The sequence below is a fragment of the Achromobacter sp. D7-1 genome (assembly GCF_059760445.1).
Map to the genome: position 1 here is coordinate 1 of NZ_JCBAMT010000064.1, position 41139 is coordinate 41139.

General features: G+C 67.2%; 35 protein-coding genes. 26 read left to right on the top strand and 9 right to left on the bottom strand.

Annotation, left to right across the window (positions count from 1 at the left end):
• Positions 1–41 precede the first annotated feature (41 nt).
• Both AC6LKD_RS23330 and AC6LKD_RS23335 read right to left on the bottom strand, forming a co-directional pair.
• Positions 42–1511, bottom strand: coding sequence for an NAD-dependent succinate-semialdehyde dehydrogenase (locus AC6LKD_RS23330; protein WP_013395097.1), 1470 nt, complete (start codon positions 1509–1511; stop codon positions 42–44).
• 123 nt (positions 1512–1634) lie between these two features.
• Positions 1635–2900 carry a 4-aminobutyrate--2-oxoglutarate transaminase gene (locus AC6LKD_RS23335; protein ID WP_498117599.1) on the bottom strand — a complete coding sequence of 422 codons (1266 nt, stop codon included), beginning with the start codon at positions 2898–2900 and terminating at the stop codon, positions 1635–1637.
• 95 nt (positions 2901–2995) lie between these two features.
• Here AC6LKD_RS23335 and pdxR point away from each other — a divergent pair, with 95 nt between their 5' ends.
• Positions 2996–4507, top strand: coding sequence for a MocR-like pyridoxine biosynthesis transcription factor PdxR (gene pdxR, locus AC6LKD_RS23340; RefSeq protein WP_371818950.1), 1512 nt, complete (start codon positions 2996–2998; stop codon positions 4505–4507).
• Here pdxR and AC6LKD_RS23345 read toward each other — a convergent pair.
• Complete coding sequence (locus AC6LKD_RS23345) at positions 4493–5389, bottom strand: DUF72 domain-containing protein (protein WP_492276289.1); 897 nt, start codon at positions 5387–5389, stop codon at positions 4493–4495. The genes pdxR and AC6LKD_RS23345 overlap by 15 nt on opposite strands.
• Before the next feature lie 119 nt (positions 5390–5508).
• Here AC6LKD_RS23345 and AC6LKD_RS23350 point away from each other — a divergent pair, with 119 nt between their 5' ends.
• From AC6LKD_RS23350 to AC6LKD_RS23380, 7 genes are all read left to right on the top strand, one after another.
• Positions 5509–7614: an ATP-dependent helicase gene (locus AC6LKD_RS23350; RefSeq protein ID WP_041655886.1), complete on the top strand. Its 2106-nt coding sequence runs from the start codon at positions 5509–5511 to the stop codon at positions 7612–7614.
• A gap of 63 nt (positions 7615–7677) precedes the next feature.
• On the top strand, positions 7678–8682 hold the full coding sequence (locus AC6LKD_RS23355) for a magnesium and cobalt transport protein CorA (protein ID WP_498117600.1): 1005 nt from the start codon (positions 7678–7680) through the stop codon (positions 8680–8682).
• A 62-nt stretch (positions 8683–8744) separates the two neighbouring features.
• The gene (locus AC6LKD_RS23360) at positions 8745–9404 is read left to right on the top strand and encodes a thermonuclease family protein (protein ID WP_498117601.1); all 660 of its coding nucleotides are present in this window, start codon (positions 8745–8747) and stop codon (positions 9402–9404) included.
• A gap of 121 nt (positions 9405–9525) precedes the next feature.
• Positions 9526–11763 (top strand): ABC transporter substrate-binding protein, encoded by a 2238-nt coding sequence (locus tag AC6LKD_RS23365; RefSeq protein WP_013395090.1) that lies wholly within the window; start codon positions 9526–9528, stop codon positions 11761–11763.
• A complete protein-coding gene (locus AC6LKD_RS23370; protein ID WP_207468214.1) occupies positions 11760–12737 on the top strand; it encodes an ABC transporter permease in 978 nt (325 codons plus the stop codon). Before AC6LKD_RS23365 ends, AC6LKD_RS23370 begins: the two co-directional genes overlap by 4 nt.
• A 5-nt stretch (positions 12738–12742) precedes the next feature.
• Positions 12743–14251, top strand: coding sequence for an ABC transporter permease (locus AC6LKD_RS23375; RefSeq protein WP_498117602.1), 1509 nt, complete (start codon positions 12743–12745; stop codon positions 14249–14251).
• The gene (locus tag AC6LKD_RS23380; RefSeq protein ID WP_498117603.1) at positions 14248–15945 is read left to right on the top strand and encodes an ABC transporter ATP-binding protein; all 1698 of its coding nucleotides are present in this window, start codon (positions 14248–14250) and stop codon (positions 15943–15945) included. The genes AC6LKD_RS23375 and AC6LKD_RS23380 overlap by 4 nt, the downstream gene beginning before the upstream one ends.
• A gap of 46 nt (positions 15946–15991) precedes the next feature.
• Here the strand turns inward: AC6LKD_RS23380 and AC6LKD_RS23385 are convergent, their stop codons facing one another.
• The 3 genes from AC6LKD_RS23385 to AC6LKD_RS23395 all read right to left on the bottom strand — a co-directional run bounded on the left by AC6LKD_RS23385 (position 15992) and on the right by AC6LKD_RS23395 (position 20345).
• A complete protein-coding gene (locus tag AC6LKD_RS23385; protein ID WP_498117604.1) occupies positions 15992–16537 on the bottom strand; it encodes a MarR family winged helix-turn-helix transcriptional regulator in 546 nt (181 codons plus the stop codon).
• A 28-nt stretch (positions 16538–16565) separates the two neighbouring features.
• Positions 16566–18335: a collagen-like triple helix repeat-containing protein gene (locus AC6LKD_RS23390; RefSeq protein ID WP_498117605.1), complete on the bottom strand. Its 1770-nt coding sequence runs from the start codon at positions 18333–18335 to the stop codon at positions 16566–16568.
• 348 nt (positions 18336–18683) lie between these two features.
• Positions 18684–20345 carry a ShlB/FhaC/HecB family hemolysin secretion/activation protein gene (locus AC6LKD_RS23395; protein ID WP_498117606.1) on the bottom strand — a complete coding sequence of 554 codons (1662 nt, stop codon included), beginning with the start codon at positions 20343–20345 and terminating at the stop codon, positions 18684–18686.
• Between the two features lie 546 nt (positions 20346–20891).
• Here AC6LKD_RS23395 and AC6LKD_RS23400 point away from each other — a divergent pair.
• From AC6LKD_RS23400 to AC6LKD_RS23480, 17 genes are all read left to right on the top strand, one after another.
• Positions 20892–21722 carry an MHYT domain-containing protein gene (locus AC6LKD_RS23400; protein ID WP_498117622.1) on the top strand — a complete coding sequence of 277 codons (831 nt, stop codon included), beginning with the start codon at positions 20892–20894 and terminating at the stop codon, positions 21720–21722.
• A gap of 122 nt (positions 21723–21844) precedes the next feature.
• Positions 21845–22054, top strand: a complete 210-nt coding sequence (locus tag AC6LKD_RS23405) for a Flp family type IVb pilin (RefSeq protein WP_207468202.1) — start codon at positions 21845–21847, stop codon at positions 22052–22054.
• A gap of 142 nt (positions 22055–22196) precedes the next feature.
• Positions 22197–22718: an A24 family peptidase gene (locus AC6LKD_RS23410; RefSeq protein WP_492276281.1), complete on the top strand. Its 522-nt coding sequence runs from the start codon at positions 22197–22199 to the stop codon at positions 22716–22718.
• On the top strand, positions 22664–23125 hold the full coding sequence (locus AC6LKD_RS23415) for a TadE/TadG family type IV pilus assembly protein (protein WP_013395080.1): 462 nt from the start codon (positions 22664–22666) through the stop codon (positions 23123–23125). The genes AC6LKD_RS23410 and AC6LKD_RS23415 overlap by 55 nt, the downstream gene beginning before the upstream one ends.
• Before the next feature lies 1 nt (position 23126).
• Positions 23127–23615, top strand: a complete 489-nt coding sequence (locus AC6LKD_RS23420) for a TadE/TadG family type IV pilus assembly protein (protein ID WP_492276280.1) — start codon at positions 23127–23129, stop codon at positions 23613–23615.
• Positions 23612–24571, top strand: a complete 960-nt coding sequence (gene cpaB / locus AC6LKD_RS23425) for a Flp pilus assembly protein CpaB (RefSeq protein WP_498117607.1) — start codon at positions 23612–23614, stop codon at positions 24569–24571. Before AC6LKD_RS23420 ends, cpaB begins: the two co-directional genes overlap by 4 nt.
• 64 nt (positions 24572–24635) lie before the next feature.
• A complete protein-coding gene (locus AC6LKD_RS23430; RefSeq protein ID WP_498117608.1) occupies positions 24636–25997 on the top strand; it encodes a type II and III secretion system protein family protein in 1362 nt (453 codons plus the stop codon).
• Positions 25994–27319, top strand: a complete 1326-nt coding sequence (locus tag AC6LKD_RS23435) for a P-loop NTPase family protein (protein WP_498117609.1) — start codon at positions 25994–25996, stop codon at positions 27317–27319. The genes AC6LKD_RS23430 and AC6LKD_RS23435 overlap by 4 nt, the downstream gene beginning before the upstream one ends.
• A 33-nt stretch (positions 27320–27352) precedes the next feature.
• A complete protein-coding gene (locus AC6LKD_RS23440; RefSeq protein WP_498117610.1) occupies positions 27353–28714 on the top strand; it encodes a TadA family conjugal transfer-associated ATPase in 1362 nt (453 codons plus the stop codon).
• Positions 28714–29637, top strand: a complete 924-nt coding sequence (locus tag AC6LKD_RS23445; protein ID WP_013395074.1) for a type II secretion system F family protein — start codon at positions 28714–28716, stop codon at positions 29635–29637. Before AC6LKD_RS23440 ends, AC6LKD_RS23445 begins: the two co-directional genes overlap by 1 nt.
• 12 nt (positions 29638–29649) lie before the next feature.
• Positions 29650–30645: a type II secretion system F family protein gene (locus AC6LKD_RS23450; RefSeq protein WP_498117612.1), complete on the top strand. Its 996-nt coding sequence runs from the start codon at positions 29650–29652 to the stop codon at positions 30643–30645.
• Between the two features lie 11 nt (positions 30646–30656).
• Positions 30657–31514: a tetratricopeptide repeat protein gene (locus AC6LKD_RS23455; RefSeq protein ID WP_498117613.1), complete on the top strand. Its 858-nt coding sequence runs from the start codon at positions 30657–30659 to the stop codon at positions 31512–31514.
• Between the two features lie 22 nt (positions 31515–31536).
• The gene (locus AC6LKD_RS23460) at positions 31537–31983 is read left to right on the top strand and encodes a DUF3613 domain-containing protein (RefSeq protein ID WP_498117615.1); all 447 of its coding nucleotides are present in this window, start codon (positions 31537–31539) and stop codon (positions 31981–31983) included.
• 101 nt (positions 31984–32084) lie between these two features.
• Positions 32085–34127 (top strand): TadG family pilus assembly protein, encoded by a 2043-nt coding sequence (locus AC6LKD_RS23465; protein WP_498117616.1) that lies wholly within the window; start codon positions 32085–32087, stop codon positions 34125–34127.
• Positions 34128–34176: 49 nt separating this feature from the next.
• Complete coding sequence (locus tag AC6LKD_RS23470) at positions 34177–35571, top strand: sigma 54-interacting transcriptional regulator (RefSeq protein ID WP_498117617.1); 1395 nt, start codon at positions 34177–34179, stop codon at positions 35569–35571.
• 117 nt (positions 35572–35688) lie between these two features.
• On the top strand, positions 35689–36393 hold the full coding sequence (locus tag AC6LKD_RS23475) for a DUF2968 domain-containing protein (protein ID WP_498117618.1): 705 nt from the start codon (positions 35689–35691) through the stop codon (positions 36391–36393).
• Between the two features lie 139 nt (positions 36394–36532).
• Complete coding sequence (locus AC6LKD_RS23480; protein WP_498117620.1) at positions 36533–36991, top strand: DUF1178 family protein; 459 nt, start codon at positions 36533–36535, stop codon at positions 36989–36991.
• A 71-nt stretch (positions 36992–37062) separates the two neighbouring features.
• On the opposite strand, the gene efp is transcribed toward AC6LKD_RS23480, so the two are convergent.
• From efp to AC6LKD_RS23495, 3 genes are all read right to left on the bottom strand, one after another.
• Positions 37063–37623 (bottom strand): elongation factor P, encoded by a 561-nt coding sequence (efp, locus tag AC6LKD_RS23485; protein ID WP_013395066.1) that lies wholly within the window; start codon positions 37621–37623, stop codon positions 37063–37065.
• 144 nt (positions 37624–37767) lie between these two features.
• Positions 37768–38880: an elongation factor P maturation arginine rhamnosyltransferase EarP gene (gene earP / locus AC6LKD_RS23490; protein ID WP_498117621.1), complete on the bottom strand. Its 1113-nt coding sequence runs from the start codon at positions 38878–38880 to the stop codon at positions 37768–37770.
• Positions 38881–38886: 6 nt separating this feature from the next.
• Positions 38887–40089: a DUF2863 family protein gene (locus AC6LKD_RS23495; RefSeq protein ID WP_013395064.1), complete on the bottom strand. Its 1203-nt coding sequence runs from the start codon at positions 40087–40089 to the stop codon at positions 38887–38889.
• Between the two features lie 209 nt (positions 40090–40298).
• Between AC6LKD_RS23495 and AC6LKD_RS23500 the strand changes: the two genes are divergently transcribed.
• Entirely contained in the window at positions 40299–41075 is a 777-nt protein-coding gene (locus tag AC6LKD_RS23500) for a DODA-type extradiol aromatic ring-opening family dioxygenase (protein ID WP_492276273.1), read from the top strand.
• Positions 41076–41139: the final 64 nt, after the last annotated feature.

Genomic DNA, 41139 nt, shown 5'->3' on the forward strand with positions numbered 1-41139 from the left:
GCCCTGGCCGATGCCGGCCAGGGCCGCGCGCGAGGGGCCGTTCAGGCGCCCAGGTCCACGCAGAGGTACTTGATCTCCAGGTACTCTTCGATGCCGTACTTGGAGCCTTCGCGGCCCAAGCCGGATTGCTTGACGCCGCCGAAGGGGCCGACTTCGTTGGAGATGATGCCGGTGTTGATGCCGACGATGCCGTACTCCAGCGCTTCGGATACGCGCCAGATGCGGGCGTAGTCGCGGGTGAAGAAGTAGGCGGCCAGGCCGAAGATGGTGTCGTTGGCCATGCCGATGACTTCCTGTTCCGTTTCGAAGCGGAACAGCGGGGCCACCGGACCGAAGGTTTCCTCGGTCGCGAAACGCATGGACTGGGTCACGTCGCGCACCACGGTCGGTTCGAAGAAGGTGCCGCCCAGCGCATGCGGCTTGCCGCCGGCGATCACCTTGGCACCGTGCGACGTCGCGTCGGCGATGTGCTCCTGCACCTTTTCCACGGCGCTGCTGTCGATCAGCGGGCCCTGGGTCACGCCGTCGGCAAAGCCGTCGCCGACCTTCATGGCTTCGACCTTGGCGACCAGGCGCTTGGCGATCTCTTCGTAGACGCCGGCCTGCACGTAGATGCGGTTGGCGCAGACGCAGGTCTGGCCGGCGTTGCGGTACTTGGAGGCCAGGATGCCGTCGACGGCGCGGTCCAGGTCGGCGTCGTCGAACACGATGAAGGGCGCGTTGCCGCCCAGTTCCAGCGACAGCTTCTTGATGGTGGGCGCGCATTGTTCCATCAGCGTGCGGCCGACTTCGGTGGAGCCGGTGAAGCTCAGCTTGCGCACCACGTCGCTTTCGCACAGGGCCGCGCCGATTTCGCGCGAGCTGCCGGTGATGACGTGGAACACGCCCGCGGGCACGCCGGCTTCTTCAGCCAGCACGGCCAGCGCCAGCGCGGTCAGCGGCGTCTGTTGGGCGGGCTTGACCACCATGGTGCAGCCGGCGGCCAGGGCCGGGCCGACCTTGCGCGTGATCATCGCGGCCGGGAAGTTCCACGGCGTGATGGCGGCGGTGACGCCGATGGGCTGCTTGAGCGCCATCAGGCGCTGGCCGGCCTTGGGGCTTTGCAGGATGTCGCCGTCGATGCGCTTGGCTTCTTCGCCGAACCATTCCAGGAACGAGGCGGCATAGGCGATTTCGCCGGCGGCTTCGGTCACGGGCTTGCCCTGTTCGGAGGTCATGATGGCGGCCAGGTCCTGCTGGTGCTGCATCATGAGCTGGGCCCACTTCAGCAGGATCGCGGCGCGTTCCTTGCCGGTCTTGGCGCTCCAGGCGGGCAGGGCGGCCTCGGCGCTGGCGATGGCCTGTTCGGCTTCCTTGCGGCCCAGCTTGGGCACGGACACGATGGTCTTGCCGGTGGAGGGATTATCCACGGGGATGGACGGGCCGTTGCCGGCGGCTACCCATTTGCCGTCGATGTAGCAGGCGTCGCGCAGCAGGTCGGGGCGCGCCAGGGGATGAGTCAGTGCGGTCATTGTTGCAGTCTCCTTGAAGGGAAGCGGTGGGCCAGGAAACGTTTACGGGCGTGGCGGATAACCCGCTACGCCCGCAAAACTTGTGCCTGCCCGCCGAAATACCGGTAGTTCAGGCCCTATGCGTCAGGCGGCGAGCGCCTCGGACAGGATGGCCAGCGCGCGATCGAACTGGGCGTCGGGGATGGTCAAGGGGTACAGGAAGCGCAGGACGTTGCCGTACACACCGCAGCTTAGCAAAATCAGACCCTTTTCGATGGCGCGGGCTTGCACGCGCTTGACCGCTTCCGCGTCCGGCTTGCCGGTGGCGGGATCGTTCAGTTCCAGGGCGACCATGGAACCCAGGCCGCGCACGTCGGCGATGCCCGGAACCTTGGCGCGCAGGCCTTCCAGATGCGCGCGCAGCTTGTCGCCCAGGGCGTCGGCGCGTTCGCACAGCTTTTCCTCGGCGATCACGTCCAGCACGGCATGCGCCGCGGCGACTGCCAGCGGGTTGCCGGCGTAGGTGCCGCCCAGGCCGCCGGCGGCGGGCGCGTCCATGACGTCGGCGCGGCCGACCACGCCCGATATCGGGAAGCCGCCGCCCAGGCTCTTGGCCATGGTGATCAGGTCGGCCTGGACCGGGTGGTGCTCCATGGCGAACAGCTTGCCGGTGCGGCCGAAGCCGGTCTGGACTTCGTCGGCGATCAGCAGGATGCCGTGCTCGTCGCAGACCTTGCGCAGCGCCGTCATCAGCTCGGGCGGGGTGATATTGAAGCCGCCTTCACCCTGCACCGGCTCGATGATAATGGCCGCGACGCGCTTGGGATCGATGTCGCACTTGAACAGCAGGTCCAGCGCCTTGAGCGAGTCCGCCACGCTGATGGACTGGGTGGCGTTGGGGAAGGGCACGTGATAGATGTCGCCCGGCATCGGACCGAACGACAGCTTGTACGGGGCGACCTTGCCGGTCAGCGCCATGCCCAGCATGGTGCGGCCGTGGAACGAGCCCGAGAAGGCGATGACGCCCGAGCGACCGGTGGCCGAACGCGCGATCTTGACGGCGTTTTCGACGGCTTCCACGCCGGTGGTGAAGAAGGCGCTCTTCTTCAGGCCGTCGATGGGGGCGAGGCGGTTGATGCGCTCGGCCAGCGAGACATAGCCTTCGTACGGCACGATCTGGTAGGCCGTGTGCGTGAAGTTGTCCAGCTGCGCGGCAACGGCGGCCTTGATCTTCGGGTGCAGGTGGCCCGTGTTCAGGACGGCGATGCCGCCTGCGAAATCGATGTATTCCTTGCCATTGGCGTCCCACAGGGTGGCGTTTTCGGCGCGCACCGCGTAGAAGTCGCACATGACGCCGACGCCGCGCGGCGTGGCCAGGGAACGGCGGGTATTCAGGTCCTGATTCTTCATCTCAGCCTCTGCGAGCATGATGGGCGGGAAAACCTTATTTAATGCTACGATGGCCCCATTTGTGGGAACCACTTTTATAAATCAGGTAGAACCAATTGCGGTCCATCGTCGGTGACTTGCTGCAGCTGCGGCTGGCGGACGGCTCCAGCGAGCCCATGAACAAGCGGCTGTACCGCGGCATCCGGGAAGCCATCCTGGACGGAGCCATTGCCGCGGACTCGCGCCTGCCCGCCTCGCGCGACCTGGCGGCCGAGCTCGGCATCGCCCGCAACACGGTGGTCCATGTCTACAGCCAGTTGCTGGCCGAAGGCTATACCCGCAGCCGCCAGGGCAACGGCACCTTCGTCAACGCCTCGGTCCCGGATTCCTACCTGGCCAGCGGCCGGCGCAAAAGCCAGCCGCCACCGGCGCAAGCGCGCCCGGCATTGTCGCCGCGCGGCGCCGCCATCGTCGACGGCGTTTCGGCCTCGCCCTACCAATGGGGCGCCTTCATGCCCGGCGTGCCGGACCTGACCGAGTTCCCGCACAAGAAGTTCGGCCGCATTTTCAGCGCCTTGTGGCGCAATCCCTCGCCCGACCTGCTGACCTACGCCTATGGCGGCGGGTTGCCGGCCCTGCGCGAGGCGCTGGCGCAGCATCTGGCGCTGACCCGCTCGATCGATTGCGATCCGGAACAGATCATCATCACCGAGGGCTCGCACCAGGCCATCGACCTGACCACCCGCATCCTGGGCGAGGCCGGCGAGACCGCCTGGGTCGAGGATCCGGGCTACTGGGGCGCGCGCACCGTGCTGCAGGCCAATGGCCTGCATACCGTGCACCTGCCGGTGGACGAGGAGGGCATGCGACTGCCGGAGACCGTGGGCACGCCGCCGCGCTTCATCTTCGTCACGCCCTCGCACCAGTATCCGCTGGGCCCGGTCATGTCGCTGACGCGCCGGCGCCAATTGCTGGCGGTGGCGCGGCAAAGCGGCAGCTGGATCATCGAAGACGATTACGACAGCGAATTCCGCTTCTCCGGCCGGCCCATCGCCTCGCTGCTGGGGCTGGAGCCGGACGCGCCCGTGATCTATATGGGCACCTTCAGCAAGACCCTGTACCCGGGCTTGCGCGTGGGCTATCTGGTGCTGCCCAAGACCCTGACCGCGGCGTTCCAGGCGGCGCACGCCGAGCTGTACCGCGAAGGGCATCTGATGACGCACGCGGCCCTGGCCACGTTCATCTCGGAAGGCCACTACGCCGCCCACATCCGCCGCATGCGCATGCTGTACGGGCGCCGTCGCGCCATGCTGGTCAACCTGATCGAACGGCGGCTGGGACCCGACTGGCTACATCGCGACGCCAGCATGGCGGGGCTGCACCTGGTGTTGACGCTGCCCGAGGACATGGACGACCTGCGGGTGGTGGACGTCGCGCGCGGCAAGGGGGTGCTGACGCGCGCGCTGTCGCGCTATTACGTCAACGACGAGGGCCGCCGGCCCGGTCTGCTGTTGGGCTACGCCTGCGTGCCCGAGCACGACATCGCGCGCAAATTCGAAGTGCTGCTGGAAAGCCTGAACGAAGTGGCGCGCGCGCCCGCGGCGCTGGCGGTGTCAGGCGGGCGCTAGCGCCGCCGCGAAGGCCGCAGCGTTGCGCATGCCCTGATCTTCAAAGTTGGTGTTGAAGACCGCGTGCGCCTGTGCGCTTTGCGCCGCCAGCCGGGAGAAGCGCTCGGCCAGTTCGGCCAGTTCCTGTTCCGAGTATTCATATTGGAAGCGCCCCGAGGAGGCGGCGCCGGACACGTTCCAGGTGGCCGTGTTGCGCCCATGCAGGCGCAGCAGTGTCAGTTCCGGGTGAGTGCATTCCCAGACTGCGGGCACGGTGTTCTCAAAGCCTTGCGGGCTGTCCACCACGGTATGCGCCACCCCCAGCTCGCGCTCAAAGGCCAGCGTGTCCGCGGTCGCCGAGGGCGACTCGAACCAGCTGCGGTGGCGGAACTCCACCGAGACCAGATGGTCCTCCATACGCCGGGCGCAGTCGGCGACCCGTGTCCGGCCGCGCGCGTCGCGGCGGATCCAGGGCGGAAACTGGAAATGCACCGCACCCAGCTTGTCCGCCATGCGCAAGGGTTCCAGCGCAAGCTGGTAGCGGCGCCAGAGTTCGTCGCGCAGGTCCGCAGGCATCCGGTCGTGGTAGATGACGGGTTCGGGCCAGTCCGGCAGCTCGCGCCGGATGTCCGCCGGCAGAGAGGAAAGCGGCGTCTGATGGCCGGTGAACAGCCGGAAGGCCTTGATATTGAAGACGAAATCTTCAGGCGTGCGCTGTGTCCAGAGATAGGCGTTTTCGGCCGTGGGCATGGCGTAGTAGCTGGAATCGACCTCGGCCATGGGGAAGCGCGAGGCATAGAAGCGCAGCCGCGCTTCGGCGCTGCGGACCTCCGGCGGGTAGAAGCGGCCGCAGGCCAGCAGGGTGGGGTCGGTCCAGGAGGCGGTGCCGGTCAAGAGGCGTATGGCCACAGGTGAATCAGACTTTATTGAAAAAATTCTGTATAAATATACAGTGTTCATCCGAAGCCCGGCAATGTCCGGGCTCGCCGTTTTCAGCGGCTGCCATGCTGCGGCCCCGCCCCATGTCCGACCAAACCGATACGTCCTCCCCGTCCGCCGAACGCCCCGATCCCCTGGCCGATCTCAATCCCGCCCAACGCGAGGCCGCCGAGTTCGGCGTGGCTGGCGCGCCGGGGGACGACGGCCCCTTGCTGGTGATCGCCGGGGCCGGCTCGGGCAAGACCAATACGCTGGCCCACCGGGTGGCGCACCTGATTCTCAACGGCGCCGATCCGCAGCGCATGCTGCTCCTGACCTTCTCGCGCCGCGCGGCGCTGGAAATGGAGCGGCGCGTGGGCTCGGTGCTGCAGCGGGTGATGCGGCTGCGCGCCACGCAGCAGGCGCCGTCGCTGCCCTGGGCCGGCACCTTCCATGCCATCGGCGCGCGCCTGCTGCGCGATTGCGCGCAACGCATCGGGCTGTCCGAAGCCTTCACCATCCATGACCGCGGCGACGCCGAGGACCTGATGGGCATGGTGCGCCACGAGCTGGGGCTGTCGTCCACCAAGTCGCGCTTTCCGCTCAAGGGCACCTGCCTGGCCATCTATTCGCGCGTGGTTAACAGCCAGACGCCGGTGGCCGACGTGCTGAAGACGGCCTTCCCCTGGTGCGCGCAATGGGAGGACGAACTCAAGAACCTGTTCCGCGCCTACGTCGCGGCCAAGCAGGACCAGCAGGTGCTGGACTACGACGATCTGCTGCTTTACTGGGCCGAAATGATGGGCGATCCCGGCATCGCGGCCGACGTGGGGGCGCGCTTCGACCATGTGTTGGTCGATGAGTACCAGGACACCAACCGCCTGCAGTCCGCCATCCTGATGGCAATGAAGCCTGACGGCCGCGGCCTGACGGTGGTGGGCGACGACGCCCAGTCGATTTATTCGTTCCGCGCGGCCACGGTGCGCAACATCCTGGATTTTCCAGGGCAGTTCCCCACGCCGGCCCGCGTCATCACGCTGGACCGCAACTACCGTTCCACGCAGCCCATCTTGAACGCGTCCAACGCCGTGATCGGCCTGGCCACGGAGCGCTACGCCAAGGACCTGTGGACCGACCGCAAGTCGTCCCAGTTGCCCGAACTGGTGACGGTCAGCGACGAAGCCGGCCAGGCGCGCTGGGTGGCCGACCAGGTGCTGGCGCAACGCGAGGGCGGGGCCACGCTCAAGTCGCAGGCGGCGCTGTTCCGCACCGCCAGCCACAGCGCCGCGCTGGAACTGGAGCTGACCCGCCGCAACATCCCCTTCGTGAAGTTCGGCGGCCTGCGTTTCCTGGAGGCCGCGCACGTCAAGGACCTGCTGTCGCTGCTGCGCTGGGCGGAGAATCCGCGCGGCCGCATGGCGGGCTTTCGCGTGGCGCAATTGCTGCCCGGCATCGGCCCGGCCACCGCCGGCAAGCTGATGGACGCCATGTCGGCGTCCGCCGAACCCCTGCGCGCCTTGCGCGAGTTCAAGCCGGGCGCGGCGGCGCAGGGCGAGTGGGGCGCTTTCGCCGACACCTACGCGGCGCTGTGCGATCCCGCGCTCAAATGGCCGGCCGATGTGGACCTGGCCTTGCGCTGGTACGGCGCGCAGCTGGAACGCCTGTACGACGATGCGCGCGTGCGCCGCGCGGACCTGGACCAGCTGGCGCGCATCGCCGCTGGCTACGGCACGCGCGAACGCTTCCTGACCGAACTGACGCTGGACCCGCCGGACGCCACCAGCGACGAGTCCGGCGCGCCGCATCGCGACGAGGACTACATGATCCTGTCCACCATCCATTCCGCCAAGGGCCAGGAATGGAAGGCGGTCTACGTCCTGAACGTGGTCGACGGCTGCATCCCGTCCGACATGAGCACCGGCACGGCCGAGGAAATCGAGGAAGAGCGCCGTCTGCTGTACGTGGCGATGACCCGCGCCAAGGAGCGCCTGCAGCTGATCGTGCCGCAGCGCTTCTACGTGCACCAGCAGACCGGCATGGGCGACCGGCACGTCTACGGATCGCGCACGCGCTACATCACCAATGCGATGCTGCCGCTGTTCGACCACCTGCCCAAACCGCCGGACCTGCCCGAAGGGCGCGGCGTGCCCAAGGAACCGCAAGCGCCCAGCGTGGACGTGGCCAAGCGGGTGCGCAACCTGTTCTCCTAGGCTGGGCTATCATCGGCCGATATATAAGCTGTCCGGCAGGGATCGCATTGCTAAAGGGTGTTTATGGCTACTGAAGAACATGCCGCCGACGACTCGAAGAGAGAAGTCGTCGCATCGATCGCCTACGTGAACGGCCGGCGGGACCGCGAGGTCCCGATCGATGAAGTCGCCCAGTACGTCAGCCAGGACCACGGCATGCTGTGGATTGGCCTGCGCAATCCGCGCCCGGAAATGCTGGCCAAGGTCGCCAGCGAGCTCGGCGCCTGCGACAAGAACCAGGAAGAAATGCTGGAATCCCACCGGCGGCCGAAGATCATCGACTATGGCAACATGATCCTGATCGTCGCCATCACGGTGGAAGTCGAGGCCGAGCGCCCCATCTTCGGCGAGACCCAGTTCCTCATCGGCGACGGCTTCCTGGTCACGGTGCGGCGCGGCGCCACCGCCGGCCACAGCCCCTTGCGCGAACGTCTTGAAGCGTCGCCCGACCTGCTCAAGCGCGGCAGCGACTATGTGGCTTCGGAATTGCTGGATTGGCTGGTGGACCGCTACGTGGCGGCGGCCGGCAAGATCGAATCCGTGGTCGAGGGCGCCGAGCAGAAGCTGCTGATCCGCGGCGCCAAGGACTCGGACATCCGCAGGCTGTACCGCCAGCGCCGCGACCTGCTGCGCATCCATACCGTGGTGTCGCCGCTGGCCGAGATCTGCCGCCGCCTGGCGCGGGTCGAGATGTCGGCGGTGGACGAACATGCCCGTCCGTACTTCGGCGAAGTCGCCGACCGCGTGCTGCGCGTGGACGAACTGTTCAATTCGCTGCGCGAATCCCTGGCCTTCGCCTTTGAAGCCAGCCTGATGATAGGCCAGGCCGCGCAGAACGACACCACCCGCAAGCTGGCGTCCTGGGCCGCCATCCTGGCGGTGCCCACCGCCATCGCCGGCATCTACGGCATGAACTTCGAATTCATGCCCGAACTGAAATCGCCCTGGGGCTATCCCGTCACGCTGGGCGTCATCGTCTCGATCTGTTCGGTCCTGTATTGGCGCTTCCGCAAGTCGGGCTGGTTGTAGCACGGCTTTGCGCGCTGCCTTTATGGCAAACTGCCTGCGTTTTCCTACCTGGAGCGCTGGCGGTGCGTGGCAAACCTAACTTTCGCGGCGGCAGCAAGCTGACCGCCCTGATCGTCGCCCTGATACTTGCGGCGGCGGGCGCCATCGTCAATTGGCTGCAGCCTTCGGGGAAGCAGGGCCAGGACCGGACCGAACGTCCGACTTCCTCAACCCAGGGCCGGCCGGGCGCGACGCTGGCTGGCGACATCCCGCAGGGCAGCTACACGCTCACGGGCACGATCGTGAACGTGGCCGACGGCGATACCGTGACTCTGCGCGCGCCCGACGGCCAGCACCGTATCCGCATGGACAGCATCGACGCGCCCGAGGAGGGCCATGGATCCGAACAGCCCGGGCAGCCCTATGCCGAGGCCGCGCGCAAGAACCTGGCCAGCCTGGTCGCCGGCAAGACGCTTACCGCGCAGTGCTACGAAAAGGACCAGTACGGCCGGGAAGTCTGCGCCCTGATCCTGGATGACGGCCTCTCGGCCAACCGCCTGCAGGTGGAAGCCGGCTACGCCTGGGCCTACACCGCGCGCCAGGGCGACTACCTGCGCGACAAGGCCATGCCGGACCTGCAGCGCCAGGCCAAGGCGGCCGGGCGCGGCCTGTGGGCGCAGCCCGGCGCCATGCAACCCTGGAAGTGGCGCTACGACTGCTGGCGGCAGCGCCAGTGCGGCTGAGGCCGCGGGGGCTGGGCCGCGCAGCCGCTCGTGCGCGCAAGCGGCCCTGGGGGATGCCTGGGTATGGACCCCGGCCCGTGTTTGCTATCCTCTGTCGCAACGATTCGAAGGGAAGGTTTCCATGCGTGCATTGAAGCGGCTCTGGGCGGCGGCCATGCTGCTGTCGCTGGCGTTGGCGGGCTGCTCGCAAGAAAGCCCCATCAACAGCCCGTATCCGTCCGGCGCCGAAAGCCAGAACACGCTGTTTTCCGCCTTCGTCAAGCGCTCGCCGAAGTATCTGGACCCGGCCAGCTCTTATTCCGGCGACGAAACCCCTTATACGTACAACATCTATGAGACGCTGTACGGCTACCACTATCTGAAGCGGCCCTACGAACTGGTGCCGCGCGCGGCGGCGTCCATCGACCCGCCCGTCTACCTCGACGCGCAGGGCAACACGCTGCCCGCCGACACCCCGGGCGAGCAGATCGCGCAAAGCGTTTACGACATCAAGATCCGGCCCGGCGCGCGCTACGCGCCGCATCCGGCCTTCGCCCGCAAGACCGACGGCAGCTACGACTACTTTCCGCTGGCCGCAGGCGAACTGGACGACAAGTTCTACATTCCCGACTTCCCCCGCACCGGCACGCGCGAACTGACGGCCGACGATTACGTCTACGCCTTCCGTCGCCTGGTCAGCCCGCGCGTGGTGTCGCCAATTTCCAGCCTGATGACCGAGCATGTGGCCGGCCTGAAGGAATACGCCGACCGGCTGCGCCAGCGCGACCAGGCGCTGCGGCGGGACATGCCGGGCGGGGCCGGCGCGCCGCCTTGGCTGGACCTGCGCGAGGCCGACGGCTTCACGGGCGTGCAGGCGCTGGATCCGCACACGCTGCGCATCCGCGTCAACGGCAAGTATCCGCAGTTCAAGTACTGGCTGGCCATGACCTTCACCGCGCCGATTCCTTGGGAAGCCGACCGCTTCTACAGCCAGCCGGGCATGGGGGCGCACGACCTGTCGTTCAACACCTGGCCGGTGGGCACCGGTCCGTACATGCTGGTGGAGTCGCTGCAGAACCGCCGCCACGTGCTGGGCCGCAATCCCAATTTCCATGGCGAGCCCTATCCCTGCGAAGGCGAGCCCGGCGACGCGGCCGCCGGCCTGCTGGCCGACTGCGGCAAGCCCACGCCTTTCATCGACCGCGCGGAATTCAGCGTTGAAAAGGAAGCCATTCCGCTGACCGGCAAGTTCTTGCAGGGCTATTACGACGTGCCGCAGATCGAGCGCGGCGAGTATGGCGTGGCCATGCTGGTCGCGGCCGGCGACAGCCAGGACAAGGCGCGCCTGTACAGCGAGCATGGCATCAAGCTGCCGACGACCGTCGAAACCGCCAACTGGTACATGGGCTTCAACTGGCTGGACCCGGTGGTGGGCAAGGGCGACACGCCGGAACAGGAAGCAAAGAACCGCAAGCTGCGCCAGGCCATCAGCATCGCGTTCGACTGGGAAGAATACGTCGCCGTGTTCGAGAACAGCCAGGCCTCGGTGGCTTACGGTCCGGTGCCGCCGGGCGTGCTCGGCTACCGTGAACCGCCCGAAGGCGTGAACCCCGTGGTCTACGACCTGGTGGACGGCAAGCCCGTGCGCAAGTCCGTGGACGTGGCCCGCCGCCTGCTGGCCGAGGCCGGCTACCCCGATGGCCGCAACGCCAAGACGGGCGCGCCGCTGGTGCTCTATTACGACTCGATGCAGGGTGGCGGCTCCAATCCGCAGTTCGACTGGATGCGGCGCCAACTGGCCAAGATCGGCGTGCAGCTGGACGTGCGCGCCACCGACTACAACCGCTTCCAGGACAAGATGATGCGCGGGTCGGCGCAGATCTTCCTGTGGGGCTGGAACGCCGACTATCCCGACGCCGAGAACTTCCTGTTCCTGCTCTACGGCCCCAATGCCAAGGCCAAGGGCGGCGGCGAGAACGCGGCCAACTACGCCAGCCCCGAGTTCGACCGCCTCTTTGAGCAGATGAAGTTCCTGGACGACGGTCCCGAAAAGGCACAGCTCATCGCCAGGATGATTGCCATCGTGCAGCGCGACGCGCCTTGGATGTTCGGCTACTTCCCGATGTCGGGCGGCGCCTACCAGCAGTGGGTCGGCAACGCCAAGCCGACCCAGATGGTCCGCAACACGCTGCAGTACATGAAGATCGATGCCGGCCTTCGGCAGCAGAAGATCGACGAGTGGAACTATCCGCGGTGGTGGCCGATAGGCTTGTTCGCGCTGTTGCTGGCGCTGGCGATCTGGCCTTCGTATGTGGCGCTGAAGCGGCGCGAACGCCAGACGGCATTCACGCCGGCCCTGGGCAAGGAGCATCAATCATGATCGGCTACGTGATCCGCCGGTTGCTGTACGGCGTGCTGATCCTGATCGGCGTGAACCTCTTCACCTTCGTCCTGTTTTTCGCGGTCAACACGCCCGACGACATGGCGCGGCTGGCCATCGGCGGGCAGCGCGTCAATCAGGACGCGGTGGAAAAATGGAAGGCCGAGCGCGGCTACGACAAGCCGCTGTTCTTCAATGCCAAGGCGGAAGGCGCGGCCCAGCTGACCGACACAGTGTTCTATCAGCGTTCGGTGCCCTTGCTGGTCATGGACTTCGGCGCCTCCGACGGCGGCCGCGACATCGGCCGCGAGATCAAGACGCGCATGGGGCCTAGCCTGGCCCTGGCAGTGCCTACCTTTTTCCTGGGGCTGTTCGTCAGCATCGTTTTTTCGCTGACGCTGGTGTATTTCCGCGCCACCCGGCTCGACTTCTGGGGCGTGGTGGTCTGCGTGCTGCTGCTGTCCATATCCAGCCTGTTCTACATCATCGCCGGCCAATGGGTCTTCGCCAAGCTGCTGCGGCTGGTGCCGTTCTCGGGTTTTTCGGGCGGGCTGGACGTGGTCAAGTTCCTGGCGCTGCCGGTGCTGGTCGCAATCGTGTCGCGGCTGGGGCCGGAGGCGCGCTTCTACCGCACCCTGTTCCTGGAAGAGATCGGCAAGGACTATGTGCGCACCGCGCGCTCCAAGGGGCTGGCCGAACGCATCGTGCTGTTCCGCCACGTGCTGCGCAACGCCATGCTGCCCATCCTGACCAGCACGGTGGCGGCCTTGCCGCTGCTGTTCATGGGCAGCCTGATCGCGGAGTCCTTCTTCGGCATTCCGGGCCTGGGCAGCTACACCATCGACGCCATCAACGCGCAGGACTTCTCCATCGTGCGGGCCATGGTGTTCCTGGGCGCCGCGCTCTATATCGTGGGGCTGATCCTGGCCGACATTTCCTACACGCTGGCCGACCCCCGCGTCCGATTCGAGTAGCCGCCATGCCCATGTTCGTCTTTCTCTGGACCGATATCGCGCTTTGGCTCATGGTGCTGGGCGCGCTGGCCTATGTCTGGCACGTGCGCCGCAGCCCGAACCTGCGCGCAACCTGGGCGCGCGTGGCGCGCGACACGCCGGCCATGTGTTCGGCCGTGATTCTGGCCGCCTTCGTGGTGGTGGGCCTGCTGGACTCGGTGCATTACCGGCCGCTGCTGCCGCCGGCGCCGGGCGCCGCCGCCGACGCGCCGCCGGCCTATGCGCCCGCGGTGCGTTCGGCGCTGGACGGCCTGCTCACGGGGTCCGTGCTGACCAGGCCGGAAAAAACCTATTCCGAGCCCTTGGCGATACGGCAGTTCACCAAGGAAACCATGCTAGTCAATGACAAGCCGGTGCGCGACTTTCCCCGCCTGCGGGGCGCGGGCGTCCACCTGCAGGATCCCGACCGCGATCACCTGGGCGATGTAGGCAAGCGGGTCGGGCTGGGCCTGGCCGCGGGGCTGGCGGTGTCCGCCGCCGTGATCGGGCTGATGTACGCCGGCCTGGCCAGGCGGCGCGCGGCCCGGCTTGCCGCCGGGGATCCGCAGGGCGGGTATTCGGAAGTGCCCTGGCGCGCCATGGCCGTCACCTTCACGCTGCTGTGCCTGACCGCGGGCGCCTTGGCCGGCCTGTCCAGCGGGTATCACGCGCTGGGTACCGACCGCATCGGCAACGACGTCCTGTGGCAGGCGCTCAAGAGCATCCGCACCGCGCTGGTCATCGGCAGCCTCACCACCATTGCGATGCTGCCGCCGGCCATCGTCTTCGGCATCGCCGCCGGCTACTTCAAGGGCAAGGTCGACGACGGCATCCAGTATCTCTACACCACCATCACCTCGATTCCGGGCGTGCTGCTGGTGGCCGCCTGCGCGCTGATGATGCAGGTGTACATCGACAACCACGCGGATCTGTTCGACACTTCGGCCGCGCGCGCCGACCTGCGGCTGTTCCTGCTCTGCATGATCCTGGGCTTTACCGGCTGGGCCGGGCTGTGCCGACTGCTGCGCGCCGAAACCCTCAAGCTGCGCGAATTGGAATACGTGCAGGCGGCGCGGGCCTTCGGCGTGTCGCACTGGCGCATCATGACCCGCCATTTGCTGCCCAACGTGGCGCACCTGGTCCTGATCACCGTGGTGCTGGAATTCTCCGGCCTGGTCCTGTACGAGGCGGTGCTGTCCTATCTGGGCATAGGCGTGGATCCCAGCATGAATTCCTTCGGTTCCATGATCGACGGCGCGCGGCTGGAAATGTCCCGCGACCCCATGATCTGGTGGAACCTGATGACCGCATTCGTCTTTATGCTGGCGCTGGTGCTGGCGGCCAACCTGTTCGCCGACGCGGTGCGCGACGCCTTCGATCCGCGCACGCGGCGCTACAAGCCGGGCCGCATGGCGCGCTTCGGCCTGTTCGGCCGGGCGCCGCGCACGGCGCTGGCCACCGATACGCGCCAGTCCCGTCCGGGAGATGCCCCATGAGCCAGGCTCCTTTGCTCGACGTACATGGCCTGTACGTGGACATCGCCGGTGAAAGCGGCATGACGCATGCGGTCAAGCGCTTGCATCTGGCGATCTCCAGGCGGGAGACCTTCGCGCTGGTCGGCGAATCGGGTTGCGGCAAAAGCATGACGGCGCTGGCGCTGTTGCGCCTGCTGCCCGACGCCGGACGCATCGTGGGTGGGCAGATCGACCTGGACGGCGAAGACCTGAACCGTCTGCCGGAAAGCGCCATGCGCGGCGTGCGCGGCGGGCGCATCGGCATCATCTTCCAGGAGCCGTCCACCAGTCTGAATCCGGTCATGCGGGTGGGCGACCAGATCATCGAGACCCTGATTGCCCACACGCCCCTGCGCGGCGCCGCGGCGCGCGCCCGCGCCGTGGACTGGCTGCGGCGGGTAGGCATCCCCGAGCCCGAGCGGCGCATCGACGACTATCCCTTCCAGTTCTCGGGTGGGCAGAAGCAGCGCGTCATGATCGCCATTGCGCTGGCGGCCGAACCCGTCCTGCTGATCGCGGACGAGCCCACCACGGCGCTGGACGTCACGGTGCAGGCGCAGGTGCTGGACCTGCTGGCCGACATCCAGCGGGAAATGGGCATGGCGGTGCTGCTGATCACGCACGACCTCGCGGTGGTGAAGAACGTCGCCCATCACGTGGCGCTGATGCGCGGCGGCGAGATTGTTGAAAGCGCCGACGCCGAGGAGTTCTTCCGCGCGCCCAAGCACCCCTATGCGCGGCAGCTGTTCGAAGCGATTCCCACGTTTGAAAAGCGCGGCACGCCGTTGACCGAAAGCGGCCGCGAGGCCATGGCGCGCGACGACGCCCGCATGGCCGGGAGCCCCAAGACGCGCGACGCCGGCGTGGTGCTGGACGTGCAGGACCTGAAGGTCCATTACCCCGTGCGCAAGGGGCCGCTGCGCCGTATCGCGTCCTGGGTCAAGGCCGTGGACGGCGTGGCCTTTACGCTGAAGGCAGGTGAAACGCTGGCCCTGCTGGGCGAGTCCGGCTGCGGCAAGACCACCACGGGCAAGGCGCTGCTGCGCCTGATCGATGGCGCGCACGTATCGGGCCGCGCGATGCTGCAGGGGCACGATTTGTTGTCCGCGGACCGGCGCACGCTGCAGCGCCTGAGACAGGACATTCAGATCATCTTCCAGGACCCATATGCCTCGCTCGACCCGCGCATGCGCGTGGGCGACATCCTGGACGAAGGATTGGCCTCCCTGCGCGCCGGCATGGACAAAGAGTCGCGCCGCGCCCACGCCGCGCGGCTGATCGAGCGCGTGGGCCTGCCGTCCAATACCCTGGCGCGCTATCCGCACGAATTCTCCGGCGGCCAGCGCCAGCGGATCGCGATCGCGCGGGCGCTGGCGGTCGAACCCAAAGTGCTGATCTGCGATGAACCCACGTCGGCGCTGGACGTTTCCGTGCAGGCCCAGATCCTGGACCTGCTGCGCGAACTGCAGCACGAGCTCGGCATCGCCTATCTGTTCATCACGCACAACTTCGGCGTGGTCGAGTATCTGGCGGACCGCATCGCGGTCATGGACGCAGGCCGCATCATCGAATTGGGACCGGCCGACGCGGTGCTGCACCAGCCGCGTCAGGACATGACGCGCAGGCTGCTGGCCGCCGTGCCGCGCCTGCACTTCGGGCCGCCCGAGGCGGCCTGATCCGGTTGGAAGCGGCGGCGGGGGTGATGCTCCCGCCGCCGTTTTTCTACCCGGGCTGATGCGCGCTGCCTGCCTCCAGCCAGGCCTGAGTGTCGCGCTTCACGCCGCGGCCGCAACGCATCAGGAAGGCATGCACCGTTTCCAGCTCCGCGGTGTCATAGCCGCGCGCGGTCGTGGCGATGGCCTCGGCGATCCACCGCCGTTCCTGGGCCAGCGCCTGGCACTGCTCCTCGACCGGCCGGATCACGATCATCCGGCGATCCAGCGGGTGGCGGCCTCGCTGGACATAACCGGCGGCTTCCAGCCGGTTGATCAAGGCGGTCGCGCCGCCGGAGCTGATGCCCAGCAACTGGGCCAGATGTCCGGTGGGCAGGGCATCGAACTCCATGACCAGCTCCAGCGCCTTCAGGTCCACCGGGGGCATGCCCAGCTTTTCCGCCAGCGCCGACTGGCATGCCGCGTTGTAGGCGGCGAACTGCCGACCCAGCAGCAGGACGATCTCGTCCAGCATGCCGGACCGCCGGTTGCTTCCCGTTGATTCAGCCATGCCGGTCACATGCTCGTGGTGAAAGTAGGTCTGTTGTTGCAGCATGATGTGGATTCCTGGCGGTTGCGATGGATCACTTCTTCCCGGCCAGGCCGCCGAGCAGTCCGCCCAGCAGGCCGCCGTTGGCAGTCCCGCCAGACGATCCGCCCGCCGCCGCGCCGCCCGTCAGGCTGCCCGTCACGCCACCCAGCAGTCCGCCGAGCAGGCCGCCATTGGCTGCGGCGCCGCCCGTCGTGCCACCAGATCCTCCCGAGCTGGCGGGTGCCCCGGTAGAGGCTCCCGCACCGGCCCCGGCGCCGGCCGCGACGTTCACGCCTCCCACCAGCCCGCCCAACAGTCCGCCGCCGTTCGTCCCGGCCGAGGCGCCGGCGCCTGCCGCAGCGCCGCCGGCCGTGCCGCCCACCGCTCCCGTCACGCCGCCGAGCAGGCCCGTCACCGGAGCCAGCAGCCCGCCCGCGCCATTGGCGCCGCCGGCCGCACCGCCCACCGCTCCCGTCACGCCGCCCAGCAGGCCGGTCACCGGAGCCAACAGGCCGCCCGTGCCGTTGGCGCCGCCCGTCAATCCGCCCGTCACGCCGCCCAGGCCCAGGCCGCCGGTGAGAGAGGCCACCGCGCCCGTCGCGTTCGCCAGCGTCGAACCCAGGGGATTGGCGTTGCCCGGCGTGGCATGCAGCAGGCCGCCCGCGCTGGCGACCGCGCCGCCCAGCCCTTGCAGTACGCCGTTCAAGCCCGGCGTGCCACCCGGCAACGCGCCGCCCAGATTGGTGACCGTGCCGCCCAGGCTGCTCAACAGGCCGGCTACCGGCGCGCCCAGCTTGGTGGTATCGCCGACTTGCTGCGTCAGTCCGACGACCTTGCCGGCCAGTGGGCTGGCGGTCGGATCCAGCGCGCCGCCCACGCCGGCCAGCACGGGCTGCAAGCCCAGCGGCAGCACGTTGTCGACCGTCTTGCCGACGTTGCCGAGCGCAGGCTCAAGCAGCGGCGTGTTGGGGCCGCTGAGTACGCCCCCAGTCACGCCGCCGACTACCTGGGTGATCGGCTGCAGCAGCCCGCCCTGGCCCGACAGTGCCCCCGTCAAGGCGCCCACCGCGCCGGTGGCGTTGCCCAGCACGGTCGTCAGGGGATTCGGATTGTTGGCGTTCGCATTCAGCAGGCCGCCAGTGCTGGCCACGGTCTTGCCCAGGCCGTCCACCAGGCCGCCCACGCCCGCGCCCAGGCCCCCGGGCAGTCCCGATCCTTTGACGCTGGTGCCCAGGTCGCTGACCAGGCCGCCTACCTGCCTGACGACGCCGTCGGTGGGTTGTCCCAAACCGGTAGTCGCGCCGATCTGCTGAGTCAGTCCGACCACGGTGTCGGCTACCGGCTTGATCGTGGGATCCAGCGCCTTGCCCACGCCGGCCAAGGTCGAGTCCAGGTTCAGGGGCAGGGTGTTGTCGAGCGCCGCGCCGGTATTGCCCAGCGTGGTTTCCAGCAGGCCGCTCACGCGCGGCGGATTGGTGCCGCCGCCAGGGTCGGTGCCGCCACCGGGGTTGGTGCCGCCGCCGGGATTGGTGCCGCCACCAGGGTTGGTTCCACCGCCGGGGTTGGTACCGCCACCGGGATTGGTACCGCCACCGGGATTGGTACCGCCACCGGGATTGGTACCGCCGCCAGGGTTGAGGCCGCCGCCAGGATCAAGGCCGCCACCACCGGGGTTGGTCGGGATGTCGGTCCCGGGCAGTCCCGCGGTTTTCTTCCCGCCGCCACCGCCGCCGCAGGCGGCCAGGGCGCTTACCAATGCGGTGGCCAGGATGGTGGCGGTCAGGACGCGTTGCAGGCGGCGCGTGTCGGAATGGGTATGCATGGCGAACTCCTTTGGTTGGAAGAGTCAGGCGTCGAAACAACCCGATACGCTTCCTCATGCACAAATCGTGCCAAGATTTTTCGCCATGCCCGCAAAGCGGTATTTGCGGCAATTTTCGGTGAATTAAATCGCCTTGTTATCAATGGGATAGGAATGAAAACAAGGGTTTTCCTTAAATCTGGAAAATCCTCATTTTTGCGATCGCCCGGAGCCTGCGATTGTTACGGAAAGCCGCCCATCCGACGTAACGTTACGGCGGACGTTACGTAACGCCGGCAGCGCCGCCCAAGAAAAAACGCCCGTCGTAACGGGCGTTCATCGATCTGCCGGCCGCCTCGTCCCGAGCGGCTAGAACGCGTCGTAGAACAGGGAATAGTTGGCGTTGAAACGCACGTTCCGGTCGTCGTTGACCGTGGCCGATCCCACCGGTTTGGCTACGTTGAAATCGAACAGGTAGTACTTGTCGTCGGTAAAGCGCAAGCCCAGGGCCACGGAGGACAGGTGCCGCTGATTCAGGGTCTGCAGGTCCTTGTTGTTGTACCAAGTGCGCGCGTAGTCGACCAGGGCGTAAGGCTGCACGCTGGAAAGGTATTCCCAGCCCACGCCGAAGCGGCGATTGATTTCCGCCGACACGCCCACGCCCTTGTCGCCGCTTTGTTCGCCCTGCGGATAGCCCATGGCGTAGCGCCAACTGCCGTACGAGACCTGTTCGGAAGAAGGCAGGATGTTGCTGGAGTACTGTGCCGCGCCAGAGAAAACCAGGCCGATCTGGGCGGGCAGCACAAAGGTCTGCCTGGCGTTCAGGTTGTAGCGGGTGAAATCCAGGTCCAGCAGCGGGGTGGCCGAGTAGCCATAGTTGGTCGCGATGTCCTTTTTCGCGCCTGCGGCGTCAAACCCCTTGGCCACGCTCAGCGTGACGTCGGTGGCCTTGGTCTCGGACACCTGGATGTAGCGCATCTCGGCGGTCGCCGCGCGTACCTGCGCATCCTGTTGCAGCCAGCGGTCGGTGTTGCGGGCCTCGTAGCGGTCCTTGGAATTGGCTGCGTAGACGCCCAGGGTCCCCGTCAGCGAGCGGGTGTTGTTCAACAGGAACGGATAGCTCACGCCGACGCCGATGCGGTCGTTCTTCACGCGGCGCTCGAAGCCCAACATTTCGATGGCGTCGTCCTGGGGCCGCGCGTCGTAGTGATAGCCATCGATCTTGACGGCCAGGCCGTCCGCCCCGATCGGCACGCGGATCTCGCCCGACACGTACTTCACATCATCGGTATTGAAGGGCACCGAGGCGGTCAGCTTCACTTGCTCGCCCAGAGGCGTGAGGCTGTTGGTCGCGAGATTCACGATGGGCTGCATGCCGGTACCCAGGTCCGCGATGCCGCCGTTCAGGCTGACGGGCTGGCGGCTGGCCGCCAGCACCAGTTCAGTGGCGCCATCGGCGCGACGGGGCAGGTCCAGGCTCGGCGTGAATTTGACGCCCGGCACGGTACGCATCAGGTTCAGTTGGCGTTCCAGCGTGGCCTGCTTGAGCGGCCTTTCCTCCTGCATGGGCGCGGCCAGCGCTTCCAGTCTGTCCTGCGCGTTGCCGATATCGCCTTCGATCCGCACGTTGGCGATGTAGCCCTCGACCACCGTCACCACCACCAGGCCATTGGCGAAGGTCTGATTCTGCAGCAGCGCGAACGACAGGGGAAAGCCTTTGTCGCGGTAGAGCTGGGTGATCTTGTCGACTTCCTGGACAAGTTCGCCCAGGCTGATTTCCTTGCCCGCAAGCGGGGTGAGCAGCCCGGACACTTCCTCGAACGGGATGGCGCGCACGCCGCTGACGTCGAAATTGCGCGGCACGATGCGCTGCGCCAGGCGAGCCTGCAAGGCCAGCTGTTCCGGCGTGGCGGTCTGGACGTAGGGCGGAGGCTGCGTCGCCGAGGGCGGACGCTCAATGCGCGGCATGGCGTCCACCGGATTGCCGCGTAGCGGACCTTCGGCCCGGGCCTGAGTGCCGGCTGCCACCATGCACAAGAGGGCGAGACAAAGCGGACTCGCCGGGGATCTGCTGCTCTTGCCTTTTTCGTCTCTCATTTCCGCTGGCGCTTCTGAACGGATACCCGGACCCGATCGAGTATTGGATTGAAAAGGGTAGCAACAGTGTTAAGACAAAGTTGCAGTTAGCGGTGGACGTATGGTGCCAGTATTTCTGGTTGAATGACAATTCATTTCAAATTCCGCCTCCGTAAAGTGGCTGCATTTACATTATTTCGGAATATTCTTTTGTTGCGTAATATATTTTCAGGCAAAGATAAGCGAGCTTTGGCGGTTTTTATTAATGTTTTCGAAAACTTAGGTCCATCCGTTACACATCTTCTGTCGCAATATCGCGAAATTCAGTGAAAACCCTGATGTGTATGATTTGGCAATATATAAACTAAAGATACGTATCAAAAATACGCAAAATGTGTGGACCCGCCCGGAGGCGAAGATGGCTGGGGATTACCGCAAGAAGCACTGCAACAGCTTGCCGGCCGCGCGCTGCCGCAGCCGCTTGCCACACCGGGAGCGCACATGAGCCCGGGTGATGTCGTTCCGCTCTCCTTCAATGGCAGTCTGGTGGCGCTTTCATTCCTGATTGCGGCGTTGGGTTCGTATGTGGCCCTGTTGGCCGCCGCGGGTATCCGCGCGGAAACCCAGGATGGTGAAATCCGCATCGGCTATATCGTCATCGGCGCGGTGGCGATGGGCGGCGTGGGTATCTGGAGCATGCATTTCATCGGCATGCTGGCGCAGAACCTGCCTTTTGAAGTTGGTTACCAGGTCGGCCTGACGATACTCAGTTTCATGGTTGCGGCCGGGTTTTCCGGTTGGGCATTCTGGTATGTCGGCCGCGACCGATTCACTTTCCTGCGCTGCCTGGTAGGGGGCTGCGCCGCGGGGTTCGGCGTCGCTTCCATGCATTATGTGGGCATGAGCGCCGCGCGCATGCCGGCGGTATTGCTCTGGAATCTGCCGCTGGTGGTTTTGTCGGTGTTGATCGCCGTCGTCGCGGCCACTGCCGCGCTCTGGCTTGCCTTCAATACCCAGAATGAACGCCAGCGCATCGGCGCGGCCATTTTGATGGCCGTCGCGGTCTGCGGCATGCATTACACCGGCGCGGCGGCGGGCGCGGTCATCTGCACGACCACGAACGACGCCATCGGCCTGCATATCGGCGGCGCCATGCTGCCATACGTCGCCTTCGTGCTGTCCGCGGTCACCTTGCTCCTCATGCGCTGGCATTTGCAGCGCGCCTCCGAACGCTTTCGCGCGCGCACGGCGCAGCGCATCGACTCGATCATTGAATCGGCCCCTGGCGTGGTTGCGGACAGATTGCCCGGAACCACGCCGGGGCCGGGTTAGCTGGACCCTGGACGCGCGCCGCGGCAATGAGCGCGGCGCGTGGGCGGTTCCAGGCTTTAGGGGGCTGGCTCTGCTGCTTGAAGAACAGCCCCGGTCATCAATCGAGACCCATGGAGCTCGACATGAAAGCAACACTTGCGCAGTTCTGGAATGACGAAGACGGCATCACGGCCCTGGAGTACGGGCTGATCGCGGGAATGGTGGCGGTAGCCCTCATCGTCGCGGTGGGGGCATTTACCGGGTCCTTGAAAGGCATGTTCGAGGAACTGGGCACCAAGCTGGACAACGCCAAGACCGGTACCGGCACCACGCCTCCCGCAGGCGGCGGCTAAGCCGCGAACCTGTTCGCGTCGTGGCGGCAGTGTGTCGCTAGCCGCCGCGGCGCGTACCCGCAACATGGCATCACTTGATTGAAGGAGTCCGCGTCAGTCCCGACGCGTCCATCGTTGAAGTCGTTTTCTTGAAGGTCTTGCCTTGTATCCAGGGGAAGTGCTGTGGTGGCTGTTGTTTGCATGCTGGATTGTGGCGCTGATCCACGCCGATCTGCGCTATCGCCGCGTCCCCAACCGGCTGGTCGTCGCGGGACTCGCGGGCCAATTGCTATGGCTGCTGGCGGCCTGGCTGGCGCCGGGCTGGGCCTATCCGCCGCGCTGGTCGGGATGGTTGATGGCGCTGGCCGGATTTCTGGTCGCGCTACCCTTTGTGCCGCTCTGGGGCAGGCGCCTGATGGGCGCGGGCGATATCAAGGCCATCGCGGTGCTCGGCCTGTTGCTGGGCTTCGCGCCGCTGATGATGACGCTGGCGCTGGCCAGCGTGCTGGCCGGCCTGCATGGGCTGCTGTACCTGGCGGTGTCGCGGGTCTGGGCGCTGAGCAACCGCGCGCGCCAGATTCCGTATGCCGCCTATCTGGGCCTGGCCGCATTCAGCGCGGTTCTTATTCCGTGGAGTTCGCCCTGGTATTCGTGGTGTTCTTCCTGGTGTTTTACGGGATCCTGACGTACTCCCTGGTGGTCGCCGCGCAGCATTCCGTGACGCTGGCCGCGCAGGACGGCGCGCGCAAGGTCTTGCAGTGGCAGGCCGGTACCGCGTCGCTGACGGCGCGGGCCAATGCCGGACGCGATTCGGCGCTGTACCAGGCGGAGTGGATCAGCACCCTGTCCGCGGCGCCGGTGCAGGTGGCGGTCTGCGGCAGCGCGGGCGCGCTGAGCAGCGCGGCCGGCGGCGCCTGCAGCGGTTTGCCGTTGGCGCAGGACCAGATCGAAGTCAACGTGTCCTATGCGTATGGCGCCCATCCGCTCATTCCGTCGGTGCCGCTGTTGCAGGCGGCGCTGATGCCGGCCTCCAGTGTGCTGAGCGCGCGCGCGACCGTGCATCTGGGCAATGCCCTGGGCGGGGGAGGCTGAGATGCGAGCCTATGCGCAACGCCTCGGGAGCGCCCCACGCAAACGCCAGCGCGGCATTGCGGCGCTGGAGTTTTCGCTGACGCTCACTCTGCTGTTGCTCTTCATTTGCGGCGTGGTCGGGTTCGGCGCGCTGTTCTGGATGCAACAGCAACTGGCTGCGGCCGCCGCGGATGGCGCGCGCGCCGCTGTCTACGCCCGATTCAACGGCCAGGCCGATGTGCCGGCAGCGGCGTGTTTCGCTGCGATGGGCTCGTTCTCCGCCGGTTCGGCGGTGCTGTGCAGCGCCACGCGCGCGCCCTGCGCCTGGACCGGGGCGGGCGGCAGGCAGGCCGATTGCGCCACCGTCGCCATGACCTACAACACCCAGTCCTGGCCGCTGCTGGAGACCGTGCGCGGGCTGATCACCGCCTTGCCGGGCGCGAACCGGAACTGGATCCCGGGTAGGTTGCAATCGCAGGCCGTTGTGCAGATATCGCAGGGGGCGCCATGAGCAGTCTGAGCAAGATCGTCGCGGGTATATTGCTGGTGGCCGGACTGGTGCTGGCCTTCGTGGCCTGGCGCCTGGCGTCGGCGCCCGCCAGTCCTCCGGCCAGCCTGGCTCCCGCGCCGGTCGCGACGGCGCCGGCGGAACCGCTCAAGCTCCATCCGGTGGTGGTGGCCCGGCAACCGATTCCCGCAGGTTCGCGCATCGACAGCGCAAGCATGCTGACGGTGGCCCAGTGGCAGGTCGCGCTGTCCGGCGGCTTTGCCGACATCGCGCCGCTGGAAGGCGCGGTGGCGAAAGTCGACATCGCCGCGGGCGATCCGATCGTGCCCAGCCTGCTGACGCAAGGTTTGGCACGCCAGCTCAAGCCGGGCGAACGCGCCGTCGCCATCGCGGTGGACGAAGTGATAGGCGGCGGCAACCGCATCGTCCCCGGCGACATGGTGGACGTGTTCTTCATGATCGAAAAAAGCGCCGAAGTGGCGGTAGGCCAGGCCCGCCTGTTGCAGTCCCAGGTGCGGGTGCTGGCCTACGGCAGAGCCTCGGTGGAAGGGCCGGACGAAAAGTCGGCCCTGCAGCAGGGCGGTCCGGGCCAGCCGGCGCGCACCGCGGTGCTGGCCGTGCCGGTCGACCGGGTCAACGAACTGATGCTGGCCAGCCGCGCGGGACGCCTGCAGCTGGCGCTGCGCCCGGTGGGCGACGACAGCATGCCGGACGCGCAATTGTTCGCCCAACGCGGCACGGTGTTGCCGGTCCGCGCCGATTTGACGGCCGCGCAGCGCGAGTCGCTGCAGTCGGGCCCCAACCGCGCCTACGCCGGCGAGAGCCTGGTGCAACTGGACGGCACCACGTCCGCGGCGCTGGCGCCTGCCGCCCGCGCCGCGAGCCGGCCCCAGGGTTCCGGCGGCGGCCGGACGGTGGAAATCATCCGAGGAGATAAATCCGAGCGCGTGCGCTATTGAACGGGGCTGCGGGCGGACCAGGCGCTGGCCGCAGCCGGACTCTTTCCATCATCAGGTCCTGCACATGAAGAAACATCAGCGCACCACCATGATCTGCCTCCTGTCGGCCGCGGCAGCGATGACACTGGGGGGCCTCAGCCTGGCACAGACCGCGGCGCCGGCGGCTGGCGCGAATGCGCCGGTCCGCGACATCTCGATGGCGGTGAAGGGGCAGCAGAGCCTCGTGCTGGATGGCGGCGCGCCCGCGCGCATCGCCATCGGCGACCCCGACGTGGCGGACGTGAAGGTCTTGCCCGCCACCGGCAAGCGCGCGGCCTCCGTGCTGCTCTACGGCAAGAAGCCCGGCACCACGCAATTGCAGATCTGGACCGGCAACAACGCCGCGCCGCAGATATGGAACGTCCGCGTCGGCGGCAGCGTGCAGGGCGTGCTGGCGAGCCGCGGCCTGGGCGGCGGCGCCAACGTCGACATCGCCGACGGCCACGCCGTCGTCTCGGGCCATGCCGAGTCGCAGCTGGGGCAGATCGCATCGGCCACCATGGCGGCGTCCGCCGTGGGCGGGGAAAAGAACGTGGTGGACATGTCGACCGCGGGCACCGGCGGCGTGGTGCAGGTTGAGGTGAAGGTCGTGGAAGTGTCGCGTTCGGTGATGAAGGCGGCCGGCATCAGCTTCACGGCCAGCAACGGCCCCTGGAGCGGCGGCAGCTCCACCATGCCTGCCAGCCTGGGAGGCGCGCTGGCGTCCGGTTTTTCGCTGTTCTATGACTCCAACAACTTCTCGGCGCGGCTGCGCCTGCTGCAGACCAACGGCATGGCGCGCGTCCTGGCCGAGCCGACCCTGGTGGCCTTGACGGGGCAGAGCGCAAGCTTCCTGGCCGGCGGCGAATTGCCGATTCCGCAGGCGGGCGGCCTGGGGACGGTCAACGTGACCTTCAAGCCATTCGGCATCGGCCTGACCGTGACGCCCACCGTGCTGTCGCGCGACCGCATTTCGCTGAAGGTGGCGCCAGAGGCCAGCGAGCTGGATTACACCAACGGCATCGCCATCAACACCAGCGCGGACACCAGCACCATCATCCCGGCCTTGCGCACGCGCCGCGCCGACACCACGGTGGAACTGGGCGATGGCGAAAGCTTCGTGATCAGCGGCCTGGTGTCGCGCCAGACCAAGGCCATGGTCAACAAGGTGCCCATGCTGGGCGACCTGCCCATCATCGGCTCCTTCTTCCGCAGCGTCGATTACTCCCAGGAGGATACCGAGCTGGTCATCGTCGTGACGCCGCGCCTGGTGCGCCCCATCGCGCGCGGCGTGGCCCTGCCGCTGCCGGGAGCGAAGCAGGAGCAGACGGATACGGCATTCAACGCTTGGGGCTATTACCTGACCGGCCCGATGGGCGGCCAGCAGATGCCGGGCTTTTCACGGTGAGCAATATGAAGACACATGCCAGCGAATGGGTGGGCCTGCAAAACGGCACGCGGTTCCTGTTCTGCTCCCAAGGCAACGCGGTCGCCGCGCAGCTGGGGCAGGCTCTGGGCGACCTGGGGATGCTGACCCAGGAATCGCCGCGCATCGAAGAATTGGCGCGGCGCCTGACGGAGATCGCGCCGCAGGTGGTGTTCCTGGATTTCACCCTGAGCGACGAGGAACCCGGCAAGCTGTTCAAGTCCGCCGAACTGGCGCGCTTGCTGGCGCGCATTGCGCCGACGGTGCCGCGCGTGGCGGTCGGCTTCCTGAGCCAGCCGGAGGGGGCGATCGCCGCCTTGCGGGCGGGCGTCAGCGATTTCGTCGACCCCTCGGTGGCGCCGCAGGAGATCAAGGAAGTAGTGCTGCGCCTGCTCGACCGGCCGTCGGGCGGCCGCATGGACGGCACGCGCCGCAGCGTCGTGTTGCTGGGTGCGCGTCCCGGCGTGGGCACCAGCACCCTGGCGGTGCATCTGGCGGGCATGCTGCAGGACCGCCTGGCGCTTGCGCACGGCCAGCGCGCCGCCTCCGGCGCCAAGGCGCCCAAGCCTGCCGGCGAACCGCTACCCCTGTCCAGCCGGGTTGCGCTGATGGACCTGGGCTGGCCCGTCGGCGACTGCCAGCTCTACCTGAACATAGGCGGCGACTTCGACTTCGCCGAGGCTGCGCGCAATTTGCGCCGTCTCGATTCCACGTTGCTGGGATCCGCCATGGCGCACACGGCCAATGGCCTGAGCGTGCTGTCGCTGCCGCGCGACCTGGGCCAGATGCGCGACGTGTCGCAGTCGGATTCGCTGCTGGTATTCGAACGCATGCGCCAGCATTTCTCGGTCGTGGTGGCCGATTCGGGCGGTTTCACCAATCCCGAGTTCGTGTCGGGCCTGGCGCGCGCCTCGCAGCTCAACTGGATCGTGACCGATCAGAGCGTGGGCGCGCTGGTGTCGCTGGCCGGCCTGCTGCAGGAGCTGGAGCAGCTGCACGTGGAGCGGCGCAGCCTGGGCCTGATCGTCAACCGCTATGACGAGCGCTACGGCATGACCGCGCAGCAGATCGCCGAACGCTTCCAGCTGGAACTGGTGGGCACGCTGCCGGACCGCACGCTGCCTCTGATGGTGTGCACGAACCGCGGGCATTTGTTGCACGAAGAGGCCGAACGCGATGTCTATGTGCGCGCGGTGCAGACGCTGGCGGAACGCCTCTGCACGGAGGAGAACACGCCCGGCGGGCGGGCAGGCTGGCTGGCCACCTGGCTGCCCGGCGTGCACCGCCGCATGGTGGTCGGTTGACGGACAGACAGACGGACGGTAACGGGACCCGACATGATCATGACAGCGACGATAGAGTTCGGCGGCGACGGCGATAAAGGCTTTGTGGCGTCGGACCGCTACCAGGAAGTGAAGACGGCGGCCTACGAGCACCTGCTGTCCCGCATCGAAGAGCTGGGCGCGGAGTTCGGCCGCTGGGCCAGGTCGGCGATCCAGGAGTTCGTGGACATCGAGGTCGCGAGCTTCGTGCGCCTGCGCCGGGTGCCCATCAATGAAGGCGAAATGCGCGCCATCGCCGAGGCGCTGACCAAGGAACTGGCCGGCCTGGGCCCCCTGGAGGACCTGCTGGCGGACCCGGCCGTGGAAGACATCCTGATCAACGGCTACGACAACGTTTTCGTCTCGCGCCGCGGCGTGCTGGCCCGCGAGACGCTGCGCTTCACCGACAACCAGCACGTGCTGCGCATCGTGCGCCGCATCCTGGCCCCGATCGGCCGCCGGTTGGACGAATCCAGCCCCATGGTGGATGCGCGCCTGCCCGACGGCGGCCGCCTGAACGTGGTGATCGAGCCGCTGGCGGTGGACGGCCCCATGGTGTCGATCCGCAAGTTCCGGCAGGACCCGCTCAAGCCGGCCGACCTGCTGACCCTGGGCAGCTTCGACGAAGAGATCTACCGCTTACTGAATGAAGCGGTGAACAACCGCTGCAACATACTGGTGTCCGGCGGCACCAGCTCGGGCAAGACTTCGCTGCTGAACGCGCTGGCGTTCTTCATCCCCGAAACGGAACGCGTGGTCACGGTGGAAGACACCGCGGAGCTGTCGCTCAACCATCCTCACGTGGTGCGGCTGGAATCGCGCCAGGGGGGCTTTGACGGCAGCGGCGCGGTCAGCATCCGCGAGCTGATCCGCAACAGCCTGCGCATGCGGCCGGATCGCGTGGTGGTGGGCGAAGTGCGCGGCGCCGAGGTCATGGACATGCTGCAGGCCATGAACACCGGGCATGAGGGTTCGATGGCGACGATCCACGCCAACTCTCCGCGCGAATGCCTGTACCGGATCGAGATGCTGGCCGGATTCGCTGGATTCCAGGGCAGCGAGGACAGCCTGCGCAGGCAGATCGCCAGCGCGCTGGACTTCATTGTGCAGATCGGGCGCCTGTCCAACGGCAAGCGCCGGGTGTTGTCGGTGACCGAGATCACGGGCATGGGCGACAACGTGATCTCCACGCAAGAGCTCTATCGCCACGAATCCTATGCGGCGCCGGACGGCGAGGAGAAGGACCGCTGGACCTGGCTGGGCATCCACCCCCATACGCCCAAACTGGCAAAAATGCGCAACGAAGCGCGCGCCAACGACAACCCGCCGGACGACCGCGATGGCGGGGGCGGCGGATTCTGGAGCAGGAGGCGCTGATGCTGGAAGCCCTGGTGCTTGCGATCCTGGCGGCGGTGCTGGCGATCGGCGCGGTGCTGCTGTGGCGCCATGCTGGCCGCAGCGCGCGCCGGGCGGCCAGCTCCGCCTTTTTGGAAAGCCAACTGCAGCGGGGCCGGGACGAGGCCAGCGCCGATGCGCCCTTTGCCGAGAGCTCGCGCGAATTCCGCAGCGGCTTTTCCGGCTGGGACCGCTTGCTGCGCCTGGCCGGACTGCGGCAAAGCGTCGGCCTGTATTTGCGCATCGCGCTTCCTGTCGTTGCCGGCGCAGCGCTGGCCTGGGTTTTGCTGGGCCCGCTGTCGGGAGCGGTGACTTTGCTGCTGCTGGCCGTGTTTGCCTACTTCCTGCTGTGGCTGCGGGCCGACAAACGCCAGCGGCGCATGATCTCGCAGCTGCCCGCGTTCCTGGACAACATCGTGCGCCTGCTCACCATCGGCAACAGCATGGGCGCGGCGTTCCAGACTGCCGCGGCCGCCACCGACGAACCCTTGCGCGAGGTGGTGGAAACAGCGTCCAGCCTGAGCCGCTCCAAGGAGCTGGACGCGGCGCTGGCGCAAGTATCGCGTCTGTACGGGCTGAAGGAGCTGTACATGGTCGCGGCGGTGGTGTCGCTGGCCATGCGCTTCGGCGGCCGCAGCGACCAGGTGCTGGAACGCATGGCGGCCTTCATGCGCGACGTGGCCCAGGCGCGCAACGAATTGACCGCGAGTTCGGCCGAGGTCCGGCTGTCCGCCTGGATCCTGGCCTTGCTGCCCGTGGGCATCGCGGGCTTCATCATCGTTGCGAACAACAACCTGTTCATGGGCCTGTGGCAAGACCCGCAGGGCTTCAGGATGCTGCTCACCGCCGTGTGCCTGCAGGTCGGCGGCTGCTATTGGCTGTATCGCATGGCCAAGGCCATTTGAAGGGAGCGCCGCATGGACACCCTGCAATCCTGGAATGCAAGCACCGTGCTGGCGATGGCGCTGATGCTGGTGGCTGCCGGCCTGGTGGTGTTGGGCCTGGGAATGGCGCGGCGCCTGCGCAGCCAGGGCCGCAGCCGTCAGGTGGTGGATCAGGCGCTGGCCGCGCGCGAGGGTGGCGCGGCCTCGGCGCCCCAGCGCGGCGAAGGCGGGCCGGGGCGGCTGGCGGCGGCAGCGCGGGCGGCCGACACCTTCGGCAAACGCCTGAGCGAAGGCCGGCTGGCCGACGCGCTGTTGGCTTCCGAGGACCGCAAGCTGGTGGACATGGCGGGCTATGCCAATCCTGGCACCGCGCGTTCGCGTTTCGTGCTGATCCGGGTCGGCCTGGCGATCCTGCTGCCGGTGGCGGCGGTCACGCTGGACTTGAGCAAGCACCTTCCCGACATGCCGATGGGCGCATTGGTCGCGGGTTTTCTCGGCTTCGCGATCGGCTACATGCTGCCCAAATGGATCGTGCAGCGGCGCCTGGCGCGCCGCCGCAGGCAGGCGGCCGACGAGCTGCCCCTGCTGATCGATCTGCTGCGCCTGTTGCAGGGCGTGGGCCTGTCGATCGACCAGAGCCTGCAGGTGCTGGTCAAGGAGTTCGGCCAGGTGCTGCCGGTGCTGGCGTTTGAATTGCGCCTGGCCTCCGAACTGTATGTGCGCGGCCGCACGCGCGAGCAATCGCTGGCCAGGCTGGCCGCGGGCTTCGACAACGACGACCTGTCCGCCATCTGCCGCCTGATCGCGCAGGTCGACCAGCACGGCGGCGCGGTGCAGGAGCCCTTGAACCGCTTCGGCGAACGCCTGCGGGACAAGCGGCGCCTGGAACTGAAGGAGAAGGTGGGCAAGACCACGGTCAAGATGACCGGGGTCATGATCGTGACGCTGCTGCCCGCGCTGTTGATCGTGACGGGCGGGGCGGGGTTTATCGCGGTATTGCGCGGCTTGTCGCGCATGGGGGGAATGTAATGAACGGCGGAATGGAAAGCAGGTCGCGCGCATGGCGTTGCGCGCTGGCGGCCACGGTGCTGGCTGCGGGCGCGGGCTTGAGTGGATGCAAGACCAACAACGCGGAATCCGCCTGGCAGCTGATCCAGCAACAGCAGCAGGAACAGGCCTTGATGCGTCAGAAGGAAGACGAGGCCCAGAGCAAGAGCCGGCCCAAGGAACCAGAGATGATGCTGTCCATGATCGTCGAGGCGCAGCGCCAGGAGCGCTATTACGCGTCGCTCGCGTACATCGATGGCTATCAGCAGAAGTACGGCAACGACGCGCGGGTGGCGGTGCTGCGCGCCGAGGCGCTGCGCCAGACCGGACAGGCGGCGCAGAGTGAGCAGGCCTACCGCGCGCTGACCGCCACCGACCAGGCCGCCGAGGGCTGGCATGGCCTGGGCTTGATCGCCGGTTCGCGCGGGCAGTTCGACCAGGCGGCCGACTACTTTTCGCGCGCGGCCAGGTTGGCGCCCATGGACGCTCGGATCCTGGGCGACCTGGGCTACGCGCGCCTGCGGGCGGGCGATCCGGCGGGCGCGCGCGTGCCCCTGGGGCAGGCGGCTGAATTGACGCCGGAAAGCGGCAAGGTGCTGGCGAACCTGGCGGTGCTGCTGCTGGTCGAGGGCGATCCGCTCAAGGCGCAGCGTCTGATGGAGCGGGCGCAACTGAGCGAGGAAGCGCGCGGCCAGGTGCTGCGACTGGCCGCCGAGATCCGCGGCCAACTGGCCCCGGTGCCGGGCGCGTCCTACGCGCCGGCGACCAGGGTGTCCAGCGGCGGGCAGACGGTCATGCCGATGATGAGCCCTTTGATGGAAGGGCTGGGCAACGGCCCCATCGTGCGCTAACCCTGTCTTGAGGAAGACTGCCATGTCTCATTCGACCCAGCACGCATTGTTCATCCTGGTCTGCGCCCTGGGGGCGCTGGCGCCTTCCGCCGGCCATGCGCAATCCAATGCGCCGCTGACGGGCAGCATGTCGGGCGCTCCGAGCGGCGCGCCCGCGCCGGCGTCTGCGTCTGCGCCTGCGCCTGCGCCCGCATCGACCCCCGCAGCCGCCATGCCCGACCGGCCGGTGGTGCAGCAGATGCAGACTCCGCTGCCGCAAGCGCCGGCCGCCGCGCCCGCGGCGCAGGAGGGTTTCGGCGATGTGACGCGCGGCCTGTTGGCGGCGCAGGCCGACGGCCGGCGCGCCGGTAATGCCTTGCCCGTGCTGGGGCCGGTCTCCACGGCGGCCTGGAACCGCTATCTGGAAAGCTTCAAGCGTCCGATTCCAGAGTGGTTCGACCGGAATGTGGAGATCCCCAACGTCCAGTGAATCCAGGGAACCTGTTTCTCCGCCGCCTGCGGAAACGGAGTCGCAATAGCATGTCGGCCGGCCGTCCACATCCTTCCTCGCCGCCGCGGCAACGCGGCAGCATGACCGTCGCCGTGGTCTTCGCGGTGCTGGTGGGAGTGGTGTTGCTGGGCGTGCTGCAGCTCGCCTACGGCTACTACATGAAGCGCGAGATGCAGAAGGCGGCGGACCTGGCGGCGCTGTCGGCCGTGCAGGTCCTGAACCTGGGCTCCAGCGCGGATTGCGCTCGGGCCGCCGCCGCGGGCAAAGCCTCGGCCCTGGCCAATGTGCCGAACATCCTCGACTTGTTCACGGCCGCGGATTTCACGGTGGAATGCAAGGTGTGGGATCCGACGCGCTCCGACGCGTCCGGCATGCATGTCTTCGACGCGGCGGGCGGCCAGGCCTATAACGCGGTGCGGGTTGCGGTGCGCAAGCAGCTGGCCAATCTGATCCCCGGCGTGGGTGGGGTCACGGCGTCGGTCGCGGCGGTGGCCACCAACACGCAGCCGGTGGCCACCTTCACGGTGGGATCGCGGCTGCTGCGGCTGGAGCGGGGCGGTCTGCTGTCGCAATTGCTGGCCACGGCGGGGGCGTCGCCCACGCAACTGGATGTGCTGGACGCCGCCGGCCTGGCCAATGTCGGCATCACCCCGGCCGGCCTGCTGGAAGCGCTGGGCCTGCCGCTGTCGGTGGCGGCCGGCGTGGGCACGCCCGAGCAATTGGCGGCCTTAAGCAACCTCACCCTGGGTCAGCTCTTGCGCGCCACGCTGAGCGTCATCGACAAGCAGCGAACCGCCAACGCCGATGTCGGGCTGCTGAGCGCAGCCATCAACACGGTGTTGGACCTGATGCCGCTCAACCTGCCCGTGAAGCTGTTCGGAGACGGCGGCGTGCTGAATCTGGACGTGGTGGGCGGCGACCCCAGCGCCGCCTTGCAGGCCAAGGTCAATGCGCTCAACATCCTGGAAACCGGCCTGGCCATCGCCAACGGCAGCAACCTGATCAATCTGGGGCTGAGCGTGCCGCTGCTGGGCCTGGACGCGCGGGTACGCATCGTCGAGCCGCCTGCGGTGGCGGTAGGCGGCGTAGGCGTGCAGGCCGTCAGCGCCGGCATTCGCGTGTATCTGCGCGTCAACACCAGCACCATCCCGCTGGTGGGGCCTTTGCTGGCCAACACCCTGAACACCAAGGTGGACCTGCCCATCATCATCGACGTGGCGCAATCCACGGGCACGCTGCGCAAGCTGTGCGAAGCGCCGCTGGCCGAAAACCAGGCGATGATCGACGTGACCTCGGCCGCGGCCAGCGTCTGCCTGGGACGTTTCCCGGGCATGGAGTCCAACACCGACACCAAATCCGCCAATTTCCAGTCACTCACCAACCGCTGCGAGCCCAGCGCATTCGGCTCCGTTGGCCGCTACCAGGTCTTGAACGTGCTGGGCATACTGCCGCTCACTGCCAGGGTTGCGCTGCCGGTGTTCAATTCCTCGGCGCCCGTGCCGGTGACCTTGACCGCGCCGCCGTCGCCCAATTCCACCGCGACCGTCAACGCCACCAACCTGGACCTGTCCAAGCTGGTCGCGAATCTGGCGGACGCGCTGATCGGCGGCATCCTGGGCGACCTCTACAGTACCGGCACGCCGTTGAGCGCAAAGGAACGCAGCGACCTCGCAGCCAAACTGGTGGGCGAAGACCCGAACAACGCGGGCAAGACGGTCTCGAAAGTCGTCAACGACATGCAGTGGTCCAAGACCGCGATGGACCAGTTGGGTACACGCCTGACCACGGGCGGCCTGACAGGGGTGCTGGGCGGCACGCTGCAATTGGTCGGAAATATTCTCAAATCGCTCTTGGCGGCGCCGCTCAGCGACGTAGCCTGCGCCCTGTACTTTGCGCCGGACAAGATACGCCTGTGCCGCATCGATGCGGTCGGCACGCTGGCCTTGAGCGGCGATGACCAGGTGGGCGGTGTGCTGTCCGTCGTCATGGCTTTGCTGGCCCCTCTGCTGGATTCGCTGTCGGCGGTGCTGCAGCAGCTGTTGAACGCGCTGGGCCTGAGCCTGGGCCAGACCGACGTATCCCTGATCTCCGTGGATTGCGGCAAGCCCCGCCTGGTGTACTGATGATGAAGCTCCTGACCCCTATCCCTTTCCTTCACGCATGGTCCAAGCGATGAGCCAGAATTTCGCGCGCGAAGAATTCGACGTATACGTCTGGGAGGGCACCTCCGACATTGCCAGCCGTGCCGAACGCTGCCTGGCGGGCATGGACGTGTCGCTGCTGCGGGCGGACGCCGGCACCGCGTTTCCGCCGCCGCGCGACCTGGCCCGGCCCGCCGTGGCCCTGGTGTCGGTCTCCGTGATGGGCGACAAGCGCTTCAGCGGCTATGACTGGCTGGCGGCGCAGGGCCTGCCTGTCATCTGGGTGGCCGCGGAAGCGCGCGGCCGCGACCCGCGCTACTACCCGCCGGAATACTCCTACACGCTGCCGCTGACCTTCACCACGGCCGACCTGCGCAAGCTGCTGTATGAGCTGCTGGGCACGCTGAATCAGCTCACGCGTTCCGCGCCGCGCCGCGAGCAGCCGCTGATCGCCGTGTCCGCGAGCATGCAGGACCTGCTGGCCGAGGCGGAGATGTATGCCGACTGCCGCAGCAACGTGCTGATCCATGGCGAGACCGGCGTAGGCAAGGAGCGCATTGCCCGCCTGCTGCACGACCATGCCGCCTGGTTCGGCGGCCCCTTTGTGGCGGTCAACTGCGGCGCCATCCCCGAAGGCCTGTTCGAGGCGCATTTCTTCGGCCACGCCAAGGGCGCTTTCACCGGCGCGATAGGCGCGCACAAGGGCTACTTCGAGCAGGCCAGCGGCGGCACGCTGTTCCTCGACGAGATCGGCGATCTGCCGCTGTACCAGCAGGTCAAGCTCTTGCGCGTCCTGGAACAAAGCACGGTGACGCGGCTGGGCTCGACCGTGGAGGTGCCGGTGGACTTCCGCCTGGTCGCCGCCACCAACAAGGATTTGCGGGTGCTGGTGGGGCAGGACGAATTCCGCGCGGACCTGTACTACCGGCTGGCCGTCATCGAACTGCGCATCCCCAACCTGGAGCAGCGCGGGCCGGAAGAAAAGGCGGCGATCTTCCGCGCCTTGCTGCAGGGCCAGGGCGTGGACAGCGAACCGCCCCAATGGCTGCTGGACCGCGTCTCGCGCACGCGCTACGAGGGCAATGTGCGCGAGCTGTCCAACGTCGCCGAGCGCGTCGCCATCGTGCGGCGGCAATTTCAGGCCTGGGACCCGCCGCGCATCGAACGCATTTTCGACCAGTTGGCCGAACCGCTGCGCGTGGCGGGCGTGGCGGCCGGCGCGCGGGCTGAGCCCGCCGTCTTCACCGATGCCGAACGCGCGGAGCGCGAGCGCGTGCTGGCGGCGCTGGAAGCCAATGGCTGGCGCCGCCAGGACACCGCCCACACGTTGGGCATCAGCCGCAAGGTGTTGTGGGAAAAAATGCGCAAGCTGCAACTGGGCGCAGGCCAGGGCGAACCCGCCGATGGCGTTGCCGAGACCGTATGAACACGCAATAGGGAATGGCCCGTAGGGGGCGACAGTTCCGGGTCCGCCGCATGTAAGCGCGTCTGTCCCGGCCGCAATAAATTGCTATAGTTCCGCAACGATTTTTTTGGGGAAGGCATGAACGTCCAATTTATCCGTGGCGCCGTCCGCATGGCGCTGTTGGGCACGGCCCTGTCCGGCCTGGCCGCTTGCGCCAGCGCGCAATCCGAAGCGCCCCGGCCCACGGTTAAACAGGTCGAGGATACCCAGGCGGCATCCACGCCCGTGACTCCCCCCGCGCCGCCGCCGGCCGCGCGCCCGGCCTCCACGCTGTCGGAGCTGCAAAGCCTGATCCAGAGCCGCCAGGTGTCGGAGTTGCGCACCGCCTACAACGGCACCTACGGCGCCAGCCTGCTGTTCAAGCCGGACGACCTGACCTATTACGTCGCCCTGTTCCAGCAAAAGGATTTCTGGCGCGTGGTGAAGACTAAGTCGGATAAGCAGGCCGAAGCGACTTACCGCGCCTTCGTCGCCCAATCGGCCGACCTGGCCGAGGTGGACATCAAGCGCATCAAGATGCAGGCCGAGTACGCGCATGCCGAGAAGCTGCTGGCCAGCCGCAGCGCCGAACTGAGCACCTTGCAGGCCGACCGCACGCTGCGCATGCAGCAGGAAGAGCAGGTGGCGGCGCGCCAGGAGCAATCGCGCCAGGAAGCCACGGCGCTGGCCGATCAGCAGAAGGACGTGCGCCAGCAACTGCGTGATCTGCAACGCCAGATCGACGCCTTGCAGGCGCAGCAGGCGCTGGTGGCAAATCCCTCCGCGCAGAACCGCGCCAAATAAGCCTTCGGGCAGCCGGAAAAGCGGGCCTGCGGGCCCGCTTTGTCCTGGGCAGCCGGGAAAGGCATTGCGCACGCCAGGGACTAGCAGCCCGAGGCGCGCGCTTTCTTGTATTCTGGGAGTTGCACCCCATATAGACGCCATGGCACTTAAAGTTTTCGACCTCCAGTGCGAGCACAGCCACATTTTCGAGGGCTGGTTCAGTTCGCACGAAGACTACGACGCGCAACAGGCGCGCGGCCTCGTCACGTGCCCGGTTTGCGGTTCCGGCAGCATCACGAAGCGGCTGTCCGCGCCGCGCTTGAACGTCGCCCACCTGCACGCGCCCGCCGCCCAGCCGGCCGTGCCTGCCAACGCTTCCGACGCCGACAAGATGGCGGCCTTGCAGGCGGCCGTGATGCGCCAGGTGCGCACGCTGTTGCGCAATACCGAGAACGTGGGGCCGCGCTTCGCCGAAGAGGCGCGCCGCATCCACGAAGGCGATGCCGATGACCGCCCGATCCGCGGCACGGCGACGCCCGAGGAGCGCGTGGCGCTGGCCGACGAGGGCATCGACGTCATGGCCGTGCCGGACTTCCTGGACGACGAGCGCTTGCAGTAGCGCCAGTGCGCACCGCGGCAATAAAAAAGCCAGACCCGAAGGTCTGGCTTTTTTTCTGCCTGCTTGCCGGATCAGTTGTTGACGCGGCTGCGGTATTCGTTCGTGCGGGTGTCGATTTCGATCCTGTCGCCGATGGCGCAGAACAGCGGCACGTTCAGTTCGTAGCCGGTGTTGATCTTGGCGGGCTTGGTCACCTTGCCCGAGGTGTCGCCACGCACAGCGGGTTCGGTGTAGGTGATTTCGCGCACGATGGTCGTGGGCAGTTCAACCGAAATGGCGCGGCCGTCGTAGAAGACCACTTCCACGGGCATCGCTTCTTCCAGGTAGTTCAGGGCGTCGCCCATGCTTTCGGCTTCGATTTCGTACTGGTTGTACTCTTCGTCCATGAAGACGTACATCGGGTCGCCGAAGTAGGAGTAGGTGCACTCCTTGCGGTCGAGCTGGACGACTTCGAACTTTTCGTCGGCCTTGTAGACCGATTCGCTGGCCGAGGCGGTCAGCAGGTTCTTGAACTTCAGCTTCACAACAGCGGCGTTGCGGCCAGACTTGTTGTATTCGGCCTTCTGGACCACGAGGGGATCCTTGCCGACCATGACCACGTTGCCGACTCGCAATTCCTGAGCGGTTTTCATCGATAAAACTCCGGGGGTGATGGGTGCACTCGCCGTGCTTGCAAAAAGCCGCCGCAGCTATAGCTTCTAGCGGCTTCGTGCACACCCCGGGAGGCGTCATAGTAGAGGCCCGACAAATACAGGGCGCTCGGAAAACTCTCTATTCTAACGTTTCTTGGCCAAGTCTGCGCAAAAATCAGCCAGATTTTCGGCAAGATCCGGCAGCGCCGCCTGGCTCGCGTCCCAGGCCCGCGCGGCGGCGGCCCAGTCCGCCCAGGCGGCTGGCGCCAGGGCGGCCGACAGTGCCGCGGAGGTTGCGCCGGTTTCCGCTTGGTTCCAGGCGCGGATCAGCGCCTGAGCGGTTTCCGGGGCCGGATAGCGGGCCAGCCAGGCCTCCAGCTTTTCCAGGTGCACGTTCTCATCCTGGGGATAGATCTGCCAGACCAGCGGGCGCGCGGCCCAGGCGGCGCGGACGAAGGAATCCTCGCCGCGCACGAAGTTCAGGTCGCAGCACCACAGCAGCCGGTCGAAATCCGGCTGCGCGACGAAGGGCAGCCGGGCGATCAGCGGAGCGCCCGGCGCCGCGCAGGCAGCTTCCAGGCCGGGGGCCACGCCCTCGGGCGCCAGCAGCACGCTGGGGCGCGGGTCGGCGGACAGCGCAGCGGCCAGCGCCGCCACCGGCGCGGCGGGATAGCAAAATAGGGACACGGTGCGTGCGCCGTCGCCGCGGCGCAACAGCAGATCTTGCCCCACCCCCAGCGATCGCAGGAAGGCCTCCTGATCTTGCGGCGATGCCTGTAGGAGGTCCCGTTCGGCTGACAGGCCGGGTTCGCGCAGCAGGCCGCCGGTGGCGGCGGTGAAACCGGGAAAGTAGAAGTGCTTGACCAGCCCGTCCGGCCGTTGCGAGGGCAGGCCGTGGCAGCTTTCCACCCAGGCCTCGGCGCTCAGGTATTCCAGGTTGATCCATGCCGGATGCACCCGGCGCATGCTGTCCAGGAACGCCTCGGGAGGATCGCAGGCGAAGGCCTCGATCACCACGTCGCGGGCGCCGAGCGCCGGATCCGGCGTATCGGACCAGTGCACGATGTCGATGCCGGCCAGTTGCTGGCGCGGCAGCCCGGCAACGATGCCGGGCTGGATGCGCGCAAAGCTGGCAAGGTCGTCGACCCACAGGCGCACATCCCAGCCGCGGCCGTGCGCCAGCCGGCGGGCCAAGCGCCAGCAGACGCCGATGTCGCCGTAGTTGTCGACGACCCGGCAGAAGATGTCCGCTTGCATTGCCGCCTAGTGGAACTTGGCCGGGGAGGCTTCCGCGTCCTCGGGCAGTTCGGCGTGCACCAGTTCGCCCAGGGGATTCGGGAAGTAGGGCGCGCCGCAGTCTTCACAGTACTCGGGCGGCAGCACGCCGGGGATGCGGCGCACTTCGGTCACGCCGTATTCCTTCAGCAGCGCGGCGATCTCGTCGACCACGTCGGGCTGGCCTTCATCGGCCGGCAGGTCTTCTTCGCGGCCATACAGGGGCCAGACGCAGCCGTAGTAGACGTCGTTGCTGCTGCGGGCGGTAAAGCCGATGCGATACTCGTCGATGCGGCTTTCGCCGCAGCCGGCCACCACTGCCCGCAATTGGGAGGCTTCGAGGCTGACCGCGCCTTCGAGCCAGCTGACCGCCGCGCGCAGCGACAGCGGGCGTACCCGCCGGTCGGCTTCGCGGTTGCTGACGTAGTAGGCGTCGGGCAGCAGGGCTTCGAAACCGCAGCCGGGCAGCAGATTGGCCAGGGTGGGCTGGGCCTGCGCCGCCCATTGTTCCTGGCAGGCGTCGCGGCTGGCCTCGGCCTCGCCCAGCTGTTCCTGCCAGCGGAAGATCGGCTCGCCTTCGGGCACCGCGACGGCCGCCACGATGTAGCGCGTGTCGGCCAGCATGTTGGCCGTTTCGGTCTCGGTATTCAGGGCGGGCTTGGTGGTTTCGGCGCCCAGCGCCTGCGTGCCCAGGCGCTGCAGCCATTGCCAGGTTTCGGAGAAGGTGCGCGGCATCTGGTCCACGCTGACCAGCATGGGCATCAGCGTGCTGCGAGCCTTGCTGGACAGGACATGGCCGTGCAGCTGCGCGACCAGCGCCTGTTGCGCGCTGGCCGAAATCGGACCGGTAGGGATGGCGTAGCGGGTCCAGGCGACGATGGGCGCCACGACCAGCAAAATGTCATGGCGGACGCCATTTTTCTCGATCTTCATCGATTCGGACAGGGTTTCGGCCTGTTCGATCAGGATCTCGTAGGCGCCCACATCGCTCTGGGCGAGGTGGTCCAGGGCCGCTTCCAGGGGGGCGTCCTGCCCTGCCTTCAGCAACTTCGGAATCGCTTCGCCAAGCAGGTTCTCCCAGAACACGTCTTCGAGGCGGCTGCCCGAGCGGTTGAGCGCCTGGGCAAGCGTGACCAGTTTGGCGGCGTCACGGGTGAGGCGGGGAGCGGATTGGCTGCGGGATCGGGCCATAACTTCGGGGAGCGTCCAGTAAGTGTGCAACTGCGTAGTTTAACGCCCGGCGCGCACTGCGGCGCGACGGCCCTGCCAGAGCTCGCAGCGATGGGCCTACGAGCTTATTGATGCTTAAGTAGCAATAGTTAATGTCAATTAAGGTTATTTATTGCTGAGATGAAACGGCGGAAAATGCTCACATCGACTCAATATCAGGAGGCATTGCCATGCGCTGGCCTACGCTTTTCGTTTCCCATGGATCCCCCATGCTCGCCGTCGAGCCCGGCCAGACCGGCCCGGCGCTAGCCGCCTGGAGCGCGGCGCAAGGCCGCAAGCCCAAAGGCATCCTGGTGGTGTCGCCGCACTGGATGGGCGAGGGCCTGGCATTGTCCACCCGCGACCGCCAGGTGGCCTGGCACGATTTCGGCGGTTTTCCGCAGGAACTCTATACGCTGCAGTACCCGGCTCCCGGCTCGCCTGAGCTGGCGGCGCGGGTGCAGGGCTTGCTGGCCGAGTCGGGCATCGTCGCCGACCTGGATCCGCGCCGTCCGCTGGACCATGGCGCCTGGGTGCCGCTGCGCTACCTCTATCCGGAAGCGGACGTGCCGGTGGTGCAACTGTCCCTGGACATGGGCCGCGACGCGGCCGGGCAATTGGAACTCGGCCGCGCGCTGGCCCGACTGCGGGACGAGGACATCCTGGTCATCGGCTCGGGCTCGCTGACGCACAACCTGCGCCACGTGCGCATGCCGCAGGACGCGCCCGCGCTGCCCTATGTGCCGGCCTTCCAGCAGTGGTACGCCGACAAGCTTGCCGGGCGCGACCTGCCGGCGCTGCTGGACTGGGAAGCGCAGGCGCCGGACGCGGCGCAGGCCCATCCGCACGACGATCACCTGATGCCGCTGTACGTGGCGTTGGGTGCGGGCGGGGCGGGCTTTCAACGCCTGACCGACGAGGTCTCCTACGGCGCGCTGGCGATGGACGCCTACGAGTTCGCGGACTGATCGGGGCGCGGCCGCCGCACCGCGCAGGCAATGAAAATGCCCCGGCAACCTCGCGGTTGCCGGG

Coding starts and splice junctions, on each gene's coding strand:
- AC6LKD_RS23335 (WP_498117599.1), bottom strand. CDS start 2,900: ATGAAGAATCAGGACCTGAATACCCGCCGTTCCCTGGCCACGCCGCGC.
- AC6LKD_RS23470 (WP_498117617.1), top strand. CDS start 34,177: ATGAGCCAGAATTTCGCGCGCGAAGAATTCGACGTATACGTCTGGGAG.
- AC6LKD_RS23500 (WP_492276273.1), top strand. CDS start 40,299: ATGCGCTGGCCTACGCTTTTCGTTTCCCATGGATCCCCCATGCTCGCC.
- efp (WP_013395066.1), bottom strand. CDS start 37,623: ATGAAAACCGCTCAGGAATTGCGAGTCGGCAACGTGGTCATGGTCGGC.
- cpaB (WP_498117607.1), top strand. CDS start 23,612: ATGAGCAGTCTGAGCAAGATCGTCGCGGGTATATTGCTGGTGGCCGGA.
- AC6LKD_RS23330 (WP_013395097.1), bottom strand. CDS start 1,511: ATGACCGCACTGACTCATCCCCTGGCGCGCCCCGACCTGCTGCGCGAC.
- AC6LKD_RS23465 (WP_498117616.1), top strand. CDS start 32,085: ATGACCGTCGCCGTGGTCTTCGCGGTGCTGGTGGGAGTGGTGTTGCTG.
- AC6LKD_RS23390 (WP_498117605.1), bottom strand. CDS start 18,335: ATGCATACCCATTCCGACACGCGCCGCCTGCAACGCGTCCTGACCGCC.
- AC6LKD_RS23405 (WP_207468202.1), top strand. CDS start 21,845: ATGAAAGCAACACTTGCGCAGTTCTGGAATGACGAAGACGGCATCACG.
- AC6LKD_RS23355 (WP_498117600.1), top strand. CDS start 7,678: ATGGCTACTGAAGAACATGCCGCCGACGACTCGAAGAGAGAAGTCGTC.
- AC6LKD_RS23445 (WP_013395074.1), top strand. CDS start 28,714: ATGCTGGAAGCCCTGGTGCTTGCGATCCTGGCGGCGGTGCTGGCGATC.
- AC6LKD_RS23480 (WP_498117620.1), top strand. CDS start 36,533: ATGGCACTTAAAGTTTTCGACCTCCAGTGCGAGCACAGCCACATTTTC.
- AC6LKD_RS23380 (WP_498117603.1), top strand. CDS start 14,248: ATGAGCCAGGCTCCTTTGCTCGACGTACATGGCCTGTACGTGGACATC.
- AC6LKD_RS23375 (WP_498117602.1), top strand. CDS start 12,743: ATGCCCATGTTCGTCTTTCTCTGGACCGATATCGCGCTTTGGCTCATG.
- AC6LKD_RS23400 (WP_498117622.1), top strand. CDS start 20,892: ATGAGCCCGGGTGATGTCGTTCCGCTCTCCTTCAATGGCAGTCTGGTG.
- AC6LKD_RS23430 (WP_498117608.1), top strand. CDS start 24,636: ATGAAGAAACATCAGCGCACCACCATGATCTGCCTCCTGTCGGCCGCG.
- AC6LKD_RS23420 (WP_492276280.1), top strand. CDS start 23,127: ATGCGAGCCTATGCGCAACGCCTCGGGAGCGCCCCACGCAAACGCCAG.
- AC6LKD_RS23395 (WP_498117606.1), bottom strand. CDS start 20,345: ATGGTGGCAGCCGGCACTCAGGCCCGGGCCGAAGGTCCGCTACGCGGC.
- AC6LKD_RS23450 (WP_498117612.1), top strand. CDS start 29,650: ATGGACACCCTGCAATCCTGGAATGCAAGCACCGTGCTGGCGATGGCG.
- AC6LKD_RS23455 (WP_498117613.1), top strand. CDS start 30,657: ATGGAAAGCAGGTCGCGCGCATGGCGTTGCGCGCTGGCGGCCACGGTG.
- AC6LKD_RS23495 (WP_013395064.1), bottom strand. CDS start 40,089: ATGGCCCGATCCCGCAGCCAATCCGCTCCCCGCCTCACCCGTGACGCC.
- AC6LKD_RS23370 (WP_207468214.1), top strand. CDS start 11,760: ATGATCGGCTACGTGATCCGCCGGTTGCTGTACGGCGTGCTGATCCTG.
- AC6LKD_RS23475 (WP_498117618.1), top strand. CDS start 35,689: ATGAACGTCCAATTTATCCGTGGCGCCGTCCGCATGGCGCTGTTGGGC.
- AC6LKD_RS23350 (WP_041655886.1), top strand. CDS start 5,509: ATGTCCGACCAAACCGATACGTCCTCCCCGTCCGCCGAACGCCCCGAT.
- AC6LKD_RS23460 (WP_498117615.1), top strand. CDS start 31,537: ATGTCTCATTCGACCCAGCACGCATTGTTCATCCTGGTCTGCGCCCTG.
- AC6LKD_RS23385 (WP_498117604.1), bottom strand. CDS start 16,537: ATGCTGCAACAACAGACCTACTTTCACCACGAGCATGTGACCGGCATG.
- AC6LKD_RS23440 (WP_498117610.1), top strand. CDS start 27,353: ATGATCATGACAGCGACGATAGAGTTCGGCGGCGACGGCGATAAAGGC.
- AC6LKD_RS23365 (WP_013395090.1), top strand. CDS start 9,526: ATGCGTGCATTGAAGCGGCTCTGGGCGGCGGCCATGCTGCTGTCGCTG.
- earP (WP_498117621.1), bottom strand. CDS start 38,880: ATGCAAGCGGACATCTTCTGCCGGGTCGTCGACAACTACGGCGACATC.